Source organism: Siminovitchia sediminis (assembly GCF_042680885.1).
Taxonomy (GTDB): domain Bacteria; phylum Bacillota; class Bacilli; order Bacillales; family Bacillaceae_C; genus Siminovitchia; species Siminovitchia sediminis.
Genome location: NZ_JBHUEO010000030.1, coordinates 1 through 57,671, shown reverse-complemented (window position 1 = coordinate 57,671; position 57,671 = coordinate 1). Strand labels below are relative to the sequence as shown.

Genomic DNA, 57,671 nt, shown 5'->3' with positions numbered 1-57,671 from the left:
GTAAAAGATGATTCTCATTTACAGAAAGAGATCCATGACCTTATGCTCTATCATGTCTATGACTCCGAGCGATAAAACAAATTCCAACTTTTGAGATGCATGTCAGAACGGTTCTGCAGCCAAAATGATGTATAGGAGGCTGAGTACGATGAAAAAAAAACAAAGTAAGGGACAACACCTTCCGGACTCCCAAAATGAGGGCCGGGACCGGTATTTTATGGACGTCGACCGAATGATTAACGAAGGCATGGCCGGAGGATATGTTTTTATGAGGGATGATACCACAAACATCGAACAAACTACTGATTTCATACCTGAAGATGACCCAACAACTAAATAAAAAATGGGGACTCGCTTGCTGCCGGGTCCCGTTTTTATTTTGCATACACGATGGTGATTTCATGAGAAGTGCCACAAACCACACAAATAAACAAGTGAACACACTCAGGCTTTTGTGTGCTTTGGGGATCTCCATCCACTAACTGATTCCATTCAATCTCCATATAAGGAGAATAATCATCATAAAAATCATACACCTTCCCCTGGTCTATCATTGTTCCCATACACAGCCTGCATACATGGCGTTCAGCAGCCATTCCGTTGCATAAAGTACAATAACTCATCACCGATCCTCCTTCATCCCTATTCTTTGTGAATGAGAAGAATCCATGTATTTTACACCCTTAACGATTGAGGTAAAAACTCCCATTGGACATCCTGAATATTTTTATCTTGAAAAATCATAATAACAATATATCAAGATTGGGTTAAACCCCAAAGAAGGTCACATGCATGTGTGTCGGTGCAACTCCGACTAACCCAGCCACACTATCAAAAACAACAAGGAGATGACAACATTGGCTAACAATAACTCAAACCAAATCTTAGTTCCAGGTGCTGAACAGGCAATTGACCAAATGAAACTTGAAATTGCACAGGAGTTTGGCGTAAATCTTGGTGCTGATACAACTTCCCGTGCAAACGGATCTGTTGGAGGAGAAATTACAAAGCGCCTCGTTGCCATGGCTCAACAACAGCTTGGCGGATTCTCCCGCTAATAATTTAATAATTGACATGGCAAAAGGCCCCCGAACTCTTTCGGGGGCCTTTCCAGATTTAATCCAGGTTTGTGGGCTTTGTCGATGGTTTTGGCAGCTTGATCCTTTCGGACTGCTAATCAGACTTGCGCCTTCTGTTTGGCAATCTGTGCCCTGTCGCCCCTAAGCGCCGCTTTCCGCTTTTCCTTTGTCCAGCTCCGGCCGCCATCGGCTCGAGGTCGCTTCGGTCCAGTCAATGAAGTCTGAAGAACGACTTCCTTAGCTGGCCCTCCAGCGCTTGTCGCCGATAGGCTGGCGGCCTCCGCTTTTCCTTATAAATTCACCATTTTCTTTGGATCAATCCACTCATCGTACTGCTCTTCTGTGAGGTAGCCCGTTTTGATTGCAGCTTCTTTAAGGGTCGAACCCTCTTTAAAAGCAAGTTTGGCAATTTCAGCTGCTTTTTCATAACCGATGTGCGGGTTCAACGCTGTCACGAGCATCAGAGAGCGGTTTACATTTTGCTCAATGACCTCGTGATCCGGTTCAATTCCTACTGCACACTTTTCATTGAAGGATATCATTCCGTCTGCAAGCAATTGCACGGATTGAAGGAAGTTATAAATAATGACAGGCTTGTATACATTGAGTTCAAAATTCCCTTGACTCGCCGCAAAGCCTATAGCCGCATCATTACCGAATACCTGAACAGCTACCATGGTCAGAGCTTCACTTTGTGTAGGGTTCACTTTTCCGGGCATGATAGAACTTCCCGGCTCATTGGCAGGGATTGTAATTTCGCCAATCCCGCTGCGAGGGCCGCTCGCAAGCCAGCGAACATCATTGGCTATTTTCGTCAAATCCGCCGCCAATCCTTTTAATGCGCCATGGGCAAATACTATTTCATCATGGCTTGTTAAAGCATGAAATTTGTTATCGGAAGAAACAAAAGAATATCCCGTTTGTTTACTGATTTGTTCAGCAACTCTATCTCCAAAATCTTTTTCGGCATTAATTCCTGTTCCGACAGCTGTTCCTCCGATGGCCAGGTTCAACAGGTGTTCTGCACTTTCTTGGACCATTTTCTCACTTTTTTCCAACATGGCTCTCCACCCGCTGATTTCTTGGCCCAGCGTAAGCGGAGTTGCATCTTGAAGATGAGTACGTCCAATTTTGATAATGTCCATAAAAGCTTGTTCTTTTTCCAGCAACGTTTGTTTCAGCTGGTTTAATGCAGGGATTAACTCGTTTTTCACCGCATGGTACGCTGCGATGTGCATGGCTGTTGGGAATGTATCGTTAGAGCTTTGGGACATATTAATATCATCATTCGGATGAATTTTCTCATCAGAGTGTTCTCCCAGAAGCTCATTGGCTCTGCGTGCAACCACTTCATTTACGTTCATATTGGATTGTGTACCACTTCCAGTCTGCCATACGACCAATGGAAAGTGCTCATCAAATTTTCCTTCAAGTACTTCATCGCATGCTTGAACAATCGCTTCTTTCTTGGAATCCGATAATTTACCCAATCCGTAATTGGCGATTGCAGCTGCCTTTTTCAAATGAGCAAAAGCTTTTATGACTTCCAGCGGCATTTTTTCATCGCCTATTTTAAAATTCTGTTTGCTCCTTTGAGTTTGTGCTCCCCAGTATTTATCTGCAGGAACCTTAATTTCACCAATTGTATCTCGCTCTATGCGAAACTCCATTCTCTCATGCCTCCTCTACATTTTCACCACAAGTATTTTCTCATATATCGACAAAAATTTCACCTTTCCTTAAAAACTTACCGCCTAAACGGCTTTCCTCCTAATTTTCCTGGAACCTTCGATAAGTCTCTCTTAATTTTTCTTCAAACTTTTTCAAGTTTCCTTTTCCATTTTCCAGCTTCTCTTTCCACTTTTGTGCTTCTTCATTCATTTTTTCATCAAAATTTTTCAATCGATCCATTAGCGATCTTTGATCCTCTTCAAGCTTTTTGTTTACAGAAGGGGTGCCAAATTCGTTATTTTCCACGTGGGGCAGCGTTTGTTCCATCATGGATCGGAAAATAGGTACAACTGTATCACCACTCGACCCCGTTAAATAATGTTCTCGGTCAGTTTTATCATAACCAAGCCACACCGCAGCGACAAGATTTGGTGTGTATCCTACAAACCATTGGTCTTTTGTACCGTTAGGTATATCAGAATAAGGCAGTTGGGTGGACCCTGTTTTTCCTGCTATGTCATAACCGGGTATATTTGCATTCCTGCCTGTCCCGGTTTCTACTACATTCAACAAAATCGACGTCATTTCTTTAGCCGTTTTTGCACTGATGACCCTGGTTTTTTTCGGTTTAAACTCACCTTCAATATTACCTGTCGGACCTACAATTTTGGTAATAATGTGGCTATTGGCCCGGACACCCTCATTTGCAAAGACCGAGTAGGCCTCCGCCATTTGCCGTGGTGAGTACCCGGATGTTGTTCCTCCCAGTGCCAAACTGAGATTTTCATCTTCTTTTTGTATAGGAAGCCCGAATTCTTTGACAGAGGCAACACCTTTTTCCAGACCAATTTCATTTAAAAGCCAGACAGCAGGAACATTGAGTGATTGCTCTACAGCCGTATATAAAGGTACCTCTCCGGCGTATTGGTGATTAAAGTTTTTTGGCATATATCCGTTAAAGTCCATGCCCTCTTCATCCTTTAACATGGATTCGGCCGAATACCCATTTTCAAGGGCCGGCGTATAAACAGCGATCGGTTTCATAACGGAACCTGGTTGTGCCTTAAGCTGAGTGGCTCTGTTATAAGCGCGAAAAGTATGTTCCCCTCTCCCGCCGACCAGTCCTCTGATTCCTCCTGTTTCCGGATCAATCATGATGGCACCGCTTTGGGAGAGAGTTCCATCCGGACTGACCGGAAACAAGGATTGGTTCGCATATACTTTTTCCAGACCGGCTTGTATATTCTGGTCCATTTGGGTATAAATTTTGTATCCGCGGGTTAAAATTTCATCCTGTGTCAAACCGTAATGGTTGATCGCTTCATTTAAAACAGCATCAACATAATAAGGGTATTTCCCCTTCAGGGGATCCCCTCCTCCATCCTTAAGGACAATTTGTTCTTTAACAGCATCGTGATATGTCGATTCAGAAATCATCTCATATTTCAGCATCTGGTTTAAGACCAGGTCACGTCTTTTGACGGCACCTTCATAATTTTTATAGGGATCCAACGCAGATGGCCGATTCACAATCCCAGCAAGCATAGCAGATTCACTGAGTGTGAGCTCCTCTACATCTTTTGCAAAGTATTTCAGGGCTGCGTTTTGGACCCCCCATGCGCCGCTCCCAAAATACACTTGATTCAAATACATCTCAAGAATTTCACTTTTTGTAAATTTCTTTTCTATTTCTATCGCCAGAAAAACTTCTTCCAGTTTTCTTTTATAAGTACGCTCGGGTGATAGAAGAGCATTTTTCGTAAGCTGTTGCGTCAGCGTACTTCCCCCGGCTGTAATCCTTCCCGCCATTAAATTTTTAAAAAATGCACGAAAAATACCATAAAGGTCAAATCCTTTATGTTTATAAAAACGATGGTCTTCGATCGCTACTATTGCATCTTTCATATGTTGAGGAACAGCCGATACTGGAACTCCTTCCATACGGTTGGCCGAGATCTTGCTTGCCTCATCTCCGTCCTTATCATAAATGACCGTCGATTGCGCTAAGCCTTGCTTAAGAGATTCTACGTTGGCGGCATTGGCCAAATAAGCAAAGTAGACGAGGCCTATCAATACGGTTAATGATCCTAACAATAATAAAATTTGCGTTAAGTGAGCTCTTTTCCATAATTTTATAATGGCTTCTCTTGCTCGATGAAACAGGTTCATGACCTTTCCTCTCTTTCGCATGCCGGCTCCTGCCACATGTCCAAGCCAATTATAATATAAAGACATTGATTGGAAAAGCGGAGGCCGCCTGTCTATCGGCGACAAGCGCTGGAGGGCCAGATAATGAAGTGGTTCTTCAGACTTCATTGACTGGACCGAAGCGACCTCGAGCCGATGGCGGCCGGAGCTGGACAGAGGAAAAGCCGGACAGGCATTGGCTTCATGAATGATTACACCTTTCCTTTCGCATAATTCTCTTATTATTTGTCCAATACTCTTTTTATATTTTTCATAAATAATCTGCCTTCTGTATTTTGGAGCAAAGACTATGTGATACTTACAATTCCATGTTGTGTGTGCTAAACTATTCATGTCCTTCATAAGGGCATACCTCCTTCTTGGCGAGATGAAGTGGTCGGGAAACCAACTTTATCCTACCATGAAGTGAGGTTTTTTTGTTACCACGCTATAAGCTCTCTGGAACCCCCGGCATAGCCAGGGGTTCTCTAAACCATTAAAAAAACAATCGGTTCCCCGATTGTCAACAAGGCATTTAATGATTCAGTTCTATTTCCTTCTTTAGCTCATCTTCCAAAGTTTTCATATACATATATACAATTTGTTTCGTTTTATCATCCACACCAATGACGTCCAAGTGTTTCATACATTTGTGAATGACAGGATTCATCGACCTTTTGCTATCATCTGACATTTCCATTCTACCCACTCCGTTCCGCATTGATTGACTAAAGTCCCCTATTGTTTACATTTCGCCATTTTACACCATAAAAAATGGGTAGGATACAGTTAAATTATATTCATTATATATAAGACCTTCTGTACTGTATATAGGTAAAATTAATTAATTTTCTGAATACTGTTGAAATATATAAAAAACAACTTTTTAAAAACAATAATTCTATTTGTAAGCCTGTCTCATATATATTTTGTATGTTACAATGATTGTAAAAAAATTGTGCAATTTGTTTTATTTAGGAGTATCTTACAAAATGTGTCATATTGTGTTATACACATTGGATGAATTTTTCTCTTTTGGAGTTTTTTTGCAAGTCAGCTGATATAATAGAAAGGGGGTGAAGTGCGGTATGGACAAGCTCACGGCCAATGTATTATCTTTTCTCGAACAAAAAAGGGCTGATTTCCTCAAAAAATGGAAAGAAAAAGCAATGCCTCCTCCTGAGCCCTCCTCAACGCATTGGGAAGCCCTGGAGGATAAGGGCAAGTTCATTTATCAAACGGTTTTACATGCTTTGACATTATCTCAAGAAGAATTACCATCATACATACAGGAAGCAGCCCATAAATTTGCACAGGTGAAAATAAAAGATAGCAGCGGTGTCGAGCAACTGGTCTATGACATAAATACAGGAAGAAACATCCTTTATCAAGAACTGTCCGATTTTCAGACAGAAAACGAATCATTTAAAAAAATTCATAAGCATTTATTGTGTATTTTTGACCATATTTCTTATTGTGCCGTTATAAGTTATTGCAACTTGAAACAGGAAGAGGAAGATGTGGAAAATCGGCATGTGCAATCGACCCACGAAGACCGACTTACCTTGTTAGGCCAAATGACATCAAGCTTTGTCCATGAATTTAGAAATCCGTTGACAACGGTTCAGGGATTTGTCCAGCTTCTCCGTGCAGAGCATCCCGATCTCCCGTATATGGATATCATATCATCTGAATTGGAGCAGCTGAAATTCCGGATCACTCAATTTTTAATGCTTTCCAAGAAACAGGAGATTGATCAAGAAGAAGTCGTTTTTTCATTAAATGATCTGATTGATCAAGTCTCTACCTTTGTGTATCCCCGATTGCTCGAATTAAAAGTGAGCCTTCAGCAGGATATGCAAAAGAACTTGTTTGTAAAAGGAATTCAAGAAGAAATACGCCAGGTTATTATAAATATTATTTTTAATGCCATTGAAGTCATGGCGAACACAAATGAGGAATCGGTCATACATATCAAAGGGTACCAGAAAAATAACCTTGTTTATCTCGAAGCCTCCAATACAGGGCCTAAAATTCCAGATTCCCTTATAAAAAATATTTTTGAACCATTTGTTACGACTAAAAAGACAGGGACCGGTTTAGGGCTCTACGTCTCCAGACAAATAATTGAAAAACATCATGGCCAGTTACTATGCAGTTCAAATGAACAATGGACGACTTTTACAATCATACTCCCCATACCGGAGGAAAAAGCATAAATCCCATATGTTAAAATAGAAAAAGAGCGGAATTCCCCGCTCTTTCTTTTGTTTACAACCAGGCCGCGCCAACAATAATTAATAGGATAAACAATACGACGATTAACGCAAAGCCTCTACCGTAGCCATAGCCACCGTAACCGAAGCCTCCGTATCCGCATCCGTAGCCCCAGAAGCCCATTAACCTTCACCTCCCGGTTGAGGATTAGGAATAATCCTTACACATTAAACTATTCATTTCGCCATTTTATGTTTGGGCTCACGTCATGTACTTGCCTCTGTTTTTTCACTTTTGCCGATCGTCCGCTATAATACTATATATGCATGTGATGCATGAAAGGAGTTTTTATGAAGTGAAATCACTAGTATTAGCTGAGAAACCAAGCGTTGCAAGAGATTTGGCACGGGTTCTCGGCTGCACAGAAAAAAAGAAACATTATATCGAAGGTCCCCGATATATCGTGACATGGGCTTTAGGACATTTAATGGAACTAAAAATGCCTGAAGACTATGATCATAAATATAAGACATGGACCTTGGACGATTTACCGATTATTCCAGATAAGATGGAGATAAAAATTATTAAGCAAACTTTTTCGCAATTCAAAGGGATTGAATCTTTGACGAAAAGAAAGGATGTCCGTGACTTCATTATCGCTACGGATGCCGGCCGTGAAGGTGAGCTGGTGGCACGCTGGATCCTTAAGAAGCTCAAGTGGAAAAAACCGGTAAAGCGTCTCTGGATTTCTTCCTATACAGACCGTGCCATCCAAAAAGGTTTTCAAAACTTAAAACCAGCAAAAGAGTATGAGGCTTTATATGAATCTGCTGTTTGCAGGGCAGAAGCTGACTGGCTGATCGGTTTAAATGTAACGCGCGCACTCACAACCAAATATAACGACCCTCTCTCCGCCGGACGAGTGCAGACACCGACACTCGGGCTGATTATTCAGCAGGAAAAAGACATTCAATCCTTTGTTCCGAAAGAATATTGGACGGTTCACATACGGGCGGGACATCTCGAAGCCGAATGGGAACACCGAGGTGAAAAAAAGATCTTTTCAAAAGATCAGGCAAAAAAGATCGTTGACAAAACAAAAGATCAGAAAGCCCTCGTGAAAACAGTTGACCGTAAGGAAAAGTCTGAGCAGCAGCCGCTGCCCTATGATTTAACGGAACTGCAAAGAGACGCAAACCGCCGGTTTGGTTTTTCAGCAAAGAAAACTTCAAATGTTCTTCAAGGATTATACGAACATCATAAAATTGTTACGTATCCAAGGACAGATTCGAGATATTTAACAACGGACTTGAAATCAACAATGGAAGATCGTCTTGTTGCCTTGCGATCCGCATATAAGGAAGAGGTTCAGCCTATTTTGAAACAGCGGGCAAAGGTGCTTGCTCCCCGTGTATTTAACAACCAAAAAGTCTCGGATCATCATGCCATCATTCCGACAGAGGAGCCGGTAAAAATGGCAGACTTGACACAGGATGAGAGAAAATTATTTGATTTAATTGCTAAACGATTCATGTCTCTCTTTTATCCTTCCTACCGTTATGAGACCATGCGTGTAACGATTGAAGCAGCGGGTGAGACCTTTCTGACAAAAGAAACTACTGTGTTGGACGAAGGTTTTAAAGTGTTAACTAAACAGCAAGAAGAGAAAAATCAAACGAAGATCCTTCAACATCTCAAGCCAGGGCAGACACTCCATATCCAGCATAGTGAAATAGCGAGCCATTTTACAGAACCACCTCCCAGATTTACTGAATCCGATCTCCTTGCCAGAATGGAGAAATATGGTTTGGGAACACCGGCTACCCGTGCGGACATCATTGAAAAACTTCTTAGCTCCCAGGCCATTGATCGAACAAATAACAGGCTTTATCCTACGCCTAAAGGGAAACAATTAATGGATCTGGTCAATGATGAGCTGAAATCACCCGAGCTGACAGCCCGATGGGAAGCAGAGCTGGAAGAGATCGCCAAACGAAAAGGGAACCCAGGACAGTTCTTGCAAAATATACGAAAACAGACGAAGATGCTTGTGTCAGAAATAAAGCAGAGTGACAAAAAGTATAAAGCACACAATATTACCGGAACCAAGTGCCCGGAATGCGGATCTCTGATGAAGGAGATGAAGGGTAAGGATGGAAGGATCCTCGTATGCTCGGACCGGCAGTGCAACTTCCGCAAAAGGAAAGATCCGAAATTATCGAACCGCCGCTGCCCTCAATGCCATAAGAAAATGGAAATACATCACGGCAAAGCAGGTATGTATTTTCAATGCCGCACATGCAACCTTGTAGAAAAAGCGGAAAATCGAAAAAAAGCTGTTTCGAAAAAAGAGGAACGCCAGTTGATGAAGAAATACTCAATAGATGAGAACTTTGGTAATAGTTTGGCCGATGCATTGAAAGCCGCACTGAAAGAGAAAGATTAATGAAACAACGGAAATTCCAGAAGGTGTATACAGGATCGTATCCAATGGTTGTCGGCTGCTATTCCTGTCAAAGAAAAGAACCTTTCGATCGCTTGAGGGCGTTTCGGATTCCTTCCCTGCCTAAGGAAGGAGTGGACTTTCCGAGACCAGGGAGAGTTCAGCCATACTCCATGCGAAAAACAAGATTTCCAAAGACTCTGGAGGTCTTCGGTTTTCCTGCTGAAAGAACTGACGTCTTACAAAGAATCCCCCAAAAATGGACTTACAAAAGCTGCATGTAAAAAACTAAATAAAAAACCAGGTAAGGCGTTTTTTCCATACCTGGTTTTTTTAGCAGGTTGAAACTGTCTGCATTACTCACTCATGACTTTGTATAAATTCGCCATCTCAATGGCGTTAACTGCAGAATCCCAGCCCTTGTTGCCAGCTTTTGTTCCTGCCCGTTCAATAGCCTGTTCAATCGTATCAGTTGTCAAAACACCGAATATGACCGGAACTCCTGATTGAAGCGCAACATTTGCCGCACCTTTGGCAGCTTCATTGCAAACATAATCAAAATGCGGAGTGGCACCGCGTATCACAGTACCTAAAGTGATGATTGCATCATATTTGTTCGTTTCAGCCATTTTCTTGGCAGTTAACGGGATTTCAAAGGCACCCGGAACCCATGCAACGGACACATCCTCCTCTGAAACACCATGACGTTTTAAGGCATCCATTGCTCCAGACAGCAGCTTTCCTGTAATAAATTCATTAAATCGTCCTACAACAATTCCTATTTTTAATCCCGTACCAACTAAATTCCCTTCAAACACATTGTTCAATGTTTGTCTCCCCTTTGATTAAAATGTAAGCATATGCCCCAGCTTTTCTGCTTTCGTCTTTAAATATCTCTCATTTTCACTTTTATACGGAAGTTGAATTGGTATCCGCTCAGTCACGTCAAAACCAAAACCTTCGAGGCTGGAAAGTTTTCTCGGATTATTTGTGAGCAGCCTAATTTTTTGAACTCCCAAATCCTTTAAAATTTGCGCTCCAACTGTAAAATCACGCATATCCGCGGGAAATCCCAGTTCTTCATTGGCTTCCACTGTATCAAACCCTTTTTCCTGAAGATTATAGGCTTTTAGCTTATTAATAAGACCGATACCTCTCCCCTCTTGCCGCAGGTAGAGTAGAACCCCTTTCCCTTCTTCATCCATCCGCCTTAAAGCGGATTGGAGCTGCGGACCGCAGTCGCAACGGCATGAACCGAATATATCACCTGTCAGACACTCTGAATGCATTCGTACCATAATGGGCGTGTCCGGTGTAATTTCACCTTTCACAATAGCCAAATGTTCTTTATCATCAAGAACATTTGTATAGGCAATGATCTTAAAATCTCCATATTCTGTAGGCAATAATGCAGAGGCTTCCCTATTGACAAGATGTTCTGTTGAACTTCTATAAGCAATTAAATCTTTAATGGTGATCATGGACAGTCCAAATGTATCTGCAATTTTCCTCAGGTCGGGGGTTCGTGCCATCGTGCCATCCTCTTTCATGATTTCACAGATCACACCTGCAGGCTTTGCCCCGCACAGCCTCGCCAGATCAATAGCTGCTTCCGTATGGCCGGGGCGTTTTAGAACGCCGCCTTCTTTGGCAATCAGCGGAAATATATGTCCCGGTCTTTTAAAGTCTTCGGGTGTTACCCCGTCTTCTATCATCTTTAAGATCGTCTCTGAACGCTCAAAAGCGCTGATCCCTGTGTGAGAATCCTTATAATCAACACTTACAGTAAAGGCTGTTCCCAATGGATCCGTATTTTTCTCCACCATGAGGGGAAGCTTTAATTCGGACGCTTTCTGTTCCGTAATGGGCATGCAGATCAGCCCACGCCCTTCTTTTGCCATGAAATTGACTACTTCCGGGGTCGCCTTTTCTGCCAGTGCGATAAAATCTCCTTCATTTTCCCTGTCTTCATTATCAGTGACGATAATAACTTTGCCATTTTTTAAATCTTCCAGAGCTTTTTCGATTGAATCAAACATACTGTCACCCCTTTGCTGTATTTGTTATTTAATAAATCCTTTTTCTGTTAGGAAATCCATTGTAATTTCCTGCTTTTCTTGGTTGCTGCCGAGCATACGACGAACATATTTTGCCAGCATATCCAATTCTATATTTACAGGGTCTCCCAAGTTTTTTTCTGCCAGGATCGTCTCGCTTTGCGTATGAGGAACAAGCGAAATCGTGATAGTATCTTTCTCTATCCCAAATATGGTTAAAGATGTTCCATCAATGGCGATGGAGCCTTTTTCCATCACATATGGATGAAAAACCTCGGGGATTTGAATATCCATATACAGTGCGTTTTCCATTCTTTTTTTATTTAAAACCAATCCGGTACCATCTACGTGGCCACTGACAAAATGCCCTCCGAATCTTCCGTTGGCAGCCATGGCACGCTCCAAGTTCACCTTTGAACCGGATGATAACAATCTTAGCGAAGTCGACTTAAATGTTTCGGGCATGACATCCGCCTGAAACATGGAGCGAGAAAAATCTGTCACGGTCAAACAGACACCATTCACGGCTATACTGTCTCCCAACCGAACATCTTCCAAAATCGTATGGGCCTGAATATGAATCGTAAAAGATTTTGCCTTTCGGTCTATCCGTATAACCGTTCCAATTTCCTCAATAATTCCGGTAAACATCTATATCCCCTCCCTTTCCAAGGGCACAGCTGTAATTTTTATATCAGGGCCTATCTGTTCCACTGAGGTAAATCTAAGTGAAGCCGCTTCTTTCATCCATTGTTTTGGAATACCGGCAAAGGCTTGGACACTTTTTTTGTCATTAATTAATTTTGGCGCCATATACATGACGATCTCCTGGAAACAGCCGGCTTCTACAAATGATGAATGTACGCTTCCTCCTCCTTCTACAAAAACAGATAGGAAGTTTTCTTCCCCCAGCCATACAAGAAGGTCATCCAGTTCAATTGTGTCGGAAGGCATTTTTTTGACTCTTGCACCTTTTTTTTCAATAGCAATGAGTTTTTCCTGGCTGGCTTGTGTCCCGCACACAATGATCGTTGGCGTTTCCTTATCATTTAACAAATTGGCTTCTAAAGGAATCTTTAAATAAGTATCTAATACAATTCGAATGGGATTTTTTCCACCCTGGGGCAATCGGGTTGTAAGATGGGGATTATCATGAATCACGGTATTGATGCCTGTCAATATAGCATCGTGGCGATGCCGGTAATGATGTACATCCAACCTGGATTGTTCCGATGTAATCCATTTGCTGTCTCCGCTTGAAGCCGCCGTCTTTCCGTCAAAAGTTACAGCGGTTTTTAATGTGACGAATGGTTTTCTTGTCTTCATAAAATGATAATAGTATTTATTAAGTTCTTTGGCCTGCTGTTCACATATTCCATGTTCCACTCGTATTCCGGCGTTTTGAAGTTTTACAACCCCATTTCCGGCAACCATAGGGTTTGGATCCAGGCCAGCTATATACACCCGTTTAATTTTTTTCTCAATAATTAAATCAGCGCAAGGCGGTGTTTTTCCTGTATGTGAACAAGGTTCCAGTGTCACATAGAGATCTGCACCTTCAGCCTCATCGCCGGCCTGCTTTAAGGCATTAACTTCAGCATGTGCTTCTCCTGCTTTCAGGTGTGCACCCATGCCAATTACCTTTCCATTTTTTGCAACAACGCAGCCAACCGCCGGGTTGGGACTCGTCTGTCCAACAACAGCTTCAGCCAACTGCAGGGCCAATTTCATATAAAATTCTTTATCTCCCATAGTTCCTCCTTCCCATGACGGATAATTGACGGAAAAAAGCCCCGAAACTTGTTTCGGGGCAAAAACAGCAAACTTTAATAAACGTCATATTTTTCCTTCCCAAAACAGACAAAAATAGGCATGCCCATTTCGGCCAAAAAAATGACGCATTTTCCTTCTCCCATCCAGACTGTCACTGTCGGTTTTGGAATTTCACCAAATCCACCGCCCTCATAAAAGAGACGGGTCACGGACTCAGAGACAATTGTCTCAATACCGCCGGTCGGGAATTGCACCCTGCCCCGAAGGAAAATTTCATTCGATTGAATGTATTATATCATATATTTATCAAAACATAAGACTAACTTTTTTCCTTATTTTGTTAAAATCAATGAAAGAATATGTTCACGCATGCTCTTCAACAAAAGTTCATGGGGATTAGGACTGCAGGAACTGTGCTGCCTCTGTAGAACCCTTCAGGGCAGTGGTAGAAGATGTTCCTCCAGAAATCACCATGGATACTTCGTCAAAATAGCCAGTTCCGACTTCCCGCTGGTGGCGCGTAGCCGTATACCCTGCCGTCTCTGAAGCAAATTCTGCCTGCTGAAGCTTGGAGTATGCTGCCATGCCCGACTCTTTATATCCACGAGCCAATTCAAACATGCTGTGATTTAAGGAATGGAATCCAGCAAGCGTAACAAATTGAAATTTATACCCCATCGCTCCCAGTTCTTGTTGAAAGTTAGCGATCTCTTCATCACTCAGCTTGCTCTTCCAATTGAATGAGGGGGAGCAATTGTACGCAAGGAGTTTCCCCGGGAATTTCTCATGTATGGCTTCTGCAAAGCGACGGGCCTCTTCAATATTGGGTTCTGCTGTCTCGCACCAGATAAGGTCGGCATATGGCGCATACGCCAGTCCTCTCGAAATGGCCTGTTCCAATCCAGGGTGTGTATAGTAAAATCCTTCAGGGCTCCTTTCACCCGTCAAAAACTCCCGATCATACGGATCTACATCACTTGTAATCAAGTTAGCTGCATTAGCGTCCGTTCTTGCAATAATGACCGTTGGTATATCCATTACATCCGCTGCAAGCCTTGCCGCAATCAGATGGCGTACAGCTGTTTGTGTAGGCTGAAGAACTTTTCCGCCCAAATGCCCGCACTTTTTCTCGGAAGCCAGCTGGTCCTCCAGATGAACGCCGCCTGCCCCTGCTTCAATCATCGCCTTGGTTAATTCAAATACATTTAGGGGTCCTCCAAATCCGGCTTCCATATCTGCAACGATCGGTGCAAACCAATACGTATCTCCCCCGCCTTCAGACTGTTGAATTTGATCTGCCCTCTGTAATGTCTGATTAATACGCTTAACAACCTGAGGTACGCTGTTGGCCGGGTACAAACTTTGATCCGGATACATCTGGCCAGCCAGGTTAGCATCGGCTGCTACTTGCCAGCCGCTCAAATATATCGCTTTGAGCCCCGCTTTTACCTGCTGCATGGCCTGATTCCCAGTCAAAGCCCCTAACGCGTTGATATAGTCTTCCGTATTTATTAAATTCCAGAGCCTTTCAGCACCCATCCTGGCTAACGTATGTTCAACAACCACCGATCCTCGCAGCCTTGCAACATCTTCAGCTGAATAAGGCCTTGTAATTCCTTTCCAGCGGTCTGCTTTCCAGTTTTCTTCAATTTGGCGGATTTGCTTTTCTTTCGTCATCATAACCTCTCCCATTCCTTGTTTTTTTATTTTTAAATAGATTGATAGATTCAATCTAGTACAACACTGTATTATATCTGTTAAATAAAAAAATCATGTTATATAACAGGGTTCATAAAAAAATTAGTCAATATCTTCACAGCATTGAAGAAGGTCTTTGAAGGATGAATGCTCTAAACCGCACTTGTCACAAATATTTGAACTTACTTGTTGTTCCTGGCTCTGGATCATAACTATTTCTTTTACTCTGAGTGGTTCTATATCAAGCGAGCCTACTGTGCTCGTCTTTAATATAAACAGTTCATTTCCCATTAGAAAAGCCGTTCCCTCAATCTCTTCGACCGTCTTGCCCTCCAAGAGTTTTTCCAGTATCCACCCGTCTATATACTCTTTATCGGCTTTCTCCCTTGTCTGCATGTTCCCCCACCCTTTCTTAATTATCTAATAATTCAATTACCAATAATATATAACAGCTGACTAATTAAGTCAACTGTTATATAACATTTTTTATTTAATAAATGTAATTTCTTTAAGTTTGCTGCATAGAAATGTTTTGCTTGTATTCCAAACGTCTTTTGTGAAGAATTGGCTCAGTATAGCCATTGGGCTGATCTCTTCCTAAAAACACAAGATCACAGGCAGCCTGGAACGCAACAGATCTCTCAAAATTGTCTGACATCCTTTGATATAAGGGGTCTCCGGCATTTTGGTCATCTACAACTGCCGCCATTCTTTTCATCGTTTCCAATACTTGTTCTTCCGAACAAATGCCGTGGTGAAGCCAATTTGCTATATGTTGGCTTGAAATCCGCAATGTGGCTCTATCCTCCATCAACCCTACATGATGAATATCCGGTACTTTGGAACAGCCTATCCCATGATCCACCCACCTGACTACATAGCCCAGTATTCCCTGGGCATTGTTATCCAACTCTTCCTGAATCTCGTCACTTGAATAATTCGTATGAAGAGCATGCGGAATACTTAGCATGGCTGATTCCACATTTCTTACATTCTTGGTCATCTGACCCTGAATCTCCCAGACATTTTTTTGATGATAATGCAACGCATGCAGTGTAGCAGCTGTTGGAGACGGAACCCATGCTGTATTGGCCCCTGCTTCCACCTGGCTGATTTTTTGTTCAAGCATGGCTTTCATTTTGTCGGGCATGGCCCACATGCCTTTTCCTATTTGGGCACGGCCGGGAAATCCTGTATGGAGTCCGGAAAGAACATTGGACTGTTCATATGCCATGAGCCACTCCGATGATTTCATATCATCTTTTCTGATCATTGGCCCCGCTTCCATCGATGTATGAATTTCATCTCCGGTCCGGTCAAGAAACCCCGTATTGATAAAAACTATTCTTTCTCGGGCCTCATAAATACAGGCTTTCAGATTCAAGGAGGTGCGCCGTTCCTCATCCATAATCCCCATTTTTAAGGTATTTCTCTCAAAACCCAGCAAATCTTCCACCCGGTCAAATAGCTCGTTAGCAAATGCCACTTCTTTTGGTCCATGCATTTTAGGCTTAACAATGTAAACAGAACCTTTTTCAGAGTTTTTCTTCGTGGTATTTCCCAATAGATCATGCTTTGCTATTAAACTGGTGATGACTGCATCCATGATTCCTTCCGGAATCTCATTGCCATTCTTGTCTAATATGGCAGGTGTTGTCATCAAATGACCAACGTTACGGACTAATAACAAAGAGCGGCCGCGCAGCTTGATTTCATCTCCTTCGGGAGATCTGTATGTTCTGTCTTCGTTCAAAACCCTGCGAATGGTTTTCCCCTCTTTTTCAAACACGGATTGCAGGGTTCCTCTCATCAAGCCAAACCAATTTCTATACACAATCACTTTATCCTCTGCGTCGACCGCAGCCACGGAGTCTTCACAGTCCATAATTACCGAGACGGCTGATTCGATGAATAGATCTTTCACTCCTGCAGCATCTGTCCGGCCAATGGGATCATCAGGATCCAACTGAATTTCTACATGCAATCCGTTGTTTGCGAGCAGAACTGCCTGAGGATGATCCCTCGGCCCTTGATATCCGATCAATTGATCGGGATGAAGCAGTTTTCCAATCGATCCGTTCTTTTGCTCGGCTGCCAGATTTTGATCAACTATTTTATAACAAACAGTTTCTTGGTGTGAACCCCCTTGAAGAGGAGCAATTTCGTCTAGAAACTGTCTTCCATATTCAATAACTTTTTGTCCCCGGATTGGATTATAGCGGGTTGTAAGTTCAGCTCCGTCTGCCTCGTCTATCACATCCGTTCCATACAGTGCATCGTACAGACTTCCCCACCTGGCATTTGCTGCATTAATGGCGTACCTGGCATTATTCACCGGTACAACGAGCTGTGGTCCTGCCTGAAGAGCAATTTCATCGTCTACATTTTTTGTTTGAATCGAAAAATCTTCAACAGTCTGTTCAAGGTAATTGATCTCATTAAGAAATCCCTTATACTTATCAACATCAAAAAGACCCGGGTTTTTACGGTGCCACTCATTAATCTGCGTCTGCAGACGTTCCCTTTCCTGTAATAATTCCCTATTTCGCGGGGCCATGTCTTGGACGATCCGGCTAAATCCTTCCCAAAACTGATCACTTTGAATTCCGGTATCCGGCAGGGCCTCCCTCTCTATAAACTGAAACAGGGTGTTATCAATTTGCAATCCGCTGATTGTCAAGTACTTCTCCATGTTCTTTCTCCTCCTCCAATGTCCTGTTATATATCAGATTTAGTTGTTGTTAGTTATTATATAACATTATTTTCAGAATTGAAACGGTTTAAAGAAAAAACATGATTTAACGAATTTTATGACCTTTATTTTAGACTCAAGATTTCCATCTGTTTTAGTCAACAAAAAACCCCAAAAGTTAGATTCTTACGCTAACTTTTGGGGTCCATCACCTTTTCAGTTAATATATGTTACTGATTAACAGGAACAATTCCGGAATCCGTTTGGTAACCCGCCAGCGGGTATGCCGGAATTTCTTCCCATCGGTCAGGATCTACTTGCTGAACTTCTCCTGTTGCAAGACCATATAACAGGGCCTTTAATCCAAGATAATTTTGTCTTTCCAAGTGCCCGTTCGATTTTTGTCCAAGACCGCCATCTCTTGTATTTCCTTTTGTTTCAAAGAAAATAGCCGGGTTACTGTGACCTGTTGGATTGATATTGTTATAATTCAATCCAAGCATCATGGCAGAGACCACTCCTCCTCTAATATCAATCTCATATTTACTGTCTCCGCCCCCGACTTGGTACCGGTCAATATGCATATGTCCATAATCCTTTAATGCATCGTAAACGTACACAGACATCTGCCTGGTCAAATCATTATAAAGCCCATCTTTGATACCTGGAAGTGTGGGTCCATTGGGTGCCAAGGATACGCCAAGCGACATGGATGTAGAGTAATTTGTTCCATACACCGTTTTAAACCCTTGATGATGCAAGTCCACTGCATAATCCGGCTTCACATCGGCCCAAAACTTATATACTGCTAAAGATTCTTTTGCAGCAAATCCATTTTCTGACCAGTCACGGTTCAGGTCAATTCTTCTGTTTAATGAGTTCCCTTCTTCATCATGAAGAACGGTTTGCCTGATATTCATCAAGCTTCCATCCGGATTGTACATCGGAATCGCGTAGATGGTGGAGTTCTCTAAAATCTGCTTTACTTCTTTATTTCCGCTTTTGCCGAGTGCTTTCAGCAGTTCCATAACAGCTCCCGTTGTGAGCTTCTCATCCCCATGAATTTGGGCCTGAACCCAAATTTTCATCGGACCCTCTCCAACTTTAGCAGCATAGATACTGCGGCCCTGCTCAGTTTTACCGTATTCATCCAGAGTAAAAACTTCTACTTTACCTTTGCTTGCATGTTCAATTTTTTTCAGGCCCTCTATCATTTCCTCATAATCAATCACACTTTCATAGCTCAATTTGCCATTTGTCGAAGGTCCGCCGGGTATGGTTTCAGCTGCAAACGCGCTGGATGAAAAGGCGGTTGCGAATATCAGACATAATGCAACAAGAGCCACCCATTGTTTTTTCATTTTAACTCCCCCTCTTTCTCCATATTTCTTCTTTTTATTATAATTGAATTAATTTTTAGAATACATAGTTCTCATGTAACGTTCTGAAAGTTCACTTTTAAGGTCTTTTGCCCCTTTCACAAAAGAAAGACCCTGGCCATTTGAACCAGGGTTTTTCTGTAGAAACGAAACCACTCCAGCTTTTTGAGCATCCGGGTGTCGCATCTTCATTTTTTTACAATATAGATGCCAGCCCGTATAAGAGTATCATCGGAACCTGGCTGAGTTATCAAGGCCGAGACAACCCCATTCGTACCTTTTCACCATTTCATATGACAATACTCCTATAGATGTCAAAACATGGCAAGATCAATCGTTGTCATAAAAAAATGAATATCCTCCCAAAATTCTCCGCACCCAAGTTTTTTTACAATCGATAGTGAAAAATGATTGGAAAGGGCTAATAAATATATTATTTCCGCTCTCTTAACGCATTAATTCCCAATTAGACAATACATGTAAAAAATTTTTCCCTGCAAAACCCATGACTTGTTCTTCAGAATAATATTTTAATAGTTCATTAATCAAATTTTGATATCTCGAGGCATTTTCAAGCCCTGTAACGTATTGATCAATCCCATCAAAATCAGAGCCAAACCCGATATGGTTTACTCCGCCCAATGAACAGAAGTGGTCAATATGTTTGATAAGATCTGAAATATTCGCTTTTCCATCCTGGCTAATAAACTCCGGATAGAATACAACATGGACCATACTGCCTTTTGAAAACAGGGCTTCAGCCTGCTGATCCGTCAAGTTCCGTGGGTGAGCGCAAAGGGCTTGAGCATTGGAATGGCTGGCAATTGGATAATGAGCCATTTCGATGACGTCCCAAAATGCTCTTTCACTTAAATGAGATACATCTACCAAGATCTTATGCTCATTCAGAAATGCTGCGGCTTCCCTTCCGAATGAAGTAAGTCCGCCACCACGCGGCTCCCCGGCTCCATCAGCTGCCAAATTGGCCAAATTCCAGGTTATACCAACCGATCGTATACCTATATGGTACAGATGACTAAGTTTTTGAAGGTCGTTTCCAATACAATCAATACCTTCCAATGTGAGGACGGCACCAATTTCTCCGGGTTTCAATTCATTTATATCTTCCCAGCATCGGATGTGTTTGATGTCTTCGTTCTTTCCAACTATTTCCGTGTAAAAATAATTGACTTGCTCGATAGCTGCCTGAAATTGCATGTCCGACTTGACTTCAGGAGGAATAAAAACAGCAAAACACTGAACTTTCACACGCCCTTCTTTTAAGCGCTCTTTATTAGAGTCCAGCTCTTTGGAATTTTTGAAGTTCAGTTTGCTCTCCCATAATTTCCACAGAACATCACAATGCAGGTCAATAACGTTCATATTCACCCCGCCCATCAAATTTTTTGCAAGGCTTCTCTAATCGGAAGATTACCCGAAACAAGGTCAAAAGATTTCTTAAATGTATTTTCTTCTCTTAGGCATTCCAATACGGTTTTTGCCACATCTTCCCGTGGAATATTACCTCTTTCAATCCCTTCACCTGCGGATACCTTTCCGGTACCGGCATCGTTCGTCAAACCGCCAGGCTTAACAATGGTATAGTTTAGCTTGCTTTGTATCAACGCACGGTCCGCATAATGTTTGGCAACATAGTAATGTTTGATTTTCTCATTCCAGTTTTCCCTGTTATTAGCCTGAAAAGCGCTTACCATCACAAAGCGGTTAATCCCGGCCTTTTCAGCAGCTTCTATCGTTTTAACAGCTCCATCCAAGTCAATCAGCAGAGTTTTGTCTGCTCCGGTATGACCGCCTGACCCGGCTGTAAAAATCACAGCATCAAACCCTTTCATAAGCTCAGCCAAGCTTTCCGCACTGCCTTCTAAATCCCCAAGGACCACATCGATTCCTTTTTCTTTAAAGGTTTCTTTCTGCTCGGCACTTCTGACCATCCCAATACCTGTATACTCACCGCTTTCCTTCATCATATTCATCATATGACGACCGATTTGGCCATTTGCACCTACAACGAATACTTTCACAATATTCATCTCCTTTGGAATCTTGTTCTAACTCTTCATCTTGTTCTATCTTATCGCAAGAAATTGATTTATGCTTCCATCTTGCTTCTCGGCAAGCATACAGACATAAAAAATGTACAAATATTTCATATGCACAGTCATTATCCATTTAAACAGGATTGTTTATCGGTAAGAAGTTCCGATTAATGATTCCAAATTCATTTAATGATTAAAGATCGGGAAAGTGTTACCGATAACGGGATGCCATGTGAACCGGATTCAATATTTGCGATCGCTGTCAATTGAATTTTTTCAGGCGCAGTGAATTGGTTATCACAGAAACGGAACTAAATGCCATGGCGGCACCAGCAACCCATGGAGCCAGCAAGCCTGCGGCAGCTATTGGAATCCCTGCTGAATTATAGGCAAGGGCCCAGAAAAAGTTTTGCCGGACATTTCTCATAACGGCGTGACTCAATCGGAAAGCTTTGGATACCAGATCCAAATCTCCTCCCAGAATAGTCAGATCGGCTGCTTCTATGGCAATATCCGTTCCCGTTCCCATTGCAATTCCCACATTTGCTTCAGCAAGAGCCGGAGCATCGTTGATCCCGTCGCCTATCATCGCTACAATTTTGCCCTGGCCTTTGAGCTTCCTTATTTTTTCTGCTTTTTGTCCCGGTAATACGCTCGAATATACATGTTCAATCCCTAGATCCCGGGCTATAGCCATTGCAGGCCTTTCATGATCACCCGTCATCATCTGCACTTCTATTCCTTTTTCCTTCAATAGACTGACCACTTCTCTTGCACCGCTTTTTATAGTATCTGCCACTGCAATGATTCCTGCCAGCTTACCGTCAATGGCTATAAATATAACTGTTTTTCCCTGGCTCTCCAGCTCCTCTGCTCTTTTCAGCTTATTTTGGTATAACACCATATGATGGCTCATCAACTTTCTTGATCCCGCTATCACGTGATGTCCTTCAATCACCGCATGTACACCTTGCCCTGTTATTGTTTGAAGTTCCGATACGGCCTCTCTTTCCACTTTCATCTGTATTCCATAATGGACGACTGCTTTTGCCAAAGGATGTTCAGACCCATACTCAACTGAAACAAGATACGAAAGGGCTTTGTCGTGATAAAGTTCGATGTCTGTCACCGCAGGTTTCCCCTCGGTAATCGTGCCTGTTTTATCGAAAATAACAGTATTTACTTTATGCATTATTTCCAAATGCTCTCCACCTTTAAAGAGGATGCCCGTCTCGGCTCCTTTACCAGATCCCACCATGATGGATGTTGGAGTTGCAAGACCAAGAGCACACGGACAGGCAATAACCAATACAGTGATCGAAGACACTAGTGCTCTTTCAACATTTCCGGGATCTATCAGAAAAAGCCATGACAAAAAAGTAAGGAGTGCAATTCCTGCCACAACAGGAACAAATACACTTGAAATTCGATCGGCAAATCTTTGGATTGGAGCCTTGCTTCCTTGGGCCTCTTCTACAGTCTGAACAATTTTGCCCAGTACCGATTCTTTTCCGATTTTAGTTGCTCTCATATGAACCATGCTATTCTTATTGATAGTAGCCCCAATGACCTGATCTCCCGGCCGCTTCACTGCCGGAATAGACTCGCCGGTGATCATCGATTCATCTATGGCTGTTTCACCAAATATGACTTCCCCGTCAACGGGTATTTTCTCGCCTGGACGGACAACCAGGACATCACCCGCTTTCACCCCTTCAATGGAAATTTGCTTCTCTGTTATTCCAAGTAAGATATTTGCTTTTTTTGCCTGTAAATTTAATAAGTGAGCGATAGCTTGGGTTGTTCTGCTTTTTGCCCTTGCTTCCAAAAGCTTCCCCAGCAGGATTAATGTGATTAAAACAGCACTCGTCTCAAAATAAAGATGTGGTTCATACCCGCGGTAAAGAAAAGACCGGACGCCTTCCAAAACACTGTACAAAAAAGAAGCAGACGTTCCAATGACCACAAGGACATCCATGTTAGCACTGTGATGGCTTAATGACTGATAGGCTCCTTTATAAAATTGGGAACCCGCATAAAATTGAATGGGTGCCGCCAGCACAAACTGGATCAAGGGGTTAAGCAGTATGGCCGGCACCGGCACTGCCCAATTCCCCGGAAGATGCCCCAGCATCGTATATAGTAATGGCAACGATAAGCATGCAGAAATAAAAAACTTTTGTTTTTGCTTTTTGTATTTTTCCGCCCTGGCCTTTTTTTTATCTGCTTCTGCTGATTTCACTTTTGCTCCGTAACCGAGATGCTGGATTTTTTCTATTACGTCATTAGTCGAAACAACATCTTCTATTATTTTAAGAACACCCGTTTCTGTTGCCAAATTTACGTTTATCGACTCAATTCCCTTCATTTTCTTTAAAACTTTTTCAATCCTTGCTGTACAGGCTGAACAGGTCATTCCGTCAATATCTAAACGGAGCACTTTCTTTTTTACCTGTCGATTTACAATTTTCTTATGATCAATAGCAATAGCAGCAGATCCTCGGTCTAAAGCAAATTTTTTATTTGAATGTCCTGCCGGCTTCCCGCTTATCGTTTTTTCCATTTGTATAGAGTAAGCTTTTTTCACCTGCATCCCCTGCTCTCTTCTTTTTGAATGGTGCGGGTTAAGTATGTGTTTCTATGGACAAGCATATGACGGCTATCAAAAAACATTCCTGAAAGCATCCAATTTTGAAAGATCAATCATATCATTTTTGGTTTAGGGCACGTTATAATAAATAATCATTTAAGGTGTGAAAAATATGGAACCATTTCCAGTCATCCATACCAATTTTTGGGACTCTCTCATTGCTGTACCGGCTGTTTTGGCAGCCACTCAAATGATTAAATTTTTTCTTCCGATACCACGTGTACTTATTCCGACTGTCGCCAATATCCTGGGATTATTGTTTGCTTTATGTATTGCCCACCGCTTTCATTTTTGGGGAGCAATTTTTATGGGGCTTTTTTACGGTAATGCAGCGGTCGGTGTCTATGCATCTTTAAAAACTTCCTGGGAAGCGTTCCGAAACAAAAAAAGACAGTAAAAAACACACGGATTTTTCGTGTGTTTATGTCTGAAATCCAATCATTTTTGCTTCCTCGCCTGCACCGGTCAGCTCTTCTGCAGGGAAGGTAACTATAGATGCAATATATTCCCATTTAATCAATAGGTGAGTAGGGCACCTTTGCGAAAACTGGTCGGCTTTAGGTACCGCTGTTCCGTCATCATCCAGCACCTTTGTTCTTTCATAACAAGGATTTTCTATCCAGATTCCCATAGATTCTGTATAGATCAGTTTCGCTACACACCACTTATCCGGGTAATAAATTCCCGTGACAGGTCCGGTCATGGCTTCAGGCAAATGCTTAAATTTGATTTGAATTTTCTGGTTAATATAACTATCAAGAAACATACAACGCTCCTCCATTCTCGTGTATCCTGTATTTACATACTTCCTTTTCTGCATTTTTTAAAACATAAAAAACACACCGCTGCATGGTGTGCTTTGGAATAATTGATTTCTCCATAAGGCAATGGTTCCTTGCTCACTACAAGAATTTACGCTGAATGTTTTTTCCATCGTAGCTGAAGAGCATAGGTCTATTTTCCACGACGCTTTCCAAATGTACTGCTCTTCCCCATAACTGGTAAATATACGGAAGAACTTTCTCCAAATACTTTAAATCCAATTCGACCCCTTCGTAAGAATGCTGAATATACAATTCACCGTTTTTCATATAATCGCCATCATTGACCGTTAAATAAGGAAAACCCCCATTCACTCTCATATTGACTAGCTGATCACGGACTTCCTCCCATTGTTTATCAACAATTTTATATTCTCTTCCCTGTTTTTGGAATAAATACATATCTTCCCGTGTTACCAGGTCTTTTGTTAAATAATTCCTGAGAAAAGAAATATCCGAATCCAGCTCACGCACTTCAAATATTTTTTCCCTTCCGGAGCCGGGCTTTACACCCTGCTTTTTTAAATCATCATCGGGATGGTCCCAGCGTTCTTCTATATTTTCAAAAATTTTCAGACCCAAATAATACGGATTGATGCTTGTTTTGGATGGCTGAATCACTCCGGCGTTCAGTTTCGCAAACTCTATTGCTTCATCACTTGTTAAATCCATCTCACGAATAATCCTTTGATGCCAATAGGATGCCCATCCTTCATTCATGATTTTCGTTTCAAGCTGGGGCCAAAAATACAGCATTTCCTCACGGACCATGGTCATAATATCCCTTTGCCAGTCTGAAAGTTCGCGGCTGTATTGTTCAATAAACAACAACAAGTCTTTTTCAGGCTGGGGAGGAAACTTCTTTTTGCGGCGTTTTCTTTCTGGTTTCTTTTTTGGCTGGTCCAATTCCCACAAATCATCATATTCCGTAGCAGAAGCTTCTTCTTCCTCCCATTCGTCTTCCTCATCATCCAATGTCCAATCTAACGCCGGGCGAAGCAGTGATGGGTCAATATGTTCCTCAATTGAAAGGACAGCATCCAAAAATTCCTCGACTTCCCGCCGCCCGTATTCAATTTCATACTGCCTGATTCTTTCTGCAGTGGCAGCCATACTCTCAACCATATCCCGGTTTGTATTTGAAAAACGGACATTATTTTTGAAAAAGTCACAATGTGCAAGCACATGGGCCACGATTAATTTATTTTGAATTAAGCTGTTGGAATCAAGAAGAAAAGCATAACAGGGATTTGAATTAATCACGAGCTCATATATTTTACTCAACCCAAAATCATAATGCAGTTTCATTTTGAAAAACTGCTTTCCGAAGCTCCAGTGGGAAAAACGAGTCGGCATTCCGTATGCTCCAAATGTATAGATGATATCTGCAGGGCAAATTTCATAGCGCATAGGATAAAAATCCAGTCCAAATCCGCTGGCAATTTCAGTAATTTCACCAATGGCTTTATTTAACGCTTTTGCATCCGTACTCATGAGTATTCCCTCCTTTACCTACAATGTATGACCTCGGAAGGCTAATCATGAAAGACATCTTTTTATTCAAAAATTGGCAGACGCAATATGGGCAATGTCAACATTTACACCAAGAGGATTTTCTGAAATAGCCCATACTAGATATAACTCCTAAAAAGGAGGGAATCGACTTGATCGACTATGATAAGGCTCTTTACTATACGCATCGGTCCGAATGGGATAATTTGATCATTCTCATGGTCAGGACTAAGGATGATATGCTGTCGAAAAGAATTGAGCGTTTTTTGCATGCGTATTACTTTTCAAAAGATTACACACTGATTGAGCGGCAGTTATTTTCGCTCCTTCGTTTTTTGGAGCATGCAGCAGAAGTCACAGACCATCAAAATGTTTTTGATGAACATTCGCTGATCCAATTATAATTCGGCTTTCGGGATTTTCCCGTAAGCCGTTTTTCTTCATATGTTTTTTTAAATTGCTTTGCGAATAGGGGGTTAATCTGAAGGCAAGGTTGTCCTTGTGTTAGGAACTGAACAGAAGGGCTGCTGCCCGACACATCGCAGACAAATGTATTCGGGGAAATTGCATTTTTATCCTGACAAAACCAGAGAACCGGGGTACGCGGCGTATTCTTTTCCTTCCTGGCTCCTTACCAAATATTTAACAATCTTGTTACAAGCACCTATATTTTTTACATCCGGCGGTCATTAATACTATAATCAAAGTATTGTTAATCAAACAGATGAAGGCAGTGATGGAGATGGAATCCAAAAAAGCAAAAAAACAGGAAAACTTGCTTTTTTTTTCATGGGCTGTTTCGGTAGTTGCCACATTAGGCAGCTTATATTTTTCTGAAATCCAACAGTTTGAGCCATGCGAACTTTGCTGGTACCAAAGAATTCTCATGTATCCGCTGACCATTATACTCGGTATTGCAGCTGTAAAAAAACAAGCGGGCATCGCTATCTATACCGCTGTGCTCTCTGGAATCGGAGCATGCTTTTCCTTATATCATTATCTTATTCAAAAAGCGGATTTTTTTTCTTCAAGTGCTCCTGCGTGCGGGAGGGTCCCATGTACAGGCCAATATATCAACTGGATGGGCTTTATCACTATTCCGTTTCTGGCACTCGTTGCTTTTTCCATAATATTGATCGTTAGTGTAGTATTATTAAAGTCCTTAAAGGGGGAAAAACAATTATGAAAAAACTTATCATATTCTTAGTTGTGATCATTGTAATATTTGCAGGAATTGCAGGTCTTACGAAGTATCAGCAATCTAAAAAAGCAGAAGGAAATGTTTATCAAAAAGACGATCTTCATCCGGCCACTATTGACCTGCTGGACGATCCTTTATATGATAACATCATTTTGCCTAAAGATTTGGAGGAAAAGTTGGCGAACAAAGAAGATGTGACTGTTTACTTCTTTAGCCCAACCTGTCCGCACTGTATCAATACGACTCCCAGGTTAGTGCCGGCAGCCGAAGCGGCAGGGGTTGATGTATATAAGTTTAATTTGCTTGAATATGAAGACGGATTTAATCAATATAGGATTAAATACACACCTACACTCATGCACTTTAACAATGGTGAAGAAGACGGGCGACTTGTCGGCGAACAGTCAGAGGAAGATATTGAAGCATGGTTGAAGGAAAATGTTAAATAGGAAAGATTAAGCCGGCCATTGATTGGCCGGCTTTGGTTATAATAAGTATTGATTGGCAGCAGTTGCAAACATCGTATATGCCAAGTCTTCTTTATGGAGCAGGCAAAATTGCGTATATGTAAAAGGAAAAGAGATACCATGTTCTTCCAAAATATGTTTGTTTTTTATAAACATGCGCTGATAATCTTTCCGTTCACCCGGTAAAGATGTTGTTTCCAGCATAGAAATAAGCACTTGTAAAGCAGCAATAATCCGGAAGGCATCCTCTGCCGAGTTCAGCCATTCAACCCCTGTTTCGGGTGTTTTTAATACGCTTAATCTTTTCATATCCCTAATTTCTTCTTCAGTAAAATATAAAGGAAATACTGACTGATACAAGTGGCTAATTAATTCTCGTATCATCTCTTCTTGTTTCAAACTTGCCGCAAACACAACTTTCATAACTGACCCTGCCTTTAATTTTATATATCTTGCTATTAAGGATAACACAGGTCTGACGGCCGTTCTTATGGTAATGGAAGGAAATAAAATGGAATTTTTTTAAAGTAGTGAAAAAGGATTGGATTATATCTAAAAGGGAAAGAAGTAAACGATGTTCTATCGTTTACTTCTTTCCCGTTGTTGAAGAGTTAAATCAATATCTTTATACATGAATCGTTGAAGGAAATTGCATCTTCCACATCAGTCTGCCAGTCAGTCACAGATGGTGGAAATAAGCTTACGCCTTCTCTTACGAAAAATTAAGATTGTCCGGGTCTGGTCCGTACCGCTCATCCATATTCAAGGCGCTGATTTTATTCATTTCATTCATGGATAGTTCAAAATCAAACACGTCGGCGTTCTCTCGGATTCTGTCTTTATGGATGGATTTTGGAATGACAATCACGCCATTTTGCAGGTGCCAGCGCAGAATAATTTGAGCTGGAGTTTTCCTGTGTTTCTCAGCCAGATGTTTTAATGTGGGTTCTTCCAGCAACCTTCCCCGAGCGATAGGAGACCAGGCTTCAACCGCAATATTTTGCTCTTGGCAGTATTCACGCAACGGCTCCTGCGATAATCGGGGATGAAGTTCTACCTGGTTTACAACAGGCTTTTCGTTACTGACGGCAGCGAGTTCCTCCAAATGATGGATTTGAAAGTTGCAAACACCGATGGCCTTGACGGCTTTTTCATCATACAGTCTTTCTAAGGCACGCCACGTATCTTTGTATTTACCCTGAACAGGCCAATGAATCATATACAGATCCAGGTAATCCATATCAAGTTTTTTCATACTCTGCTCAAAAGCCCTTAGCGCAGCATCGTAGCCTTGATCCGTATTCCAGACCTTGGTTGTAATGAACAGTTTTTCTCTCTCGACATCTGATTCTTTTACCGCTCTTCCAACAATATGTTCATTTTCATATAAGGTGGCTGTATCAATCAGCCTGTATCCGGTATTTACAGCATAACGAATGGATTCGGCGGATGTTTCTTCCTCTGTCATTTTATACACTCCAAGGCCTAAATACGGCATTTGTACTCCGTTATGGAGTGTTTTGGCAGCATGTATATTTTTCATCTTCTGTTCCCCTCCTTTTCTCCATTGTACGTTTTCATGGGACAGAGTACGAATATTTTGTATAATTTTCGATTCAAACTTTTATATTCCCCCAAGTTGAGCTAAAATAATAACACTTGCTAAATACATTGGAAAAGAGGATGGTAAAATTACATGGCTATATATAGGAAAAAAGATAAGTTTGCCATTTTATTGGAGAAAATTGCGGCAAATTTAAAAGAGAGCGCTGAGTATTTTTGCAATTACAAGCTTGGAAATAAAGATGATACACATATTTTTGCAGAAAAGATGAAAGAGTATGAAAATCTGGGTGACTCCCTTGTTCACGAAATGATTACAGAATTAAACAACTCTTTTATTACACCAATTGAAAGAGAGGACCTTTGGGACCTTTCCATGATCATGGATGATGTACTGGATGGGATGGAACATACCGCCGGCCTGTTTGAAATGTATCGAATTGTCCAAGCTGATGAATATGTAGTCGCTTTCGTTGAGGCTATTCTTCAATGTGCTATCGAGATAGAAAAGGCAATTGGAATTTTATTCAGCAAAAAGCTGCCAGAAGTTCGCCCGCACGCTATTAAAATAAAGGATTATGAATCCAAATGCGATGACATTCTGCGTGAAGCAATGACCAACCTGTTTGCAAAGGAAAAAGATCCGATCCAGCTGATTAAATATAAGGAAATCTATGAACATATGGAGCAAATTGCAGACGACTGCCAAGGCGTCGCCAATACATTAGAAAGCATTGTTATGAAAAACGCATAAGGGAGCCTTAATGAATGGATTCAATTTTGTTAATAACCATAGTGATTGTTATACTTGCTCTTTCCTTCGATTTCATCAATGGGTTTCATGATACAGCCAACGCGATAGCCACATCTGTATCAACGAAAGCTTTAAGGCCCCGAGTGGCTGTAATCCTTGCGGCCATTATGAATTTTTTGGGGGCCATGACCTTTACCGGTGTAGCCAAGACCATTACAAAGGATATCGTGGATCCATTTACATTGGATAACGGGTCTGTCGTAATTATGGCCGCCCTTTTATCAGCCATTGCCTGGAACTTGATTACCTGGTATTTTGGAATTCCAAGCAGTTCTTCGCATGCGCTGATCGGGTCTATTGCGGGTGCAGCCATTGCAGCATCCGGCATGCAGATCCTTAACTACAATGGATTTATAAAGATATTGCAGGCTTTAATTTTTTCGCCGGTCCTTGCATTTATACTGGGATTTATCATTTATACCATTTTTAAACATTCTTTTAAAAATTTCAATTTGGCCAAAACCAATAAACGATTCCGCTACTTTCAGATTGTTACTGCATCCATGCAGGCGTACACTCATGGCATGAATGATGCACAAAAGGCAATGGGAATCATTACAATGGCTCTGATTGCCAACAATTTTCATACGACGACTGATATTCCCTTTTGGGTACAATTTTCGTGTGCGCTTGCCATGGGATTGGGTACTTCTGTCGGCGGATGGAGGATTATTAAGACAGTCGGAGGGAGAATCATGAAAATCAAACCTGTCAATGGTGTAGCAGCGGATTTAAGTTCTGCACTTATCATATTTGGTGCCACCTACATCCATCTTCCGGTCAGCACCACCCATGTCATCTCCTCTTCCATACTTGGTGTCGGAACGTCACACAGGGTAAAAGGGGTTAAGTGGGATACGGCCAAAAGAATGGTGATGACTTGGTTTATCACATTGCCTATTACCATTTTGCTCTCTGCATTGTTTTATTTCTTTTTGGCTGTGTTTATGTAAACTCTGCAATCCTTTGATAAGGATTGCTTTTTGTTGGAGGTTGTAAGGTTGTTTAAATTACAGGAAAATCAAACGACAGTAAAAACAGAAATTTTGGCGGGAATTACGACATTTTTGACGATGGTATATATTGTTGTAGTGAACCCTATTATTTTAAAGGATGCCGGTGTACCTTTTGAACAAGTGTTCACTGCGACCATTATTGCTACAGTCATCGGCACCCTATGGATGGCTTTGGCGGCCAATTACCCCATTGCCATCGCTCCGGGAATGGGATTAAATGCTTATTTTGCCTATTCCGTAGTCGGGACGCACAACATATCCTACGTGGCTGCGTTCTCCGCAGTATTTGTGGCCGGTATCATTTTTATCATTTTATCCTTAACACCCTTTAGAAAAATATTAATAGAAGCGATCCCTGCCAACTTAAAAAGCGGAATAACAGCAGGGATCGGCCTGTTTATCGCTTTCATTGGCTTGAGGATGTCCGGAATTATTGTTGCGCATCCATCTAATCTCGTTGCATTGGGCGACCTTCACTCTCCTAGTGCTCTGCTCACCCTGCTTGGTCTGGCAGTGACACTCATCTTGATGGCCCGTAACATCCATGGGGCACTATTTATCGGCATGGTCATTACAGCAGCAGTTGCTTTTTTCACCGGACAACTTTCATTTGACCAAGGTTTTATACAAATACCTTCCCTGCCGGAAGGTTTGATTGTAACCAACCCGTTTGTTGCCATAAGTAATGTAGCAGAGCATTTCCTCTATGCAGTTGTCTTCTCCTTCCTGCTTGTTACGATTTTTGATACAACCGGTACGATGATCGGTGTTGCCCAGCAAGCGGGATTGATGAAGGGAAACACCTTCCCTCGTGCGCGGCAGGCACTCCTGGCAGATTCGGTTGCTACAACTGCCGGAGCTATGTTTGGAACGAGCCCGACCAGTGCTTACGTCGAATCATCATCAGGCGTGGCTGCCGGTGGGCGGACAGGCTTAACGACCTTAACCGTTTCTCTCCTGTTTATAGCGGCAGCTTTTTTCGGACCGCTGGTAAGCGCTGTTTCCGGATTATCTGCCATTACAGCACCTGCCCTTATCATCGTAGGAAGCTTAATGATCGGGTCTGTGTCCGATATCAACTGGAAAGAGATCGATGAAGCCTTTCCGGCATTTTTAATTATCTTAAGTATGCCCCTTACATCCAGTATTGCCACAGGAATCGCTTTGGGCTTTATCTCATATCCTTTAATGAAAGCCGTGAAAGGAAAATGGAGAGAGGTTCACTGGCTTGTATATATATTTTCTGTACTGTTTTTCTATCAATTGGCATTTGTCCCTCATTAGAGAACTATAATTAAAAAGACGCTGTGTGGATCACCGCAATCATGCCGTTTGCATATTTCTGCATGTGCTCAATCCCTGATGGCCTATGCTTTTTTCAGGAATGCACTGAAAAAAGGTCTAATCCAGGCGATTAGACCTTTTACATGTTTTTAGAAATGGACCACTCTTTCAATCGCCGCTGCCACCCGGTCTGGTGTTGGCAAATAATGCTGTTCCAAAGAATAAAACGGAACCGGAACATCAAACCCTGTTACTCTTTCAATCGGTGACTTTAAATAAAGAAAGGAGGTATCATTGATCAAAGCAATAATTTCTGCCCCCAATCCGCTTGTTGCATGCGCTTCATGAACAATCACAGCTCTCCCGGTTTTTTGTACTGATTCTGCAATCATATCGCGGTCAAGCGGATATAATGTCCGCAAATCCAAAACTTCACAAGTTATTCCTTTTTCTTCCATTCGATTGGCAGCTTTCACTGCAACGGGTACCATTGCCCCCCAGGCAATAAGTGTTACATCTTCGCCATCAGCAAGCTTTTTTGCTTTCCCTATCTCAACGGTATACTTCTTTTTTGGAACGTCTTCTCTGAATGCCCGATACGATCTCATGGATTCCAAAAACAGAACCGGATCAGGGTCTTCAATGCTGGCAATCAACAGCCCTTTGGCATCATAGGGATTGGCCGGACAAACTACCTTGATTCCCGGCATATGAGTAAATAAAGCTTCAACACTGTCAGAATGGATTTCAGGAGCACGGATCCCGGCTCCGTATGGGGCACGAATTACAAGAGGGACATGATAATGACTGTTAGTTCTCATTCTAAGCCTGGTGACATGCGTCATAATTTGCTCAAAGGCAGGATATATAAAACCCAGAAATTGCATTTCTATAACTGGCAACAGACCGTTGACCGCCATCCCGACGGCTGTCCCGGCAATTCCTGCTTCACTGATGGGAGTGTCGATCACCCGTTTTTCTCCAAACTCTTGTATGAGTCCATCCGTTGCACGGAACACCCCGCCATTGACTCCGATGTCTTCTCCCATGAGTATGATTTCTTCACGTTCCTTCATCATTGTTCTTAGTCCATCGGTAACCGCTTGAACCAATGTCAGCTTTTGTGAAGCCGGTGCAGATATACTCATGACTGAACACCTCGCAAGAAAGCAATATATTGATCTTTTTGTTCCTGAATGATCCATGGTTTCACTTCAAATACGTGATCAAATAGAGCATTGACATCGACTGCAGGATAAGACTCCATTTTTCGGACGGCACTTTCTACTGTTTCAGCTGCTTCCTCCCCAATAGATTCAGACCATGTCTCATCCCATATCCCTTCTTTCTTCATATATCTTTCCAGCCTTAAAATCGGATCTCCATTTTTCCGTTTGGTTTCACTCAGCGTTTGATCCCGGTATTTCGTTGGATCATCGGCTGTTGTATGGGCACCGTACCGCCACGTCACTGCTTCAATCAAGGTTGGTCCATCTCCTGCTCTCGCTCTTTCCAATGCTTTTTTTGTTTCCAGATAAGCGGCAAATACATCATTCCCGTCTATTTGCACTCCCGGAATGTCATATGCAACTGCTTTTTGGGCAATCGTTTGAGAATTCATCTGCTTTTCCAGTGGCACAGAAATAGCGTAATGATTATTTTGATTAAAGAAAACGACAGGTGCATGAAAAATACTGGCAAAGTTCAGTCCCTCATGGAAATCACCTTCAGATGTAGATCCGTCACCAAAGTACACAATGACTGCATGTTTTGTCCCTTTATATTGTTCAGCCATGGCAGCCCCTGCGGCATGCGGCAGCTGTGTTGCGAGCGGAACTGCCGGTGGGAATATTCTCTTACCCTTAGGTGGAACACAGCCTTCAGATCTGCCATTCCAATAAAGCATTACGGTTTCCATGGGCATTCCAAATGTCATGGTTGCTGCATGATCCCTGTAGGTCGGAAAAATCCAATCATCCGGCCTGAGAGCCAAAGCGCTCCCTACCTGTGCTGCTTCCTGCCCCTCAAATGGAGCATAAGTTCCCAGTCTCCCCTGCCGCTGCATATTGATCGCTTTTCTGTCAAAGGTCCGCATAAGAACAAGCTGCCGATAGCATAATTTCACGAAATCTTCCGTCAACTCAGTTTTCACTTCATTGTTTACGAGATTCCCGTCACCGTCTATATATACGACCTTTCTAAATTTCTCCTCCATGGTACTCCTCCTTTAAGAACACATGGATATTATTGCCTAATATGCCATTTCGGCGGGATGCCTCTTGTAAAAAAACTATTCCCCTCTCTGCTGGCCCTTATTTTCTTTTCACAAAAACGGTTGGATGCCTCCAGAGTAGATATTCCTTCTCTTTCCGAAACTTGAAAAATTTGTAAGAGGGAATCATAGATGGCTTTAGTTTTCGTTAAAATCCGTTCCTTGTTGGCCCCGTAAAGTTCATCCGTTACTTGGATCAGCCCTCCCGCATTTACAATGTAATCAGGGGCATAAATAATGCCTCTTTCCTGAAGTACACGACTGTGATGTTCTTCTTTTAACTGATTATTTGCCGATCCTACAACCGCTTTTGTCTTCAGCATCTGGATTGTTTCATCATTCAGTATTCCTCCGATTGCACACGGAACAAATACATCCGCTTCAACACTATATATATCATCACTGTAAACAGCCTTGATCGACGAATTACCGAGCTCTTCTCCGCGCCTGACCAAATTAGCAATGATCCGTTCATTCGGTTCAGCAACATAAAGCTTTGCATCTTCCAGGAGAAGCCTTTCCGCTACTTTAAAGCCGACTTTCCCGAGTCCTTGTACTGCAAACGTCTTGCCTTCAAGTTCACTGGAGCCGTTAATAAACTGGTTTGTTGCTTGAATGCCGTAAATGACGCCCAAAGCTGTTGGAACAGAAGAGTCCCCTCCTCCGCCGTATTCTTCCGGCAGGCCGATAATACAATTGGTCTCTTTCATCGCATGAACAAAGTCGGAAGGTTCTGTCCCCATATCTGTTCCTGTATAAAAGCGTCCATTCAGTGATTCAACGAACCTGCCAAATGCCCTGAAAAGTTCCGGAGATTTATCTTTGGCCGGATTTCCAATAATGACAGCTTTACCGCCGCCAAAATCTACATCAGCCGCTGCACACTTGTATGTCATTCCTTTAGATAAGCGCAGAACATCTTCCAGTGCCTCTTCAAATGAAGTATAAGGAAACATTCTGCATCCTCCTGTTGCGGGCCCAAGAGCAGTGCTATGAATCGCAATGATTGCCTTTAAACCTGTCTTTGGATCGTTGCAGACAACTACTTGTTCGTGCTCCTGAATCTCATCAAAAAAATTCACAGCTCTCTTCCTTTCATGCTGTTCTGTGTTGAAGCGCTTTCATTTACTTTATCCGGCAAAAAGGGGCATGTATCATCGAATGCATTACAAAGCCCCGCCGGTTTCGGTACAGCATATCTGGTAAGACCTTGCTTAATTAGCAAGCAGTGCCTTGTCGCTGGCAAATTGTTCACCGCGAATCCGCTGAAACTCTTCCAGCAGCGTCTCAATGGTTAACTTTTTCTTCTCTTCTTCTTCAACTTCAAGGATAATTTGGCCCTTATCCATCATAATCAGACGGTTTCCAAGGTCTAACGCCTGCTGCATGTTATGGGTAACCATCAACGTCGTCAGTTGATCTTTTTCTACCAGCTCTTTCGTTAATTTGGTAATCAATTCAGCTCTTGCCGGGTCGAGAGCAGCCGTGTGCTCGTCAAGCAATAAAATAGAGGGTTGAGTGAAAGTTGCCATCAGCAGCGATAAGGCTTGCCTTTCCCCTCCGGACAAAAGACCCACTTTTGCATTCAAACGATTTTCTAAATTTAAATGCAGTCTTTCAAGTGCGGTCCTGAAAAAGTCCTTTCTTTTACGGTCCACTCCACTTTTCAATGTTCTTTTTTTATTTCGGGAATACGCCATGGCCAAATTTTCTTCAATTGTCATGGAAGGAGCGGTTCCAGCCATAGGGTCCTGGAATACCCTCCCTATGAAACGGGAACGTTTAAATTCCGGGAGCTTAGTAACATCTCTGGATTCAATTTCAACTGTACCGACATCCGGGGTCAAAACACCTGAAATCATATTCATCAAAGTGGACTTTCCAGCACCGTTACTGCCGATGACTGTAACGAAATCGCCTTTTTTTAATGAATAGTTCACTCGATCCAGAGCTATTTTTTCATCCGGTGTTCCTTCGTTGAAGATTTTGCTAATCTGTTCGAGCTTCAGCAACGGTTTCGACCTCCTTGTTATCAGTATTTTTTAAAGCTGCCATCCTTTCAGCGTGACGCTTTGCCTTTCGCTTGTTCTCTCTTCTCTTATCAATGATTTGAGGCATAACAAGAGCTGCAATCACAATGACAGCTGTGATCAGTTTCATATCTCCTGTATCAAGCAGCTTGATCCGCAAAGCCAAACCAAGAACAATACGGTAAATAATAGCACCCGCTATAACTGCCAGTGTTGTTCTTACAATTGTCTTTGTACCAAAAATGGCTTCACCAATGATCACAGAAGCAAGACCTATAATAATCATTCCGATTCCCATTCCGATATCCGAAAACTTGGAGTACTGAGCGATCAATGCTCCTGATAAAGCAACGAGTCCGTTTGAAATCCCCAATCCCAGGATTACAAGATTATCTGTATTTGCTGAAAAGCTTCTGATCATCCGTTTATTATCCCCGGTTGCTCTAATGGCCAGACCGACTTCTGTACGCAAAAACCAATCTGCAGCCAACTTGATAATCAATGTGACAATCGCCATTAGAACGAGCGTGCCCCATGTCGATGGAAGGTGCTTGATGCCGATCGCGGCCAACATACTGTTTAAAGCTGTGTCAATGCCGAGTGATCCCCAAAAGCCCTGAAACTGTGAAAAGATGGTTTCAGAATTCAAAAGCGGAATATTCGGCCTGCCGACAGAAGTATCTGAAGTCATCCCCATAATGCGTAAATTGATTGAATATAAGGCAATCATCATTAATATACCGGATAAAAGGGGATTAATCTTTCCTTTCGTATTTAACAGTCCTGTTATACAGCCGGCAAAAAAGCCGATGACAAGGGCAGTTACTGTGGCTGCTGCCGGATGATATCCGAAGATGATCATCGTGGCAGCAACCGCAGCACCTGTTACAAAGCTTCCATCTACAGTCAGATCCGGAAAATCAAGAACCCGGAACGAAAGATACACGCCAAGGGCCATAATTGCATAGATGATTCCTTGCTCAACGGAGCCAAACAGAGCTGCAAACATATAGAATCATCTCCTTATTTTTCTAATTCTTTAACGTCCTCTGCATTCCATTCATCTTTGATTTCAATACCAACGGCATCAGCAGTTTCTTTGTTAATGACAAATTTCAGGTTCTGTGGATATTGGACCGGCATTTCAGCAGGCTCACTTTCACCTTTCAGTACTTTAACCGCCATCTGGCCAGCCTCATATCCAATGTCATAATATTCAAAGCCGTAGGCCCCAAAGCCGCCTCTTTCAACTGAATCGAATTCCCCAACCATCATAGGAATGTTATTGTCGTTCGCAACAGATACTACGGATTCCAGTGCAGATACGACCGTGTTATCTGTAATGGTATACATGGAATCTACACTGCCTACGAGTGATTCAGCAGCCTGTTTTACATCAGCAGATGTAGCCACGGAAGCTTCAACAATTTCAAGCCCTAATCCCTCGTCCTCAATTAATTGTTTAATAGAGTCTACCTGGGCACGGGAGTTTTGCTCACCTGAATTGAAAACCATTCCAACTTTCTCTGCGTTCAATTCCTCTTTCAAAAACTTCAATGTATTTGGAATGGCATCCGGATGTGTATCTACGGTTCCGGTTACATTTCCGCCGGGGTTTTCATTGGATTCTACCAATTCGGCACCTTCAGCATCTGTAACAGAGGTAAAGATGATCGGTATATCACTCGTAGCGCTTGCTGCTGCTTGAGCACTTGGAGTGGAATTGGCAAAAATCAGATCAACTCCTGCGCTGACAAGGTTATTGGCAATAGATGTATTTGCACTGTTATCTCCCTGTGCAATTTGAACATCATATTCGGCATCAATACCCGCTTCTTCCAGAGCTGCTTTAAATCCGTCAAAGGCCGCATTCAAAGATGGATGCTCAACAATTTGAGTGACACCGATTGTATATTTCTGTGCCTCTTCCTCCTGGGCGGGCTGGTCTGTGCTGCTTTCTTCTTCAGGAGCAGATGAGTTGTTACCGCAAGCTGCAAGCATGAGTATAGCCCCGCTAAATAAAGCCATTGCACTTCTTTTCCACTTTCTCTTCATTGATTTTCCCCCTCATTATTGTTTTATTGTCTTTTAAAAAAGGACAATAATTATCGTTATGGTACAATGGTTAGGCTTGATAGTCAATAAGTTTCAGTGCATCGCTGTGCGGTTTCTATCAATCTCCCGTAAAGACAGGACGGCGTTTTTCCAGAAACGCTTTCACACCTTCCTGATGATCATTGGACTGCCCGGCCCGTTTTTGATGATAAGCTTCCATTTCCAATACTTGTTCAAGGGAGGACTCCCAAGATTTTGCAAGGCTTTCTTTTATCATTTCGAATGCTTTGGTTGGTATAGATGCAAGCTTTTCCGAGAACTCGGCTACTTCCGTTTCCCAATTTTGGGCTTGAATGACTTGTGTGACAAGTCCGAGCCTAGCAGCTTCCTCGGCTTGGATCTTTTCGCCGAGCACCATCAGTTCCAAAGCTTTTGCATGTCCGACTATACGCGGCAAATAATATGTATTGCCGGAGTCAGGTACAAGCCCTATATGAATAAACGCATTCAAAAAGTTGGCTTTTTCTGAAGCGAGCCTGAAATCTGCAGCCAAGGCCAGACTGAAGCCAGCCCCTGCGGCTGTTCCGTTTACGGCAGCAATCACCGGCTTGCCAATGTTACTCATTTTTTGAATCACCGGATTATAGCGCTCTCTCAGCAAATCCCCGTAGTCTGTGGAAGCGTCCACTTCCCCCAAATCCTGCCCGGCACAAAAAGCTCTCCCTGCACCTTGCAGGACAATAGACCGTACGTTGCTGTCCTCATCTGCCATATGAAGCGCTTTCAATAACTCGAAATGCATTGTGTTGTTAAAAGCATTCAATTTATCCGGGCGGTTCAATGTGATCCATGCAGTAGAACCTTTCACTTTATACCCGATCGTTTCAAACATGTTATCTCCCCTTAACGTCCTTTAAACTCTGCTTTTCTTTTTTCAACAAATGCCTGCATTCCTTCTTTTTGGTCTTCCGAAGAAAAGAGCAGATAAAAATTTTTTCTTTCAAAATACATTCCTTCCTGAAGTGGAACATCCACTGCTTTATGAACGGCTTCTTTAATAAGCCGGACTGCAAGCGGTGGTTTTTCTGACAGCAGCCTGGCGTATTGTATTGCTTCTTTGAACAGTAAGTCTTTTGGATACAGCCTGTTAACAATTCCAAGCTCCACAGCTTCTTTTGACGTGTGCATGTCACCGCCCCAGATCCATTCCAAAGCTCTTGATTTGCCGATCAGTTTCGTGAGCCTCTGTGTTCCTCCTGCACCCGGCATGACACCCAATTTGATTTCCGGAAAAGCAAATTGGGCATCATCTGCTGCAAACAGTAAATCGCAAACTAACGCCAGCTCAAAACCGCCTCCCAGGCAGTAACCGTGCACCGCGCCGATAACCGGTTTTTTTGTAAGACTTAAGCGATCCCAGTCAGCAAATTGATTGAGCAGCTCCATGGAGACGGCATCATCTTCTGCCATTTCTTCAATATCTGCCCCAGCTGCAAAGGCTCTTCCCTTTCCGGCAAGCAGTATGACCCGTACATCTTCATCGCGGTCATATGCTTCAAAAGCAGAGAGAATCTCATAAACCATCTTCCGATTCAAGGCATTGAGGACATCCGGGCGGTTCAGCCAAACAATCCCCACCCGGCCGTCTGTCTCTGTTTTGATATATTGATAATCAGCCATTTACTTCCTCACCGAACATAAATGTGACAAGATCCCCGGCAAATTTCATGACATCCTTTCCTGAGGCTTTCGATTCTTCTGTTTTGGACGCTTCCTTAAAAGCTTCAAAACTATCATAATACATTTCACACATTAAATAATAAGGACTCTCACCTGCCGGAGATCCCGTGAACTTTGTTACTTCCGCTTTGCGAAGACCTGGAATCTTCTCGGTAAGCGGCAGATGGGTTTCAAAATAATATTGATCAAATTCCTCTGGGTTTTCCGGTTTTTTGAATAACGCAATCATTTTAAACATGCATCATGTCTCCTTTATTTGTTATAGATGAGATACATTCAGCAAATTATTGTGTCTTTTTCCTGCCTTCTTTTCCCATTTCTCCCCAAGACATAATTTCCTTTTCATCCAGCATGTTTTGCTCATATTGCCGCCATTTCTTTTTTAGGTAACCATACCCTTTCGTCAAACGGTAATCTTTGTTATCCAGCCTTTTTACCATTTCCCTTTCTTCGGGTTTCATCATGCGGATATCTTCCCGCTTTACGACCCAGAGATCAACAACCGGCTCGCGCCGCATAAAATTCTCCTGGGCCATGATAAAAGCCATTTCTCTATTGGGGGCCAGCAGACTGAACTGGTGCTGAAAATCTCCCTTTTGATTCCGCTTGCTGAATACTTCATACACTTGATAGAAACCATCTATATTGCCTTTGGCCATCTATGATTCCTCCTCTTTCGTGCAAAACTTCAGCTAAGAGCTCTTCTAACCCATTCATTTTCTTTAAAGGCTGTTCTCCTTAATTGAAGCCTGCTTTGGGATTTCGGTCCCTGATTGGAAATAATCTTTTTAAATTCGTTCCAGTCAGGCTGTTGATAGATCCATTCCTGCTTTTCTTCATCATATCTCAATGTTTCATCTGGGACCGTAAGCCCCAGTGATAACACTCTTGGAATATATTTCGAAAGAAAATCCTGGCGCAGCTGCTCATTTGTTTTCGTCCTGATCTTATATCGAATGGTAATATCCTGTTTGGACGATCCGGTGGTTTCAGCCGAAGGAGGACCAAAAAACATTAGCAATGACGGCCACCATCTGTTAATGGCGTCTTGAATCATATCTTTCTGTTCCTTCGTTCCTTCAGCCAAAGCCAAAATAATGGATTCCCCATGCTGGGCATGAAACACTTCCTCTGCACAAATCCTTTGTAATGCACGGGCATAAGGTCCATAGGAGGCATTTAACATGTTCGTTTGCGTAATAATCGCGGCACCGTCAACGAGCCAGCCGATCAATCCGGCATCTGCCCACGTGGGTGCCTCCATATGAAAAACATTATGAAACTTTAAATCTCCGTTTAAGAGATCGTTCATTAAATCTTCCCGCCCTTTACCGAGCGGTGCCATCAAATCTTCAGCAACTCTCAAAAGGAGCTGTCCATGCCCCATTTCGTCCTGCACTTTTGCCATAATTCCAAGTTTTCTCCGGAGTGAAGGGGCTCTGGGAACCCATTCTTTTTCCGGCAATGCTCCCATAATTTCGCTCATCCCATGCATGGAAATCAATTTAATCAGCGCCATTCGGTAATCATCCGGCATCCAGTCGTCCGGCTCAATTTTTTCACCGTTGTTTATTCTTTCCATAAACAGATTCAGCTTTTCTTCATACGAAAGTCCTTCAGCTACACCCATTTTTTATGGACCCCTTTCATAAGCAACGTTCTGTGTATACGCCTTCATTTATTTTATGATTTATATAACAGAAAATTGTCCCATTCGGTTAATTCTGTTATATATTTATTTACAGAATACTTGTATTTTCATGGACTGTCAACTATAAATTCAGAAAATTATTCAATTAAAAGAGAGAGTCCTTTTTATGAAAGAACTCTCGATTCATTTTCCCCTATTTTTAAACTGGGGAAGATTGCTCTTCTTTTTTAAAAAAACTTTTCATGGCGTGGTATACGTCCGCTTTCTGCTTTAAAATATAATATCGGAACTTTTCGTCTTTAATATTTTTATAAGCGGACATCAATGTTGAATTTCTTTGATATTGATTTACCTCACCATACCCAAACATATTGGATTTTTCCATTAATTCTCCGACCAGCTTGATACATCTTGCATTGTCTGACGTCAGATTATCTCCATCCGAAAAATGAAAGGGGTAAATATTATAACGGCCGGGATCGTATTTTTCAGAAATGACCTCCAGCGCTTTTCGGTACACAGACGAACAAATCGTTCCTCCACTTTCTCCCTTAGAGAAAAAATCTTCTTCTGTTACAACTTTGGCCTCTGTATGGTGGGCAATAAATTCAATGGTCACTTTTTCATATTTCGTGCGTAAAAAACGTGTCATCCAAAAGAAGAAACTTCGAGCCATATATTTTTCCCAGACTCCCATTGAACCGCTCGTATCCATCATGGCTATGACAACCGCATTGGATTCTGGTTTTTGTACTTCATTCCATGTTCTAAATTTTAAATCTTCAGGAAATATGGGGTAGAATTTTGGATCTCCTTTGATTGCATTTCGCTTAAATGCACTCATCATCGTCCGTTTTTTATCAATATTACCCATGAGACCCGTTTTCCGTACATCGTTATATTCAATATGTGTAATTTCGTTTGCATCTTGTTCTTTTCGTTTGAGATTCGGCAATTCCAGCTCTTTAAATAAAGCCTCTTCCAAATCCAGCATGGATACTTCCGCTTCATAGTAATCTTCGCCCGGCTGGTCTCCGGCTCCTTGCCCTTTACCCGGGCCAGGCTGCTGGGATCCGTCTCTTGCTACCACGTCACCCACCTGACTGTCCCCATCTCCTTGGCCGACATGTTTATTTTTATCATAATTGTATCGAATTTTATATTCATCTAAAGATCTGATTGGGATCTTCACAACATCGCGGCCATCCGACATGATAATACTTTCTTCAGTGATCAAATCCGGTAAGTTGTTGCGTATGGCCTCCTGCACTTTCTCCTGATGCCGTTGTTGATCATCATAACCTTTTCGATGGAGGGACCAATCTTCTTGAGAGACAGCAAACTGATGAGACTGCGACTTCGACATGTTCACGACGCCCCCCTTGCTATTTACATACACAGCAGTATGCCATGTATTATTCTATCTTATGCAGACAGACAGATTTATTTACAGATAGTTTAAAGAATGGGACAAATTAAAATATGATTTGAACTGTTGAAAACTGAATGTTTTCAGCAGTTCAAACTTGGTCGGCTGCCAGCATAAAAAGTATGTCATCACTGCAAATTTTTAAGCGATTCCGAAAATCTTCCCTGTATTTTAACAAAGGCCCCTTCCTCTCCGGAACATTTTGTTCACTGTTTAGGAAGGGGCTATTTGTTACCTATTTAACAAGCTTCCAACGTAACGAAGCAATTCATTGGCTGAGGTGGAGTTATAGCCGTGTTCATCAATTAATCGCGCTACCACCTCATTGATCTTTTTCAATTGCTGCTCATCAGGGGTTTTGGCTGAAGTTGTAATTTTTACGACATCTTTCAAGTCAGCAAACAGTTTCTTTTGGATCGCTTCACGTAATCTTGCATGGGAGCGGTAATCAAATTTTTTCCCTTTTCGGGCCAGGGCCGAGATTCGTATTAAAATTTCTTCCCGGAACGCCTTTTTGGCATTTTCGGAAATACCTATCTGCTCTTCGATCGAGCGCATCAACTTCTCATCAGGGCTGATTTCCTCCCCAGTCAACGGATCCTTTAACTTAGATTTGTTACAAAATGCTTCCACATTATCCAAATAATTGTCCATTAAGGTTTTGGCTGATTCTTCATAAGAGTAGACAAAAGCTTTCTGTACTTCCTTTTTGGCAAGTTCATCGTATTCTTTCCGGGCTATAGAAATGAAATTCAAGTATTTTTCACGGAGCTCCTGTGTAATGGATGGATGTTGATCAAGCCCTTCTTTCAATGATCGCAATACATCCAAGGCGTTAATGGACGGGACGTTTTTACGAATAATGGTGGATGAAATCCGGTTGATCACGTATCTCGGATCAATGCCGCTCATCCCCTCATCCTGATATTCTTTTTTTAACTCGTTTAAATCGGATGAGTTGTATCCCTCTACATTTTCCCCATCATAAAGACGCATTTTCTTCAAGAGGTCAATGTCTCCCCGCTTTGGTTCCTTCAATCGGGTCAGAACTGTAAACATGGCTGCTACCCGCAGGGTATGAGGGGCGATATGCACATCGGCAACATCACTGTCCCTAATCATTTTTTCATATATACGTTCTTCCTGAGAAACCTTTAGGTTATACGGAACAGGCATAACAATAATCCTGGAATGCAGGGCTTCGTTCTTTTTATTGGCAATAAATGAACGGTATTCCGTTTCGTTTGTATGGGCCACAATCAGCTCATCGGCAGATATTAAAGCAAATCTTCCCGCTTTAAAATTTCCTTCCTGCGTCAGAGACAGTAAATGCCAAAGGAATTTTTCGTCACACTTTAACATTTCCTGGAATTCCATCAAACCCCGATTCGCTTTATTCAGCTCGCCGTCAAAGCGGTAAGCCCGAGGATCTGATTCCGATCCGTATTCGGCAATGGTTGAAAAATCAATACTTCCCGTCAAATCAGCAATATCCTGAGACTTCGGGTCGGATGGACTGAACGTTCCGATTCCCACCCGTTTATCCTCCGACAAAAATATACGTTCTACCAAAACATCTTCGATTCGCCCGCCGTATTCCTCTTCAAGCCTCATCGTATTTAATGGCGACAGATTCCCTTCGATTTTGATCCCATATTCCTGTTGGAAGTCAGCACGTAAATGCTGCGGAATTAAATGAAGGGGGTCTTCGTGCATTGGACAGCCTTTAATGGCAAAGATGGCACCGCGGTCAGTTCTCGAATATGCTTCGAGTCCTCTTTTAAGCATGGTAACGATCGTGGATTTACCTCCGCTTACAGGACCCATTAGCAGCAAAATCCTCTTTCTGACATCCAGACGTTTAGCCGCCGGATGAAAGTACTCTTCCACCAGCTTTTCCAGCGCTTCTTCCAAACCAAACAGCTCATGGCTGAAAAAACGATATTCTTTATGCCCATTCTCCTCTTCAACACCGGCATCCTTAATCATGTTATATATACGGGAGTGTGCCGACTGCGCTACCCATGGCTTTTCTTTAATCAGTTCCAAGTAATCGGCAAAGGTTCCTTCCCATCTTAACTTCTCCTCTTGAGACCTGTATTGTTCAATCTTTTTTAGAATATCCATATGGACCTCCCTATTTGCGTAATGAGGTATGTTTAATTAACCATATGCACTCGACTGACTGAACATGTCTTACATTTAATACCGCGTCTTTTTGGAAGGAATCTGTACATTCATCATTTCGCCAAATTTCCGCCAGGGATCTTTCATTCACAATATGAAGAAAATCGGATATAATAAATTTCAGGACAACTTCGGTTAAAAAGGAGGCTTACATATAATGAGGACTATTTTAATGTTGGCTGTGGCTATTTCATTTCTTTCTGCAATTTTTGCATCAGGCCGTGAAGATAAGCCAGGTGTATTTAAAAAGTAACATTTGCCGGCTAAAGAATTAATAAAAAGGAAGCTGTCTGCCGTCAGCTTCCTTTTTATTTTAATCCGGGATATCCCTGCTGCCGAAGGGCCTCGTACACCAAAATGGCAGCTGTGTTGGACAGGTTCAATGCCCTGACATTTTCGGTCATTGGGATTCTCAGGCATCTATCTTGATACTTTTCCAGCAATTCTTTCGGCAACCCATCCGTTTCTCTTCCAAAAATAAAATAATAATTAATTTTCGGGTCATCATACGAAAACGAAGTATGGGGCTTTCGGCCGTATTTGGTCAGGAAAAAATATTCCCCGCCTTTACTGCCGGCAAAGAAATCCTCTATAGAATCGTGATAAACAATGTTGACAAATTTCCAATAATCGAGTCCTGCCCGCTTGAGCATTTTATCTTCCGTTGAGAATCCCAGAGGCCGGATGAGATGCAGGCAAGTATCTGTTGCTGCACACGTCCTCGCAATATTTCCGGTATTGGCAGGAATTTCAGGCTGATATAATACAACATGTATGGCCACTGTCGTCACCTCATTCAACTATATAACCGTCTTATTATAACACTTTGCAGTTTGATTGAAAACAGGGAGGTATATGAGGTGTAATCCCTTTATTATGACTGGCCATCAAGAATATGAAACAATTTATATTGAATATTTGGGGTGTATGCCGATGAATCTTCATATGCCCAATATCTCATCCTGCTGTTATACGTATGCGCATTGACGAGCGGCATTCCATCTGCATCCTCTCCCGTCACAATGGTATTATGATCATAACGGCCATCCCCTTGAAAGTCGTAGCAAATAATATCGCCCGGTTGAAGCTCCCGTGGATCCTGTACCTCTGCTGCACGCAGGCCGGCAGTTGAGTGCTCCAAATAAACTTTTAATGCATTGGCAACGGACCAGCTATAGCTCCAATTTCTATTCCGGTACCACCATCCCTTAGTTCGGTCAGGATAACCCCTCATTGGAGCGCCGCCTGCAAATAAGCATTGAGAAACATAGTTTGTACAATCTACATCAAACTTTTCATACGCAGGATTATAATCATTCCACCACCGTTCTGCATATTGGACAGCTTTCAGGCGGTCATAGGAGTAGCGTTCCATTCCAAAATCCCTATTCTCTTTAACCATTCTTGACTGCATGGATTCAGCATATTTTATCGGTAATTCATTATCTGCCGCCAGACGCTGATGCTTGAATGCTGCTTCTCTTCTCTCAATTTCTTCTTCTATATAAAATAATCCCCGCTGCTTAATATAATGCTTCCAATGAATTTGATAAATTAAATGGTGTTCATCGTTTTTTCTTTCAGCATGTATAATATTTCCCACTGCAGTTGTCTTGACAATCTCCGCGTTCCTTTTAGCCATCGTTTCCTTTTTACGAATCACCTGTTCATCTTTCGCTTTTCTTTCCCCTACAATCTCCTTCACTCTTCTTTCCAGCACTCCCTGAAGCTGCTTTCTCATGCCATCCCTCCTCCCCAATATATATGCTGGGAAACAGAGGTTTATCGGAAAAACGGGAAGATGACAACAGGATAAATCAAGACACATCCTCAAGCGGATTGCAAAGATTTTTGGCGTTGAGGCTGCTTCTTCATGAAGCAACAAAAATTCATTTACGTGTGAATATTTTGCAAGTGATTTTCAATGGGACGATCCTCGAATTAGCTGATTCACAGGAACCCCGAAAGAAAACAATTCATCGGTATATGAGTCATTACTAATTTAATCATTAATATATTCACAAAAAAGGAAGGCACCCATGAAGAGTACCTTCCTTTTTCTTATAGAATATCAATTGTTAACCTTTTGTTGAATTTACTCGTCATCACGCTGTCTGGCTCGGGCATTTCCGCCTTTTTCACCAATTTCTTCGTAAAAATCACGGTCGTGATTTTCAGATGTAGCTTCGCCGCCTTTGCGGCCAATCTCTTCATAGAATTCTCTGTCATGGTTTTCTGCAGTCGCTTCGCCGCCTTTGCGGCCAATCTCTTCATAGAATTCTCTGTCATGGTTTTCTGCAGTCGCTTCGCCGCCCTTACGGCCAATTTCTTCATAGAAATCTCTATCATGGTTTTCTGCAGTCGCTTCGCCGCCCTTGCGGCCAATTTCTTCATAGAAATCTCTGTCGTGGTTTCTTGCAGTGGCTTCGCCGCCTTTACGACCTGCTTCTTCTACTGACATCTTACGATCTTTATTGTTGTTAGCCATTTGAGATTCCTCCTTAGAAGTATTTTGCCTTACACTACTACTACGTTCCCACTGGACATGTTTTCAAACATTTTTTGACAAAAAAAGCGGACATACCTGTTGTCCGCACAATCTATCCTATATCTTCTTCCATGAAAAACTGAAGACCTTTATGAATTTCATGTAACACATCTTTATTTTTTTCTATTGCCTTTGCATGGAGCAAGGCAGCTTTTGCCTCGTTGCCACCGATTTTTCCAAGGGACCAGGCTGCCGTTCCCCTGATTTCCGGCCTAACATCGTGGTTTAATACCCTGATTAAATCCGGAACGGCACTCTCTTCTTTGAAATGAGCCAAAGCCAAAATCGCATTCCGCTGGATCGGCTTCTTCCCCCGCCAGGAGCCCGAAACTGCTCCAAACTGTTCTCTGAATTCCCTATTAGACAACTCAAGGAGCGGCTGCAGCAAAGGTTTGGCGACTTCAGGGTCAGGCTCCATTTGAGGATGATGATGAAAATCCATTCCTTTATTTTTCGGACATATCGTCTGGCATGTATCGCATCCGTACAGGCGGTTGCCGATCTTCTCTCGAAATTCGTCGGGAATAAAATTTTTGGACTGAGTTAAAAAGGCAATACAGCTTTGAGCATTTAATTGTCCCGGCTGGACAAGTGCACCTGTTGGACAGGCGTCCAGACATTTCGTGCATTCCCCGCATTGATCAAGAATCGGCTCATCGGGCTCAAAGGGAAGGTTAGTGATCATTTCTCCAAGATACACGTACGAGCCAAACTCCGGTGTAATAATTGAACAATTTTTTCCGCTCCAGCCGATCCCGGCACGTTCTGCAACGGCTCTGTCCACCAGTTCACCGGTATCCACCATTAATTTCATCCTGGCCTCACGGACCCTTTCATGAATAAAAGCTTCGAGCTGTTCAAGCTTTTCACGGACAAGGACATGATAGTCTACACCCCAGGAGGCTTTACAGAATATTCCGCGCCGCGCTCCTTTTTCTCCGCGTGGAGCATCTTTCATTTTGGAAGGGTAAGCAAGCGCAATTGCTATAATGGATCTGGGTTCCTCAAAAATCAAATCCGGATGTGTTCGTTCCTCAATATTTTTATGTTCAAAACCGGATTGATAGCCTAGCTCCTCCTGTCTGATCAGGAGATTTTTCATTTCAGTAAAGGGATCTGCGCTTGTAAAACCAATTTTATCAATTCCGATTTGCCGGCTGAATGAAATGATGTCTTCTTTTAATTGATTGTAATTCATCGTACAACCTCCTTTCCCAGCAAATCTCTATGTCAAGCCAAGCAGGCTAACTGTCATAACTGCAACTATATGATAAACTATTTTAAAAGAAATTTGGAGGTGAAAAGGTTGGAAGTATCCATAGACTCATCTCTTTTCGAAAAAATTCCGGATTTAAAAATTGGCGTCATTGAATATGACAACATCACAATCGGAGATTCGCCGCAAATGCTTAAAGGGAGGCTGCAGCTCTTTCAGGAATCTGCGTTTTTTGAGCTGGAAGATCACAGCGTTACGGATTATGAAGAGATAAGGGAGTGGAGATCGATCTTCAAAACACTTGGCAAGGATCCGAATCGATATAGACATTCGGCAGAGGCGCTGTATCGGCGGATTAAGAAACAAAACTATCTCCCTTCCACAAACTCCGCAGCAGACCTAAATAACTTTTTTTCTTTGAAATATAGAATCCCTCTCGGGATTTACGACCGGGAATTTATTAAAGGAAGCGTGGAGATTCGCTCCGGGAAAGAGGATGAATATTACGAAGGACTGAACGGCCGCCTGAACCACGCCAAACATTTGCTTGTCGCAGCAGATAACGAGGGTCCTTTTGGCACTCCATTTGTTGATTCGTCTCGTACAGCCGTTACCCCTCGTACAACAAAAGCTCTTCAAATCGTATATCTTTCACCAAAGATCGAAATACAGGATGCCAAAGAACTCATCGGGTCACTTGCTGCTATGTTTACACACATTAACAGCGGAGAAGCCACATCCTCCATTTTATATATGGAATCATAAGAACACGCAATGTTTCGTTCCATAGGGGGTGCGTACGAAACATTGCGTTATTATATGTACCGAGACATGTAATGGGTTACTTGTCCTGCAGCAACCGCTCTCGCATACATATCGTTCCTATCATTTAATTAGCATTTGATATGGGTTTTCCAGCATTTCCTTGATAGCAGAGAGAAATTCACTGGCTGGGACTCCGTCAATGGCCCGATGGTCAAAGGTCAAACTTAATGGAAGCATCGACTGGCGCTCCAATGTTTCACCTGCAAATACCGGTGTATCTGTAATCAGCCCCACACCTAGTATCCCTACCTCCGGAGGATTGAGTATCGGTGTGAAAAACTCTACTCCGGAAGCACCCAAACTTGTAATGGTGAAAGTAGATCCTTTCATTTCGTGAGTTTCCAAGGATCCTTCCCTTGCTTTTGTACTAAGCTCTTTAATCTGATTAGCAAGCCCCTCCATGGAATATTGTTCAGCTTTGCGTATAACGGGAACAACGAGGCCGTTATCCACCGCGACGGCCATGCCAAGATGTACTGTTTCATATGAGTGAATCTCGTGATCCATATATGTGCTATTGATTTGCTGATGTTTTAGCAATGCCAATACGGCTGCTCTGGCAACAAAATCAGTAACAGTTAATTTCCGGTCTTGCCCGGAGTTGACCTTTTTACGCAACGCGAGCATCTCTGTTACATTCGCTCTCATATGGATCGTAAGCTGGGCACTTTGTTGAATGCTTGAGAACATTCTTTCTGCAATCACTTTTCTCATACCGGTAACTTGTTTGACAGATACAGGATCAGATGGTTTATTTTCCGAAGGCGGGAGTGTTTTAGCAGCTTCCCCTTGTTTTCGGTTCATCTCTCTTTCAACATCTTCTTTCGTAATTCTCCCCTGTGGTCCCGTCCCTTTTATGGCATTGATGTCAATCCCTTCGGATTTGGCCAGCTTTCTCGCTGCCGGCGAAACCCTCACTTTTACTTGCATACTTATGGTTGGATGTTTTTTTGCTATTTCTGTTGCAGCAGCTGTTTCTTTTTCAACGGTAACCGGGGCAGAGTCCGTGGGGAGCGCATCTATTTTTTCTCCCGGCTGACCGATATATCCAATTGGTTCGCCTACAGCAACGGTCGCATCTTCCTCAACCGCCACTTCAATAAGGGTACCGCTTTCCGGAGCTTCGATATCCTTTTCTATTTTTTCCGAACTAATGACCGCGATGGATTCTCCTTTTTCAATTTCTTCCCCTTTCTCCTTCAGCCATTCAACAACCGTTCCTTCCTTCATTCCCATTCCAAGCTTGGGCATAATAATCTCTACTGCCATATTCCGCCCTCCTGTGATTATTTATATAGAAAGGAGCGCGTTATGCACGGCTTGTACATAACACGCCTTCTTGTAAAAAGTCCAGATTTTTAAAATAGGGTTGGTGATGTTATTGAACAGCAACCGCTTCATCACCGATCATTTCTGCAACTACTTTTAAAACCTTATCTCCTGATGGCAAATAAATATCTTCCAGCGCAGGTGAAAATGGAACAGGACTATGTGGGGCTGTGATCATTTTGATCGGTGCATCCAAATAGTCAAATCCTTTATCGGCAACAAGTGCTGAAATATCTGTGGCAGCGTTACATCTTGGTGTTGCCTCGTCAATTATAATCAACCTGTTTGTTTTTGCTACCGAGTTTAAAATGGTTTCTTCATCTAACGGGGACAAGCTTCTGGGATCAACGACTTCAGCCTCAATCCCTCTCCTCGCCAGTTTTTCCGCAGCCTCCAATGCAGTATGAACTTGTTTTCCGATAGCGACAATCGTCAGATCCGTTCCTTGACGCTTAATATCCGCTTTTCCCAGCGGAATGGTAAAGAAGTCGTCCTCCACTTCATCCTTCATATTGTAAAGCGTTTTGTCTTCGAAAAAGATTACGGGATCATCATCGAAAATAGAAGTCAATAAAAGCCCTTTTGCATCTCTTGGTGTCGAGGGTACCACTACCTTTAAACCGGGAATATGGGTAAATAGTGCATATAGGCTTTGAGAGTGCTGGGCTGCTGCCCGGAAGCCTGCCCCATGCATCGTCCGGATCGTCAGCGGTACCTTCGCCTTTCCTCCAAACATATAGCGCAGTTTGGCCCCCTGATTCATTACTTCATCCAGGCAGCTTCCAATAAAATCATTAAACATGAGCTCTGCTATTGGACGAAGGCCCGTTGCTGCTGCGGTTACAGAAGCACCAATAAATCCGGCTTCAGCAATCGGTGTATCCAGTACCCGGTTTCTGCCAAATTCAGTTACCAGCCCCTTTGTAACCCCCATGACGCCTCCCCATGCATCATCATCCTGCAAATGATCAACATCTGCTCCTCCAGCTACATCTTCTCCCATTAAAATCACTTTCTCATCGCGTCTCATTGCAATGGTCATGGCTTCATTCAACGCATCGGCAAACGATATCATTCTTGCCATCTATCTTCCACCTCCATCATTTTTAATAAGAAACATAGACATCTTTTAACAGATCATCTTCAGTTGGGTAGGGGCTTTCCTCTGAAAACTTCACCGCTTCTTCTACTGCTTCCTTCACTTCCATATCAATTTCATCCAACTCTCTTTCACTTGCTAATCGGTTGGATACCAAATACTCGCGGAATTTGGCGATGGCATCCAATTCGGTTAAATGCTTTTCTTTTTCTTCCATTTTCTTATAGGTTTGAGCATCTCCTTCAAAGTGACCGTAATTTCGGTAAGTCACACATTCAATTAACGTAGGACCCTCCCCATTTCTAGCCCGCTTAACGGCACGCTCTGCCGCAGCATACACAGCCATTACATCTTTGCCGTCTACTTTTTCTCCCGGAATATTGTAGCCGGCTGCTCTATCAACGATACTCTTACAGCTGGATGCATAATGGAAAGGTGTAGCTTCGGCATAGCCATTGTTCTCCGCAATAAAAATGACCGGCAACTTCCAAATAGCAGCCATGTTGATCCCTTCATGGAATGTTCCATGGTTATTGGCACCATCACCAAAAAAGCAGACAGCTACCGCATCTGTGTTGAGTGTTTTGGCTGTCAACCCGGCACCAACGGCCAGAGGAAAACCCCCTCCCACGATTCCATTGGCACCAAGCATCCCTTTTTCCACATCTGCGATATGCATAGAGCCGCCTTTTCCTTTACATAACCCCGTTACTTTTCCGTATATTTCAGCCATCATTCCATTTAAGTCGCACCCTTTGGCAATACAATGGCCATGCCCTCTATGGGTGCTCGTAATGCTGTCCTGATCATCCAAATGGGCACATACGCCAACAGCTACTGCTTCCTGGCCTGCATAAAGATGCACGAATCCCGGCAGAACTCCTGTTTGAAAAATTTCATGGACCTTGTCTTCAAATTGGCGGATCTCACACATTTTCTGATACATCCATTTTGCTTTTTGATCTGTAATACTGGCTGCAGGTGAAAGTGTCATTCTCTCTCCTCCAATCAATAGTTTTTAAAGCCCTCATCACCTATATTGTTATTGCAATTTTTATGCCAATCATGACTGAGGAGGAAAATCCCGGACGAACAACAAAATCAGATGCCCGATCGACATCTGATTCTTTCCCGGAATAAGACAAATTGATACAGCGTCTCAATTTGTCTCATTTTTTCTCCATGTCATAACTCATATTTTTTTATTTTCCTATAAAATGTGCTGCGAGAAATATTTAACTTTGCTGCCGCTTTTGTAATATTTCCATCGGCTGCTATAAGAGCTTTTACGATTTTATCCTTTTCCATTCGCTCTCTGAGTGTTAATGGCTCTTCTGAATGTAATGCACCTGTCTTTTCATTAGAGGGACCCATGGAATATAGAAGGGACTGCAATACCTCCGTTGTTGGCGGATTGCTGCCAAGTTCTACACGCAGCCGATCAAGAAAATTGTATAGTTCCCTAATATTTCCGGGCCAGTCATATGTCTCCAAACACTTAATCATTTCTGTGGAAAACGACATGGGCCATTTACTTTTCTCACAATACTCCTGAATAAAGAAAGGAAGGTCCTCCATTCTTTCCCTTAATGGCGGTAAATGAATAGGATAAATGCAAATTCTATAGAACAAATCTTTCCGTATTTTTCCTTTCCGTACTAATTCAGTCAAATCACAGTGGGTTGCGGTAATAATTCTTACATCCACCGGCTCGGGCTTGGAACCGCCGACAGGGACAACCTTCTTTTCTTCAAGAACTCTTAGGAGAGCAACTTGCATTTCATGTGATATTTCCGCGACTTCATCAAGAAAGAGGGTTCCCCCGTTTGCCTGTTGAAACTTCCCTTTATGCCCTTTTCGATCGGCACCTGTAAAAGCACCTCTTGTATATCCAAATAACTCACTGGCAATCAACTCCTTGGGAATTATCCCGCAATTTACAGCTATAAAGGGGCCGTTTTTCCTTGAGCTGTTTACATGTATCGAGCGAGCCATTACGTCTTTTCCAGTTCCTGTTTCTCCGGTTAAATGAACAGTGATATTTGTCTCGGCAGCTTTTTCAGCTTTTTTTATGGAAGATTGAAAGCTTCTGCTTATTCCCATGACACCATCTAATTGAAACGAAGAATGGATGGATCTTCCTTTTGAGATTTGGTTTTCATCTGTTTTTTCCAGACAGACTTTGTATCCGATCACTTCCTCCTGGTTTTTGGAATAGGCCGGCTGTTTGGCTGTGGCTTTATATCCTTCAGCCAAAATTTCCTGTAAAGTCAAAGGTGTGGAGTGGGACAGCTGTTTATGCAATTGGCTTGTCAGCCAGATGACTTTTTCTTTTTGAGTACATAAGAGTGTCAAAGTATCTTGGGGAGTGATAGGTGAAAATTGGCGGATGAGTTCTAATTCTTTTTCTCTTTCTGACCTGATTAACTTTTGTTCGATCGCATAAGCTGCTGAAACCACCACTGGCAGCATATGTTCATATGTCCCATACTCCAGCGGGTATGAAACATTTAAAATACCTGCTACCTTCCCGTCCCCATCCGCAATGGGTGCAGATGCGCATTCCCACGGATGCGAGGCAACAGCATAATGTTCCGGTCCGGTGACAGAGATGGGTTCCTTGATCCGCAGCGCTGTTCCAACGGCGTTTGTTCCTACTTGCTTCTCCGTCCATTGGACACCTTCAATAAATTGAATTATGTCTGCTTTTTCCAGAGCCACTGGATGGCCTTCCCGATAAAGAACGTATCCCTCAGAATCAACGAGCAAAAAAAGGGATTTCGTATGTGCAAAAAACTTCTGAAGATGCTTGATAACAGGAAGAGCTGCATGCATAAATGTCCGATTTTCATTTTTTCGCTGTAGCAATTGGTTTTGCAATAGGATGCTTTCGCCTTTTCCGTGATATGGGTTCACCCCGTTTTGGCGGCACATATACCAGGATTCCGCAATTCTATAATTTATCCTGTTTTCATCCAGCACACCCTCCTGAACAAACCGGCTCCAAACTGCCTTCTTCAGAGTATCTTGCACCTCGATCACTTCTGCATCCCGCCTTTCATCATTCGTTTTAATAGAATTTTCGATAGAAAAACTGAAACTCCTGTATTTTACTAAATATTTTGTCTTCTGTTTATATTATAAGGAGACCTTTGAAGGAAACACCAGCAATTTCCCGTTGACAATTCCTTCAGTCACACGGATGATAGAGGATGTAGAAAAAATAGAAATGAGGTAACATCATGGCAACAAATGCTGTAATCGTGAGTGTTATAGTTATGGTTGTACTTAGCCTTCTGCGGGTTAATGTACTATTTGCAATCATCCTGGCTGCACTGACTGCCGGCCTTGTATCAGGTATGAGCTTTGCTGATTCCATCAACCTTATGGTTTCGGGTATGGGCGGTCAGGCCAATACAGCACTCAGCTATATTTTACTGGGAATTTTCGCTGTTATGATTGGCCTATCAGGCATTACAAAACTATTGGTAAATCAGATACTCAACATTTTTAGCGGCAAAAAAACAATGCTGGCATTAACCATTGCCGGGATAGCTTGTCTGTCGCAAAACGTGGTGCCTGTCCATATTGCATTTATCCCTATTTTAATCCCGCCGCTTCTCAGTCTGTTTGACCGGCTGAAACTGGACAGAAGGGCAGTTGCAACTGCTCTGACATTCGGTCTAAAAGCCCCTTATGTCATGATTCCTGCAGGCTTTGGATTAATTTTTCACGGCATCATTCGTGATGAAATGCTCGCAAATGGAATGAATATTTCTTTAAACGAAGTAACCCTGTCTATGCTTATTCCAGGTTCAGGTATGATTATAGGTTTGTTGATTGCTATTTTCATTTCTTACAGAAAAGACCGGGTATCCAAAGCAGCTGATCAAAGAGAGATACCTGAATTGGACATGGCTGAAGGTTTTACGCACGAACCGGATCCCGGTTCTTGGAAAACAGCCCATACGTTTACGGTTATTGCGATCTTGGCAGCCCTGGTTATACAATTAACGACGGATTCTCTTGTTTTAGGGGCTCTAACCGGAATTATAATTATGTTTCTTACTAGAGTTATTAAATTTAATGAAGGAGATCAGGTTGTGCAGGAAGGTATTGGAATGATGGGGATGATCGCCTTTGTCATGCTTGTCGCTTCCGGATATGCAACCGTATTGAAGGAAACAGGATCTGTGTCCGAACTGGTTGAAAAAACAACCGGCATGATCGGGGACTCGCAAATGCTTCTTGCTTTTTTCATGCTTCTTTTAGGACTGGTTATTACGATGGGGATCGGGTCATCCTTCGGGACCATCCCGATTCTTGCCGCACTCTATGTACCACTTTGTGCTGCTGCAGGACTGTCACCCATGGCAACAGCCGCCCTGGTCGGGACAGCAGGAGCATTGGGTGATGCCGGTTCTCCTGCATCTGACAGTACACTGGGGCCAACAGCAGGCCTCAATGCGGACGGCCGCCATCATCATATCTGGGACACTTGTGTGCCAACCTTTCTACATTATAATATTCCGTTATTTATATTCGGAATGATTGCTGCTCTGATTTTATAGGCATTCTTTATGACAGGGGCTGTCTAAATAGCCCCTAAAATAAATCAGGAGGAGAAAACCGAATCGTTTTTCTCCTCCTGATTTTGCATTTGTGGGCTTTTTTCCTAAAAGCAGCTGGCGGATGCCCGCCACTTTCAG

The 57,671-nt window shown here is 42.5% G+C and carries 55 protein-coding genes, 1 pseudogene and 1 riboswitch (1 of these 57 running past the window's edge); of the genes and pseudogenes, 14 read left to right on the top strand and 42 right to left on the bottom strand.

Annotated elements, in window-relative coordinates:
* Both ACFSCZ_RS11285 and ACFSCZ_RS11280 read left to right on the top strand, forming a co-directional pair.
* A protein-coding gene (locus ACFSCZ_RS11285; RefSeq protein WP_380774034.1) for a YheE family protein crosses the window boundary here: on the top strand, positions 1 to 75 show its 3' portion. Its footprint begins 144 nt before the window's first position; the window shows 75 of its 219 coding nt (coding positions 145-219); its start codon lies beyond the left edge, outside the window; it ends in the stop codon at positions 73 to 75.
* A 73-nt stretch (positions 76 to 148) separates the two neighbouring features.
* Positions 149 to 340, top strand: a complete 192-nt coding sequence (locus tag ACFSCZ_RS11280) for a hypothetical protein (RefSeq protein WP_380774033.1) — start codon at positions 149 to 151, stop codon at positions 338 to 340.
* 34 nt (positions 341 to 374) lie between these two features.
* Here ACFSCZ_RS11280 and ACFSCZ_RS11275 read toward each other — a convergent pair whose 3' ends face one another.
* Positions 375 to 623, bottom strand: coding sequence for a hypothetical protein (locus ACFSCZ_RS11275; RefSeq protein ID WP_380774032.1), 249 nt, complete (start codon positions 621 to 623; stop codon positions 375 to 377).
* 234 nt (positions 624 to 857) lie between these two features.
* Here ACFSCZ_RS11275 and ACFSCZ_RS11270 point away from each other — a divergent pair, with 234 nt between their 5' ends.
* The gene (locus tag ACFSCZ_RS11270) at positions 858 to 1,058 is read left to right on the top strand and encodes a small, acid-soluble spore protein, alpha/beta type (RefSeq protein WP_380774031.1); all 201 of its coding nucleotides are present in this window, start codon (positions 858 to 860) and stop codon (positions 1,056 to 1,058) included.
* A 311-nt stretch (positions 1,059 to 1,369) separates the two neighbouring features.
* On the opposite strand, the gene fumC is transcribed toward ACFSCZ_RS11270, so the two are convergent.
* The 4 genes and pseudogenes from fumC to ACFSCZ_RS11250 all read right to left on the bottom strand — a co-directional run bounded on the left by fumC (position 1,370) and on the right by ACFSCZ_RS11250 (position 5,637).
* A complete protein-coding gene (fumC, locus tag ACFSCZ_RS11265; RefSeq protein ID WP_380774030.1) occupies positions 1,370 to 2,749 on the bottom strand; it encodes a class II fumarate hydratase in 1,380 nt (459 codons plus the stop codon).
* Positions 2,750 to 2,849: 100 nt separating this feature from the next.
* Complete coding sequence (locus ACFSCZ_RS11260; RefSeq protein ID WP_380774064.1) at positions 2,850 to 4,919, bottom strand: transglycosylase domain-containing protein; 2,070 nt, start codon at positions 4,917 to 4,919, stop codon at positions 2,850 to 2,852.
* A 207-nt stretch (positions 4,920 to 5,126) separates the two neighbouring features.
* Positions 5,127 to 5,300 (bottom strand): annotated as a pseudogene (gene tnpA / locus ACFSCZ_RS11255) (IS200/IS605 family transposase); the annotation flags it as partial.
* Positions 5,301 to 5,472: 172 nt separating this feature from the next.
* Positions 5,473 to 5,637: a hypothetical protein gene (locus tag ACFSCZ_RS11250; RefSeq protein ID WP_380774029.1), complete on the bottom strand. Its 165-nt coding sequence runs from the start codon at positions 5,635 to 5,637 to the stop codon at positions 5,473 to 5,475.
* A 388-nt stretch (positions 5,638 to 6,025) separates the two neighbouring features.
* On the opposite strand from ACFSCZ_RS11250, the gene ACFSCZ_RS11245 reads away from it, so the two are divergent.
* Entirely contained in the window at positions 6,026 to 7,156 is a 1,131-nt protein-coding gene (locus ACFSCZ_RS11245) for an ATP-binding protein (RefSeq protein WP_380774028.1), read from the top strand.
* A 52-nt stretch (positions 7,157 to 7,208) separates the two neighbouring features.
* Here ACFSCZ_RS11245 and ACFSCZ_RS11240 read toward each other — a convergent pair whose 3' ends face one another.
* Positions 7,209 to 7,337 (bottom strand): YjcZ family sporulation protein, encoded by a 129-nt coding sequence (locus tag ACFSCZ_RS11240; RefSeq protein ID WP_380774027.1) that lies wholly within the window; start codon positions 7,335 to 7,337, stop codon positions 7,209 to 7,211.
* Between the two features lie 172 nt (positions 7,338 to 7,509).
* Here ACFSCZ_RS11240 and ACFSCZ_RS11235 point away from each other — a divergent pair, with 172 nt between their 5' ends.
* On the top strand, positions 7,510 to 9,600 hold the full coding sequence (locus ACFSCZ_RS11235; RefSeq protein ID WP_380774026.1) for a DNA topoisomerase III: 2,091 nt from the start codon (positions 7,510 to 7,512) through the stop codon (positions 9,598 to 9,600).
* 353 nt (positions 9,601 to 9,953) lie between these two features.
* On the opposite strand, the gene ribH is transcribed toward ACFSCZ_RS11235, so the two are convergent.
* From ribH to ACFSCZ_RS11180, 11 genes are all read right to left on the bottom strand, one after another.
* Positions 9,954 to 10,424 (bottom strand): 6,7-dimethyl-8-ribityllumazine synthase, encoded by a 471-nt coding sequence (ribH, locus tag ACFSCZ_RS11230; RefSeq protein ID WP_380774025.1) that lies wholly within the window; start codon positions 10,422 to 10,424, stop codon positions 9,954 to 9,956.
* Positions 10,425 to 10,442: 18 nt separating this feature from the next.
* A complete protein-coding gene (locus tag ACFSCZ_RS11225) occupies positions 10,443 to 11,636 on the bottom strand; it encodes a bifunctional 3,4-dihydroxy-2-butanone-4-phosphate synthase/GTP cyclohydrolase II (RefSeq protein WP_380774024.1) in 1,194 nt (397 codons plus the stop codon).
* A 24-nt stretch (positions 11,637 to 11,660) separates the two neighbouring features.
* On the bottom strand, positions 11,661 to 12,305 hold the full coding sequence (gene ribE, locus ACFSCZ_RS11220; RefSeq protein WP_380774023.1) for a riboflavin synthase: 645 nt from the start codon (positions 12,303 to 12,305) through the stop codon (positions 11,661 to 11,663).
* Complete coding sequence (gene ribD, locus ACFSCZ_RS11215; protein ID WP_380774022.1) at positions 12,306 to 13,406, bottom strand: bifunctional diaminohydroxyphosphoribosylaminopyrimidine deaminase/5-amino-6-(5-phosphoribosylamino)uracil reductase RibD; 1,101 nt, start codon at positions 13,404 to 13,406, stop codon at positions 12,306 to 12,308. It lies immediately after the preceding gene.
* A gap of 148 nt (positions 13,407 to 13,554) precedes the next feature.
* Positions 13,555 to 13,699, bottom strand: a riboswitch (FMN riboswitch).
* A 124-nt stretch (positions 13,700 to 13,823) separates the two neighbouring features.
* The gene (aceA, locus tag ACFSCZ_RS11210; protein ID WP_380774021.1) at positions 13,824 to 15,104 is read right to left on the bottom strand and encodes an isocitrate lyase; all 1,281 of its coding nucleotides are present in this window, start codon (positions 15,102 to 15,104) and stop codon (positions 13,824 to 13,826) included.
* Between the two features lie 123 nt (positions 15,105 to 15,227).
* A complete protein-coding gene (locus ACFSCZ_RS11205) occupies positions 15,228 to 15,521 on the bottom strand; it encodes a hypothetical protein (protein WP_380774020.1) in 294 nt (97 codons plus the stop codon).
* Between the two features lie 112 nt (positions 15,522 to 15,633).
* A complete protein-coding gene (locus tag ACFSCZ_RS11200) occupies positions 15,634 to 17,817 on the bottom strand; it encodes a malate synthase G (protein WP_380774019.1) in 2,184 nt (727 codons plus the stop codon).
* A gap of 230 nt (positions 17,818 to 18,047) precedes the next feature.
* Complete coding sequence (locus ACFSCZ_RS11195) at positions 18,048 to 19,178, bottom strand: M14 family zinc carboxypeptidase (RefSeq protein ID WP_380774018.1); 1,131 nt, start codon at positions 19,176 to 19,178, stop codon at positions 18,048 to 18,050.
* 465 nt (positions 19,179 to 19,643) lie between these two features.
* Positions 19,644 to 20,579 carry a dipeptidase gene (locus tag ACFSCZ_RS11190; protein WP_380774017.1) on the bottom strand — a complete coding sequence of 312 codons (936 nt, stop codon included), beginning with the start codon at positions 20,577 to 20,579 and terminating at the stop codon, positions 19,644 to 19,646.
* A gap of 14 nt (positions 20,580 to 20,593) precedes the next feature.
* A complete protein-coding gene (locus ACFSCZ_RS11185; RefSeq protein WP_380774016.1) occupies positions 20,594 to 21,238 on the bottom strand; it encodes an SDR family oxidoreductase in 645 nt (214 codons plus the stop codon).
* Between the two features lie 277 nt (positions 21,239 to 21,515).
* The gene (locus ACFSCZ_RS11180) at positions 21,516 to 23,846 is read right to left on the bottom strand and encodes a heavy metal translocating P-type ATPase (protein WP_380774015.1); all 2,331 of its coding nucleotides are present in this window, start codon (positions 23,844 to 23,846) and stop codon (positions 21,516 to 21,518) included.
* 169 nt (positions 23,847 to 24,015) lie between these two features.
* Between ACFSCZ_RS11180 and ACFSCZ_RS11175 the strand changes: the two genes are divergently transcribed.
* The gene (locus ACFSCZ_RS11175; protein ID WP_380774014.1) at positions 24,016 to 24,300 is read left to right on the top strand and encodes a hypothetical protein; all 285 of its coding nucleotides are present in this window, start codon (positions 24,016 to 24,018) and stop codon (positions 24,298 to 24,300) included.
* 24 nt (positions 24,301 to 24,324) lie between these two features.
* Here ACFSCZ_RS11175 and ACFSCZ_RS11170 read toward each other — a convergent pair whose 3' ends face one another.
* Both ACFSCZ_RS11170 and ACFSCZ_RS11165 read right to left on the bottom strand, forming a co-directional pair.
* Positions 24,325 to 24,669, bottom strand: coding sequence for a hypothetical protein (locus ACFSCZ_RS11170; RefSeq protein ID WP_380774013.1), 345 nt, complete (start codon positions 24,667 to 24,669; stop codon positions 24,325 to 24,327).
* A 136-nt stretch (positions 24,670 to 24,805) separates the two neighbouring features.
* Complete coding sequence (locus tag ACFSCZ_RS11165) at positions 24,806 to 26,218, bottom strand: SpoVR family protein (protein ID WP_380774012.1); 1,413 nt, start codon at positions 26,216 to 26,218, stop codon at positions 24,806 to 24,808.
* Between the two features lie 164 nt (positions 26,219 to 26,382).
* On the opposite strand from ACFSCZ_RS11165, the gene ACFSCZ_RS11160 reads away from it, so the two are divergent.
* From ACFSCZ_RS11160 to ACFSCZ_RS11150, 3 genes are all read left to right on the top strand, one after another.
* Entirely contained in the window at positions 26,383 to 26,640 is a 258-nt protein-coding gene (locus ACFSCZ_RS11160) for a YhdB family protein (protein WP_380774063.1), read from the top strand.
* A gap of 338 nt (positions 26,641 to 26,978) precedes the next feature.
* Positions 26,979 to 27,422, top strand: coding sequence for a disulfide oxidoreductase (locus ACFSCZ_RS11155; protein WP_380774011.1), 444 nt, complete (start codon positions 26,979 to 26,981; stop codon positions 27,420 to 27,422).
* Positions 27,419 to 27,886 carry a thioredoxin family protein gene (locus ACFSCZ_RS11150; protein WP_380774010.1) on the top strand — a complete coding sequence of 156 codons (468 nt, stop codon included), beginning with the start codon at positions 27,419 to 27,421 and terminating at the stop codon, positions 27,884 to 27,886. Before ACFSCZ_RS11155 ends, ACFSCZ_RS11150 begins: the two co-directional genes overlap by 4 nt.
* A 36-nt stretch (positions 27,887 to 27,922) precedes the next feature.
* Here ACFSCZ_RS11150 and ACFSCZ_RS11145 read toward each other — a convergent pair whose 3' ends face one another.
* Together ACFSCZ_RS11145 and ACFSCZ_RS11140 are read right to left on the bottom strand one after the other, a co-directional pair.
* A complete protein-coding gene (locus ACFSCZ_RS11145) occupies positions 27,923 to 28,327 on the bottom strand; it encodes a DUF5365 family protein (protein WP_380774009.1) in 405 nt (134 codons plus the stop codon).
* A 289-nt stretch (positions 28,328 to 28,616) separates the two neighbouring features.
* The gene (locus ACFSCZ_RS11140) at positions 28,617 to 29,447 is read right to left on the bottom strand and encodes an aldo/keto reductase (RefSeq protein WP_380774008.1); all 831 of its coding nucleotides are present in this window, start codon (positions 29,445 to 29,447) and stop codon (positions 28,617 to 28,619) included.
* 153 nt (positions 29,448 to 29,600) lie between these two features.
* On the opposite strand from ACFSCZ_RS11140, the gene ACFSCZ_RS11135 reads away from it, so the two are divergent.
* The 3 genes from ACFSCZ_RS11135 to ACFSCZ_RS11125 are packed head-to-tail and all read left to right on the top strand — an operon-like array spanning position 29,601 to position 32,581.
* Positions 29,601 to 30,221, top strand: coding sequence for a DUF47 domain-containing protein (locus ACFSCZ_RS11135; protein ID WP_380774007.1), 621 nt, complete (start codon positions 29,601 to 29,603; stop codon positions 30,219 to 30,221).
* Between the two features lie 14 nt (positions 30,222 to 30,235).
* Complete coding sequence (locus ACFSCZ_RS11130) at positions 30,236 to 31,234, top strand: inorganic phosphate transporter (protein ID WP_380774006.1); 999 nt, start codon at positions 30,236 to 30,238, stop codon at positions 31,232 to 31,234.
* A gap of 48 nt (positions 31,235 to 31,282) precedes the next feature.
* A complete protein-coding gene (locus ACFSCZ_RS11125) occupies positions 31,283 to 32,581 on the top strand; it encodes an NCS2 family permease (RefSeq protein ID WP_380774005.1) in 1,299 nt (432 codons plus the stop codon).
* Between the two features lie 149 nt (positions 32,582 to 32,730).
* Here ACFSCZ_RS11125 and ACFSCZ_RS11120 read toward each other — a convergent pair whose 3' ends face one another.
* From ACFSCZ_RS11120 to queG, 17 genes are all read right to left on the bottom strand, one after another.
* The gene (locus ACFSCZ_RS11120; RefSeq protein WP_380774004.1) at positions 32,731 to 33,729 is read right to left on the bottom strand and encodes an alpha-ketoacid dehydrogenase subunit beta; all 999 of its coding nucleotides are present in this window, start codon (positions 33,727 to 33,729) and stop codon (positions 32,731 to 32,733) included.
* Positions 33,726 to 34,796, bottom strand: coding sequence for a pyruvate dehydrogenase (acetyl-transferring) E1 component subunit alpha (gene pdhA, locus ACFSCZ_RS11115; RefSeq protein WP_380774003.1), 1,071 nt, complete (start codon positions 34,794 to 34,796; stop codon positions 33,726 to 33,728). Before pdhA ends, ACFSCZ_RS11120 begins: the two co-directional genes overlap by 4 nt.
* 29 nt (positions 34,797 to 34,825) lie before the next feature.
* Positions 34,826 to 35,935: a Leu/Phe/Val dehydrogenase gene (locus tag ACFSCZ_RS11110; protein ID WP_380774002.1), complete on the bottom strand. Its 1,110-nt coding sequence runs from the start codon at positions 35,933 to 35,935 to the stop codon at positions 34,826 to 34,828.
* Between the two features lie 132 nt (positions 35,936 to 36,067).
* The gene (locus ACFSCZ_RS11105; RefSeq protein WP_380774001.1) at positions 36,068 to 36,865 is read right to left on the bottom strand and encodes an ABC transporter ATP-binding protein; all 798 of its coding nucleotides are present in this window, start codon (positions 36,863 to 36,865) and stop codon (positions 36,068 to 36,070) included.
* On the bottom strand, positions 36,843 to 37,892 hold the full coding sequence (locus ACFSCZ_RS11100; RefSeq protein WP_380774000.1) for an ABC transporter permease: 1,050 nt from the start codon (positions 37,890 to 37,892) through the stop codon (positions 36,843 to 36,845). The genes ACFSCZ_RS11105 and ACFSCZ_RS11100 overlap by 23 nt, the downstream gene beginning before the upstream one ends.
* Positions 37,893 to 37,906: 14 nt before the next feature.
* Positions 37,907 to 38,938, bottom strand: coding sequence for an ABC transporter substrate-binding protein (locus tag ACFSCZ_RS11095; protein ID WP_380773999.1), 1,032 nt, complete (start codon positions 38,936 to 38,938; stop codon positions 37,907 to 37,909).
* 118 nt (positions 38,939 to 39,056) lie between these two features.
* Positions 39,057 to 39,830 carry an enoyl-CoA hydratase-related protein gene (locus ACFSCZ_RS11090; protein ID WP_380773998.1) on the bottom strand — a complete coding sequence of 258 codons (774 nt, stop codon included), beginning with the start codon at positions 39,828 to 39,830 and terminating at the stop codon, positions 39,057 to 39,059.
* A gap of 11 nt (positions 39,831 to 39,841) precedes the next feature.
* Positions 39,842 to 40,618, bottom strand: a complete 777-nt coding sequence (locus ACFSCZ_RS11085) for an enoyl-CoA hydratase/isomerase family protein (protein ID WP_380773997.1) — start codon at positions 40,616 to 40,618, stop codon at positions 39,842 to 39,844.
* On the bottom strand, positions 40,611 to 40,916 hold the full coding sequence (locus tag ACFSCZ_RS11080) for an EthD family reductase (RefSeq protein ID WP_380773996.1): 306 nt from the start codon (positions 40,914 to 40,916) through the stop codon (positions 40,611 to 40,613). Before ACFSCZ_RS11080 ends, ACFSCZ_RS11085 begins: the two co-directional genes overlap by 8 nt.
* A gap of 46 nt (positions 40,917 to 40,962) precedes the next feature.
* Complete coding sequence (paaB, locus tag ACFSCZ_RS11075) at positions 40,963 to 41,337, bottom strand: 1,2-phenylacetyl-CoA epoxidase subunit PaaB (RefSeq protein ID WP_380773995.1); 375 nt, start codon at positions 41,335 to 41,337, stop codon at positions 40,963 to 40,965.
* 29 nt (positions 41,338 to 41,366) lie between these two features.
* Complete coding sequence (gene paaA / locus ACFSCZ_RS11070; RefSeq protein ID WP_380773994.1) at positions 41,367 to 42,308, bottom strand: 1,2-phenylacetyl-CoA epoxidase subunit PaaA; 942 nt, start codon at positions 42,306 to 42,308, stop codon at positions 41,367 to 41,369.
* Positions 42,309 to 42,528: 220 nt separating this feature from the next.
* Complete coding sequence (yhbH, locus tag ACFSCZ_RS11065) at positions 42,529 to 43,695, bottom strand: sporulation protein YhbH (protein ID WP_380773993.1); 1,167 nt, start codon at positions 43,693 to 43,695, stop codon at positions 42,529 to 42,531.
* A 294-nt stretch (positions 43,696 to 43,989) separates the two neighbouring features.
* On the bottom strand, positions 43,990 to 45,885 hold the full coding sequence (locus tag ACFSCZ_RS11060; protein ID WP_380773992.1) for a PrkA family serine protein kinase: 1,896 nt from the start codon (positions 45,883 to 45,885) through the stop codon (positions 43,990 to 43,992).
* Positions 45,886 to 46,253: 368 nt separating this feature from the next.
* Positions 46,254 to 46,727 carry a tRNA (uridine(34)/cytosine(34)/5-carboxymethylaminomethyluridine(34)-2'-O)-methyltransferase TrmL gene (gene trmL / locus ACFSCZ_RS11055; protein ID WP_380774062.1) on the bottom strand — a complete coding sequence of 158 codons (474 nt, stop codon included), beginning with the start codon at positions 46,725 to 46,727 and terminating at the stop codon, positions 46,254 to 46,256.
* Positions 46,728 to 46,819: 92 nt separating this feature from the next.
* Positions 46,820 to 47,686, bottom strand: coding sequence for an amidase domain-containing protein (locus tag ACFSCZ_RS11050; RefSeq protein ID WP_380773991.1), 867 nt, complete (start codon positions 47,684 to 47,686; stop codon positions 46,820 to 46,822).
* Positions 47,687 to 48,040: 354 nt separating this feature from the next.
* On the bottom strand, positions 48,041 to 48,433 hold the full coding sequence (locus ACFSCZ_RS11045; protein ID WP_380773990.1) for a KGG domain-containing protein: 393 nt from the start codon (positions 48,431 to 48,433) through the stop codon (positions 48,041 to 48,043).
* 112 nt (positions 48,434 to 48,545) lie between these two features.
* Complete coding sequence (queG, locus tag ACFSCZ_RS11040) at positions 48,546 to 49,691, bottom strand: tRNA epoxyqueuosine(34) reductase QueG (protein WP_380773989.1); 1,146 nt, start codon at positions 49,689 to 49,691, stop codon at positions 48,546 to 48,548.
* Between the two features lie 108 nt (positions 49,692 to 49,799).
* On the opposite strand from queG, the gene ACFSCZ_RS11035 reads away from it, so the two are divergent.
* Positions 49,800 to 50,474, top strand: a complete 675-nt coding sequence (locus ACFSCZ_RS11035) for a B3/B4 domain-containing protein (RefSeq protein ID WP_380773988.1) — start codon at positions 49,800 to 49,802, stop codon at positions 50,472 to 50,474.
* Positions 50,475 to 50,594: 120 nt separating this feature from the next.
* Here ACFSCZ_RS11035 and ACFSCZ_RS11030 read toward each other — a convergent pair whose 3' ends face one another.
* The 4 genes from ACFSCZ_RS11030 to ACFSCZ_RS11015 all read right to left on the bottom strand — a co-directional run bounded on the left by ACFSCZ_RS11030 (position 50,595) and on the right by ACFSCZ_RS11015 (position 56,004).
* Complete coding sequence (locus tag ACFSCZ_RS11030) at positions 50,595 to 51,803, bottom strand: dihydrolipoamide acetyltransferase family protein (protein ID WP_380773987.1); 1,209 nt, start codon at positions 51,801 to 51,803, stop codon at positions 50,595 to 50,597.
* 109 nt (positions 51,804 to 51,912) lie between these two features.
* Positions 51,913 to 52,947: an alpha-ketoacid dehydrogenase subunit beta gene (locus tag ACFSCZ_RS11025; RefSeq protein ID WP_380773986.1), complete on the bottom strand. Its 1,035-nt coding sequence runs from the start codon at positions 52,945 to 52,947 to the stop codon at positions 51,913 to 51,915.
* Positions 52,948 to 52,969: 22 nt separating this feature from the next.
* Complete coding sequence (locus ACFSCZ_RS11020) at positions 52,970 to 53,956, bottom strand: thiamine pyrophosphate-dependent dehydrogenase E1 component subunit alpha (protein WP_380773985.1); 987 nt, start codon at positions 53,954 to 53,956, stop codon at positions 52,970 to 52,972.
* Positions 53,957 to 54,147: 191 nt separating this feature from the next.
* A complete protein-coding gene (locus ACFSCZ_RS11015) occupies positions 54,148 to 56,004 on the bottom strand; it encodes a sigma-54-dependent Fis family transcriptional regulator (RefSeq protein WP_380773984.1) in 1,857 nt (618 codons plus the stop codon).
* Between the two features lie 200 nt (positions 56,005 to 56,204).
* Between ACFSCZ_RS11015 and ACFSCZ_RS11010 the strand changes: the two genes are divergently transcribed.
* Entirely contained in the window at positions 56,205 to 57,533 is a 1,329-nt protein-coding gene (locus tag ACFSCZ_RS11010) for a Na+/H+ antiporter family protein (RefSeq protein WP_380773983.1), read from the top strand.
* The last annotated feature ends 138 nt before the right edge of the window (positions 57,534 to 57,671 follow it).

Excerpts from the sequence above, each read along its gene's own strand:
- ACFSCZ_RS11280 (WP_380774033.1), top strand. The coding sequence starts at position 149 with ATGAAAAAAAAACAAAGTAAGGGACAACACCTTCCGGACTCCCAAAAT.
- ACFSCZ_RS11275 (WP_380774032.1), bottom strand. The coding sequence starts at position 623 with ATGAGTTATTGTACTTTATGCAACGGAATGGCTGCTGAACGCCATGTA.
- fumC (WP_380774030.1), bottom strand. The coding sequence starts at position 2,749 with ATGGAGTTTCGCATAGAGCGAGATACAATTGGTGAAATTAAGGTTCCT.
- ACFSCZ_RS11260 (WP_380774064.1), bottom strand. The coding sequence starts at position 4,919 with ATGAACCTGTTTCATCGAGCAAGAGAAGCCATTATAAAATTATGGAAA.
- ACFSCZ_RS11250 (WP_380774029.1), bottom strand. The coding sequence starts at position 5,637 with ATGGAAATGTCAGATGATAGCAAAAGGTCGATGAATCCTGTCATTCAC.
- ACFSCZ_RS11245 (WP_380774028.1), top strand. The coding sequence starts at position 6,026 with ATGGACAAGCTCACGGCCAATGTATTATCTTTTCTCGAACAAAAAAGG.
- ACFSCZ_RS11240 (WP_380774027.1), bottom strand. The coding sequence starts at position 7,337 with ATGGGCTTCTGGGGCTACGGATGCGGATACGGAGGCTTCGGTTACGGT.
- ACFSCZ_RS11225 (WP_380774024.1), bottom strand. The coding sequence starts at position 11,636 with ATGTTTGATTCAATCGAAAAAGCTCTGGAAGATTTAAAAAATGGCAAA.
- ribE (WP_380774023.1), bottom strand. The coding sequence starts at position 12,305 with ATGTTTACCGGAATTATTGAGGAAATTGGAACGGTTATACGGATAGAC.
- ribD (WP_380774022.1), bottom strand. The coding sequence starts at position 13,406 with ATGGGAGATAAAGAATTTTATATGAAATTGGCCCTGCAGTTGGCTGAA.
- aceA (WP_380774021.1), bottom strand. The coding sequence starts at position 15,104 with ATGACGAAAGAAAAGCAAATCCGCCAAATTGAAGAAAACTGGAAAGCA.
- ACFSCZ_RS11205 (WP_380774020.1), bottom strand. The coding sequence starts at position 15,521 with ATGCAGACAAGGGAGAAAGCCGATAAAGAGTATATAGACGGGTGGATA.
- ACFSCZ_RS11200 (WP_380774019.1), bottom strand. The coding sequence starts at position 17,817 with ATGGAGAAGTACTTGACAATCAGCGGATTGCAAATTGATAACACCCTG.
- ACFSCZ_RS11195 (WP_380774018.1), bottom strand. The coding sequence starts at position 19,178 with ATGAAAAAACAATGGGTGGCTCTTGTTGCATTATGTCTGATATTCGCA.
- ACFSCZ_RS11190 (WP_380774017.1), bottom strand. The coding sequence starts at position 20,579 with ATGAACGTTATTGACCTGCATTGTGATGTTCTGTGGAAATTATGGGAG.
- ACFSCZ_RS11180 (WP_380774015.1), bottom strand. The coding sequence starts at position 23,846 with ATGCAGGTGAAAAAAGCTTACTCTATACAAATGGAAAAAACGATAAGC.
- ACFSCZ_RS11175 (WP_380774014.1), top strand. The coding sequence starts at position 24,016 with ATGGAACCATTTCCAGTCATCCATACCAATTTTTGGGACTCTCTCATT.
- ACFSCZ_RS11170 (WP_380774013.1), bottom strand. The coding sequence starts at position 24,669 with ATGTTTCTTGATAGTTATATTAACCAGAAAATTCAAATCAAATTTAAG.
- ACFSCZ_RS11165 (WP_380774012.1), bottom strand. The coding sequence starts at position 26,218 with ATGAGTACGGATGCAAAAGCGTTAAATAAAGCCATTGGTGAAATTACT.
- ACFSCZ_RS11155 (WP_380774011.1), top strand. The coding sequence starts at position 26,979 with ATGGAATCCAAAAAAGCAAAAAAACAGGAAAACTTGCTTTTTTTTTCA.
- ACFSCZ_RS11150 (WP_380774010.1), top strand. The coding sequence starts at position 27,419 with ATGAAAAAACTTATCATATTCTTAGTTGTGATCATTGTAATATTTGCA.
- ACFSCZ_RS11145 (WP_380774009.1), bottom strand. The coding sequence starts at position 28,327 with ATGAAAGTTGTGTTTGCGGCAAGTTTGAAACAAGAAGAGATGATACGA.
- ACFSCZ_RS11140 (WP_380774008.1), bottom strand. The coding sequence starts at position 29,447 with ATGAAAAATATACATGCTGCCAAAACACTCCATAACGGAGTACAAATG.
- ACFSCZ_RS11135 (WP_380774007.1), top strand. The coding sequence starts at position 29,601 with ATGGCTATATATAGGAAAAAAGATAAGTTTGCCATTTTATTGGAGAAA.
- ACFSCZ_RS11130 (WP_380774006.1), top strand. The coding sequence starts at position 30,236 with ATGGATTCAATTTTGTTAATAACCATAGTGATTGTTATACTTGCTCTT.
- ACFSCZ_RS11120 (WP_380774004.1), bottom strand. The coding sequence starts at position 33,729 with ATGAGTATATCTGCACCGGCTTCACAAAAGCTGACATTGGTTCAAGCG.
- pdhA (WP_380774003.1), bottom strand. The coding sequence starts at position 34,796 with ATGGAGGAGAAATTTAGAAAGGTCGTATATATAGACGGTGACGGGAAT.
- ACFSCZ_RS11100 (WP_380774000.1), bottom strand. The coding sequence starts at position 37,892 with ATGTTTGCAGCTCTGTTTGGCTCCGTTGAGCAAGGAATCATCTATGCA.
- ACFSCZ_RS11095 (WP_380773999.1), bottom strand. The coding sequence starts at position 38,938 with ATGAAGAGAAAGTGGAAAAGAAGTGCAATGGCTTTATTTAGCGGGGCT.
- ACFSCZ_RS11090 (WP_380773998.1), bottom strand. The coding sequence starts at position 39,830 with ATGTTTGAAACGATCGGGTATAAAGTGAAAGGTTCTACTGCATGGATC.
- ACFSCZ_RS11085 (WP_380773997.1), bottom strand. The coding sequence starts at position 40,618 with ATGGCTGATTATCAATATATCAAAACAGAGACAGACGGCCGGGTGGGG.
- ACFSCZ_RS11080 (WP_380773996.1), bottom strand. The coding sequence starts at position 40,916 with ATGTTTAAAATGATTGCGTTATTCAAAAAACCGGAAAACCCAGAGGAA.
- paaB (WP_380773995.1), bottom strand. The coding sequence starts at position 41,337 with ATGGCCAAAGGCAATATAGATGGTTTCTATCAAGTGTATGAAGTATTC.
- paaA (WP_380773994.1), bottom strand. The coding sequence starts at position 42,308 with ATGGGTGTAGCTGAAGGACTTTCGTATGAAGAAAAGCTGAATCTGTTT.
- yhbH (WP_380773993.1), bottom strand. The coding sequence starts at position 43,695 with ATGTCGAAGTCGCAGTCTCATCAGTTTGCTGTCTCTCAAGAAGATTGG.
- ACFSCZ_RS11060 (WP_380773992.1), bottom strand. The coding sequence starts at position 45,885 with ATGGATATTCTAAAAAAGATTGAACAATACAGGTCTCAAGAGGAGAAG.
- ACFSCZ_RS11050 (WP_380773991.1), bottom strand. The coding sequence starts at position 47,686 with ATGAGAAAGCAGCTTCAGGGAGTGCTGGAAAGAAGAGTGAAGGAGATT.
- ACFSCZ_RS11045 (WP_380773990.1), bottom strand. The coding sequence starts at position 48,433 with ATGGCTAACAACAATAAAGATCGTAAGATGTCAGTAGAAGAAGCAGGT.
- queG (WP_380773989.1), bottom strand. The coding sequence starts at position 49,691 with ATGAATTACAATCAATTAAAAGAAGACATCATTTCATTCAGCCGGCAA.
- ACFSCZ_RS11030 (WP_380773987.1), bottom strand. The coding sequence starts at position 51,803 with ATGGCAGTAGAGATTATTATGCCCAAGCTTGGAATGGGAATGAAGGAA.
- ACFSCZ_RS11025 (WP_380773986.1), bottom strand. The coding sequence starts at position 52,947 with ATGGCAAGAATGATATCGTTTGCCGATGCGTTGAATGAAGCCATGACC.
- ACFSCZ_RS11020 (WP_380773985.1), bottom strand. The coding sequence starts at position 53,956 with ATGACACTTTCACCTGCAGCCAGTATTACAGATCAAAAAGCAAAATGG.
- ACFSCZ_RS11010 (WP_380773983.1), top strand. The coding sequence starts at position 56,205 with ATGGCAACAAATGCTGTAATCGTGAGTGTTATAGTTATGGTTGTACTT.